We start from the raw sequence: 55,514 nt of genomic DNA, 5'->3' as shown, positions 1-55,514 counted from the left end.
CGCGCAGGGTCGCGCGAGGACGGCCTGGCTCTCGGGGTAGTCGAACAGGATTGTCAGCCGGTCCGGCGGGAAGCCCGGCGCGATCACCAGGCTGATCAGGGCATCCAGCCAGCCGTCCCGATCCAGCCCGCCGCGGATGACCAGCCCGTGGTCCCCCGCGACCCGTTCCAGCTCCGCGGCATTCGTCTCCGCCGGGTCCACCCCCAAAGTCGAGCGAAACAGATCGGCATAGGCGATCGCCTCGCACCCCCGGGGCGCGTGCCAGTCGGGAGACTTCGCGGCCTGATCCGCGATCAAGGCCACCACCTCGCGCGCCAGTGCGTGGTGGTCCAGGCCCAGGCGATACCACTCCAGCAGAGTGAATTCGGGGTTGTGCCGCGGGCCGGATTCACCCCCGCGGAACACCCGTGCGATCTGGTAGATATCCGGGGCGCCGTCCGCCAGCAGGCGCTTCATCGGGTACTCCGGCGAGGTCTGCAGGTAGCCGCGCTCGCCGCCGGGGGCCTGTGCCTCCCAGCTCTCCAGCATTGGATCTTGCGGCGCGCCCCGGCTCAGGATCGGGGTCTCGACCTCGAGCACCCCGCGGGCCGCGAAGAACGCCCGCAGCCCGGCCAGGAGACGGGCGCGCGCCGCGCGGGCCGGCGCCGCACCCGGACGCCAGTCGGTCATGTCGCAGGGCCTGCCGGGGTCCGGCTCACACGCGCGAGACGTACTCGCCGTTGCGGGTATCCACCTTCACCGTCTCGCCCTCTTCGACGAACAACGGAACCTTGACCACCGCGCCGCTCTCCAGCGTGGCCGGCTTGGTGCCGCCCTGCGCGGTGTCACCGCGCAGGCCCGGATCGCACTGGGTGATCTTCAGCTCGGTGAAGGACGGCGGCACCACCGACAGCGGCTCGCCGTTCCACAAAGTCACCGTGCAAATATCCTGCTCCTTCAGCCACTGCCCGGAATCACCCAGTGCGGCCTCGCCGACGGCATACTGCTCGAAGGTGTCCGGCACCATGAAGTGCCAGAACTCCCCATCGTTGTAGAGATACTGCATCTCGGTATCCATCACGTCGGCGGCCTCCACCGACTCGCCGGACTTGAAGGTCTTCTCCAGCACCCGGCCGGTACGCAGATTGCGCAGCTTGACCCGGCTGAAGGCCTGGCCCTTGCCCGGCTTGACGAACTCGTTCTCCACGATGGCCTGCGGGTCACCATCCAGCAGGAGCTTGAGACCGGCCTTGAATTCGTTGGTACTGTAGGTTGCCATTACGCGCTGTCCCTCGATGATGCGTGGCGCGGACATGCCGCCCCGTCCGGAAACGATCCATGCCCACAAAGCCCGTCATGATAACGCGCGAGGCGCGCGGAACCCAGCCAGCCGAACCGGCATCCACGCCGGCCTGGCAGCAGGCGCTGGCGCGCGCGATCGCCGATCCGGAGACCCTGGCCGCACGCCTGGGACTGCCGCCCGAGGCCCTGCCGGGCATGCAGGCCGGGCACCGGCTGTTTCGCACCCGCCTCCCGGAAAGCTACCTGGCCCGCATCCGCCCCGGCAACCCACGGGATCCCCTGCTGTTGCAGGCCCTGCCGGACGCGCGCGAGGCCATCGAGTCCCCGGGGTTCGTCAGTGACCCGGTCGGCGACCACAACGCGCTGGCCGCCCCCGGCGTGGTGCACAAGTACCACGGCCGCGCCCTGCTACTGACCACCGGGGCCTGCGCCATCCACTGCCGTTACTGCTTCCGCCGCGAATTCGACTATGCCGACCACAATCCGGCCCGGGACGACTGGGAACCCGCGCTGAACTACATTGCCGCGCATCCGGACATCCGCGAGGTCATCCTCAGCGGCGGCGACCCGCTGAGCCTGTCGGATACCCGCCTGGAACGGCTGACGGACCGGCTCGGAAACATCCCGCACCTCGAGCGCCTGCGCATCCATACACGCCTGCCGGTGGTGCTGCCGGAACGGGTCGACGACCGCCTGCTGGCCTGGCTCGGCAAGGGCCGTCTGCAGCACATCCTGGTGCTGCACGCGAATCACCCGCGCGAGTTCGCCGCACCGGCCGATGCCGCGATCGATCGCCTGCGCGCCGCCGGGGTCACGCTCCTCAACCAGGCGGTACTGCTGGCCGGCATCAACGACGACACCGAGACCCTGATTGAACTCCAGGAGGCCGGCTTCCGCCTGGGCGTGCTGCCCTACTACCTGCACCAGCTCGACCGCACCCGTGGCACAGCCCACTTCGAGGTACCGGACGCCCGCGCGCGCGAACTCTACCGCGCCCTGCACGCCCGCCTGCCGGGCTACCTGGTCCCGCGACTGGCGCGCGAGATCGCCGGAGAACCCGGCAAGACCCTGCAGACACCGTTTCCTGCGCATGAATGAGCCCCACTGGCACCCACACCGATTGCGCGGTTTGCTGCTAAAGTAGCGCCAGAATCCTGCAACCGGCCCAGCAACCACTGGACACGCCCATGCTGCAAGCCCTGCCCGAGCTGCCCACCCAACCGGCCGGTCCCGACAGCTTTCCCCACCAGACCCCGCAAGCACTGGACGCCTGGTGTGCGGAGCTTCCCGGCAGCGAGCCGGAGCTCGGCATCCAGCGCATCCGCGAGGCCCTCGACGGGCTGAACGCGATCGTACTTCGCCCCGGAACCCGAGCCACGCTGGTCGCAATACTGGAAGATCATCTCCTGCCGCTACTCCCGGCCATGGAGCGACTGCTGCGCCAGCGGCCCCTGCCGCTGGGGAACCGCAGCCGCAAGCGTGCCGATGTTTACAGCGCCGCTGTGCGCGCCCTCCTCACCGCGGAGCTGCTGGTGGTCCGCGAACGCGTGGACCCGCACAACAACCGGCATGCGGAACGCCTGACGGCGCCCCTGCAGGCCGCAGTCGCACTGCTTGGGACCCTGAGCATGCACCACTGGCGGCTGTACCAGTCCGTGCCACCAGGCCACTGGCAGCGGCTGTTCGATGTGCTGCGCCTGGCGCGTGAGCAGGGAATCGCCGACGAGCGGCCCGCCACCGACAAGCGCTTCGGCCCGCTGGAGGTGGACCGCATCGAAGTCATGAGCGCACGGCTGATGATACTGGGCAGCACCGACCCCAATGCGATGAAGATGGGCGAAATGGACTTGCTGGCTCGCTGGGCCAACACCCTGCCCCTTGCCTGCACCCCCGCCCCCGACCCGGAACAACACCCCGACCTTCCCGTGCTGCGCTGCGATCTCGACCGCGACCACGCCCCGGGCCTGGCCCTGCGCGGGACGCCGGCGACCGAACCCGCCTGCTTCATTGAGCTGACGCCGGCGCTGGACGCCCTTCGTGAACGCCCCGACGACCTGGAACCGCGCGGCCGCGGCGAGGGACAGCCGCTGGCCGAACACTTGTTGCGCCTGTGGTCGAACCTGCCGACCCGCCGTCACAGTCGCGAAAGCGCCAGCGATCTGCAGCGGATCTGCGTGATGGGCCTGGAACGTATCCATGATTTCCTGCTGATGGAGATGGGCAGCCGGCGTGGGTCCGAGACCGAGACCACCGGGGCAGCGGAAGCGCCGGAGACCGGCCTGAAATCCCTGCACGAACGCGACCGCGGCGTCAGCGTGTTCGAAATGTCGAAGGCCGCGCTGCGCGGTTCGGATCTCGCCCTGGTAGACAGCCCGCACCGTTCCGTCCGCGAGCGTGACCTGCAGCCACTTGCGGACGACTCACCGAATACCGCCGCGACCGCCTGGGAGGATGTCGGGCGCGGGCTCGAGATCGCCGCCCGCGATGAATCCACGGGACCGATCACCAAGCGTCACCCCCCGGAACACTGGCAGGTGGACGACATCGGCGCCGGCGGCGTGCGTCTGTGCCTGGACAGCCCCCAACAGCCCTTGCTGATCGGGGACCTCGTCGGCTTGCGTGCCGTGGATGGTCATCGCTGGACCATCGGGGTCCTGCGCTGGATTCGCTTCGACGACCAGGCCGGCAGCCTGATCAGCATCGGCGTGGAGTTTCTCGCCGATCGCTGCCTGCCCATGCAGATTCAGGATTTCCGCAATGGCATGGCGGCGGGGGTCCCGCAATCAGGACTGTTCGCCCCGCAGCGCACCGATGCCGACGGGGCGGTACTGTTCCTGCCGGCGCAGGTGTTCGATCATGAACAACGTGTCGTCTGCTGGCTGAACAGGCGCGCCCGTGTTCTGGAACTGGACAGCGAGCGCACGGGCACTACGCTGTTTACCGAGGTCGGGTGCCGCATGACCGCCCTGGAGGTCCGCCAACCGGCTGGCGAGACACCCGACACCGCCGACGGACCGGCCCTCGCGGATGACGACGGACCGCCATTCACCACCCGCAACCGCGACGACTAGCCCCATGAACGAAACGATTCGCACGCTCTTCGTGACCAGCAACCCGAACCGGGCTGAAGAGGTCATCAGCAGTATCCGGACCCGCGGCAGCGCGATCCGCCCGGAACAGGTATCCGGTAGCGACGCCCTGGCCGAGGCGCTGGAGGGCCGGCGCTTCGACGTGATCGTCCTGATCGAACCCGGCCTGGCCCTGACCCGGGAACACGTCGACGCGGCGCTGCACGCATCCGGTCGACGTACCCCGCTGGTCATCATGACCGAGCGCCCCGAACCCGCGCGCATAGACGACTACGAGGCCGGCGCCTATGCCGTCGTCGATCACGAACTGCACGAACTGGCCGGCATCCTTGCGGTGCGCGCTGCCGAGCAGTTCCAGCTGCGCCAGCGGATGGGGCGCATGGACGCATCGCTGCAGGAGTCCGAACGCCGCTGCCAACTGTTGCTGGACAACTCGCGCGACGCCATCGCCTACGTCCACGAGGGCATGCACATCTATGCCAACGCGTCCTGGCGCGAGCGCTTCGGGATTGCCGATCCGGAGGAAGTGGAAGGCCTGCCGCTGATGGACCTGATCGCCCCGGAGAGCCGCGACGAACTGAAGGGCCTGCTGCGCCGCTTCCAGAGTGGCGAGGAAGGTGACCAGACCCATCAGGCCTTCCAGCTGCAGGCGTTTGACGGCACGCCGTTCGAGGCCAACCTGCGTCTGTCCACCGCCAGCGTCGAGGGGGAGGCCTGCACCCAGGTACTGCTGGACTCGGCCCAGGAGGACCCGGAGCTGGCCGAGAAGATCGACTACCTCTCGCAGCGTGACCTGGTCACCGGGCTCTACAACCGCCAGCACTTCTCCGGGATGATCGAGACCGCGCAGAGCCAGGCCGCGCAATCGGAAAAGCCCTTCGCCCTGGTCACCCTTGCGGTGGACCGTTTCCCCGAGATCCGGGCCAACGTCGGTATGTCCGCGAGCGATCTGCTGCTTGCCGATATTGGCAAGCTGATCGAGGATCACTTTCCCGACCCGGCCATCGCCGCACGCCTGGAGGCCGAGCACTTCGGGATCGTGGTCCCCGACACCCGGCGCAACGAGGTGGAGGCCCGCATCCACGGTCTGATGGAAGCAGTCACCAGACGTGTCTTCGAACTCGGCAACGCCTCGACCAACTGCAGCCTGTCGGCCGGCATCGTGATCGCCGACGAGACGGCGGTGGATACCGAAGAACTGCTGACCCACGCCGACCGCGCCCTGCAAGAGGCCGTGGAGGCCGGGGGCGGAAACCACCGCTTCTTCCGTCCCGCAGAGGGCGAGATGACCCAGGCGCAGAACGACCAGCAGTGGAAGCTGCGCATTCAGGACGCCCTGGAACACAACCGCCTGGAACTGCTGTATCAGCCGATCGTGAACCTGCACGGTGCCGACCGTCCGCGCTACTCGGTCTTCGTGCGCCTGCGTGACGCCGAGGGGCATATCCACGAGCCCGATGCCTTCCTGCCCAGTGCCGAGCGCACCGAGATGGCGGCACCCATCGACCGCTGGGTCCTGAAGACTGCGCTGCAGATGCTGGCGGAACAGCTGAAGAAAGACCCGACCACCCAGTTCTTCCTCAAACTGACCAACGGCTCCCTGGGCGACCCCTCCGTGGTCAGCTGGCTGCACGACGACCTGCACGGCATGCGCATCCCCGCCGACAACGTGGTCGTCGAGCTGAAGGAACCCACCGTGGTTACCCACCTGAAGCCGGCGATCCACGTCGCCCGCGGGCTGCAGGAAATGCACGGCCATCTGTGCATCGACGACTTCGGCAGCGGCCTGAACCCGTTCCAGCTCCTGCAGCATCTGGAGGCGGATCACATCAAGCTGGACCCGTCCTACGTGAAGAACCTGGCCGAGAGCGAGGAGAACCAGCAGTTGATCCGCGAACATACCGATGCCGCGCATGCCAAGGGCAAGCAGGTCATCGTGCCCTATGTCGAGGACGCCGGCGTGCTCGCCGTGCTCTACAGCCTGAACGTGAACCTCGTTCAGGGCTACTTCCTGCAGGCACCGATGCCCGCCCCCACCTTCGATTTCACCTCGACCTGAGCCCCCAACTCGCGGACTCCGGCTTCTCCCACAGAACGCGCAGGGGACACGGCGCCGGGCAGATCAAGGGCGATTCACAGCTAGATCCAGGGGTGTGAGGAACCGGCGGCGCTTATGCGGCCGCCCATCCTGTCTTCCTGCACAGCGTTTTCCTCCGTGAACCCCGTGTCTGTCGTCTGGCACGAAAATCGAGTCCGCAGAGCGAGGGGCTGCATGGAGGGCTGAGCACGCCCCCAACGCAACAGGCCCCGGTGAAAACCGGGGCCTGTGCGAAGCATCGTCCTTGCCCTGCGGGACTACTTGGACCAGAAATTCAGGTCCTCGAAGAACCCCTTAACACCGTCCAGCCAGGAGTGAGCCTGCGGGCTGTGCTTGGTACCGCCAGCCTGGGTGGACTCCTCGAACTGGCGCAGGAGCTGCTTCTGCTCCTTGGTCAGGTTGATCGGCGTCTCCACCACCACGCGGCAGATCAGGTCACCGACCCCACCGCCGTGCACGGACTTCACGCCCTTGCCACCGACCCGGAACTGCTTGCCGGTCTGGGTCTCCGCGGGGACCTTCAGCTTGACCCGGCCATCCAGCGACGGCACTTCCAAATCGCCGCCCAGAGCGGCCGTGGCGAACGACACCGGCACCTCGCAGTGCAGATCCGAGCCCTCGCGCCGGAACAACTTGTGCGGCTTGACCCGCACCTGCACGTACAGATCACCCGGCGGGCCGCCGTTCATGCCGGCCTCGCCCTGGCCTCCCAGGCGGATGCGGTCACCGCTGTCCACCCCGGCCGGGATCTTCACGTCCAGGGTGTTCTGCTCCTGCACTCGACCCTTGCCGTGGCAGGACTTGCAGGGGCTGGAGACGACCTTGCCCGCGCCCTCGCAACGCGGGCAGGTCTGCTGCACCGAGAAGAAGCCCTGCTGGATGCGCACCTGGCCGACCCCATTACAGGTCGGGCAGGTCTCCGGCGAGGTCCCCGGCTCGGCGCCCGAGCCATCACAGGCCTCGCAGCTGACGGTGGTCGGGATACGGACCTTCACCTCGGTGCCGAACACGGCCTCTTCCAGGGTCAGGTCCAGGTTGTACTGCAGGTCGGAGCCACGATAGGCCCGCTGCCCGCGGCCGCCCCCGCCACCTCCGAAGATATCGCCAAAGATGTCCTCGAAGATGTCACTGAAGTTGGAGGCCCCGGCGCCCCCGCCAAAGCCCCCGGCCGAGCCGTCCACGCCGGCATGGCCGTAACGGTCGTAGGCGGCGCGCTTCTGGTCGTCGCTGAGGACGTCATAGGCGGCGCGCGCCTCCTTGAACTTGGCCTCGGCCTCCGCATCCCCGGGGTTGCGGTCGGGGTGGTGCTTCATCGCCAGGCGGCGAAAGGCCTTCTTGATATCGGCGGCCGAGGCGTCCTTGGAGACGCCCAGCACCTCGTAATAGTCGCGTTGTGACATGGTCATTCCCTGCTGATTCGTGCGCGCGAACGCGGAATGCCTTCACGCAAACGCCCGGAGTCGCCAGGGAAACACTGATTAATGTACACGCTCGCGCTCGAGTCGCTTTTGCGTGCGAACAAGGCGCGGTGACTGCCGTGCAGTCATCCTGCACAAGGGAGCCGCAACGCCGTGCGCGCGCAAAAGCGGCCGAGCCCCTGCTTTTCAATGGATTGTGGGGTTGGTACCCCAGGTTCCCCGATCCTGCGTTGCGCCGCTAGCGGGTAGAACCACTACCCGCTGCACGACGCGCCTTGTCTCGGAAAACCTGGGGTACCAACGCGAGCGTGTACATTAATCAGTGTTTCCCTAATACCCCGGGCGCGGCGTTCAAACAGTTCCGGCGGGACGCCATAGCGTCCCGCCGGCTGCGGCATCAGCCCTGCTTTTTCTGGTCGTCGTCGACTTCCTCGAACTCGGCGTCCACGACATCGTCGCCCTGCGGGCCACCCTCGGCCTGCTCGGCCCCAGCCTCGCCCGCGGCGTCCGCGCCCTGGGCATAGGCCTTCTCGGCCAGCTTGCCGGAGACCTCGGCCAGCTTCTGCGCGGCCTGCTCAATGGCCTCGGGGTCGTCGCCTTCCATCGCGGTCTTGGTCTCGGCCACCGCCGACTCGATCGCGGTGCGCTCGTCGTCGGAGACCTGGTCTGCCAGATCCTTCAGGGATTTCTCGGCCGAATGCACCAGGCCATCAGCCTGGTTGCGCGCCTGGACCAGCTGCTGGAACTTCTTGTCGTCCTCGGCGTGGGCCTCGGCGTCCTTGACCATCTGTTCGACTTCCTCGTCGGACAGGCCGGAGGAGGCCTTGATGACGATCTTGTTCTCCTTGCCGGTCGCCTTGTCCTTGGCCGAGACGTTCAGGATGCCGTTGGAGTCGATGTCGAAGGTGACCTCGATCTGCGGCACACCACGCGGCGCGGCCGGGATGTCCTGCAGGTCGAAGCGACCCAGCGACTTGTTGGCGCTGGCCATGTCGCGCTCGCCCTGCAGCACGTGCACGGTCACCGCCGTCTGGTTGTCCTCGGCGGTGGAGAACACCTGATTGGCCCGGGTCGGGATGGTGGTGTTCTTCTCGATCAGCTTGGTCATCACGCCGCCCATCGTCTCGATCCCGAGCGACAGCGGGGTCACGTCCAGCAGCAGCACGTCCTTGACGTCGCCACCCAGCACGCCGGCCTGCACCGCGGCACCGACCGCAACGGCCTCGTCCGGGTTCACGTCCTTGCGCGGCTCCTTGCCGAAGAACGCCTGCACCGCTTCCTGCACCTTGGGCATGCGGGTCTGGCCACCGACCAGGATCACGTCGTCCACCTCGGAGGCGGACAGACCGGCATCCTTCAGCGCGACCTTGCACGGCTCGATGGAGCGCTTGACCAGGTCATCGACCAGGCTTTCCAGCTTGGCGCGGGTGATCTTCAGCGCCAGGTGCTTGGGCCCGGTGTTGTCGGCGGTGATGTACGGCAGGTTCACCTCGGTCTGCTGGCTGGAGGACAGCTCGATCTTGGCCTTCTCGGCGGCCTCCTTCACGCGCTGCATCGCCAGCGGATCGCCCTTGATGTCGATGCCCTGGTCCTTCTTGAACTCGTCGACCAGGTAGTCGATCAGGCGATTGTCGAAGTCCTCGCCACCGAGGAAGGTGTCGCCGTTGGTCGCCAGCACCTCGAACTGGTGCTCGCCATCCACCTCGGCGATCTCGATGATCGAGACGTCGAAGGTACCGCCACCCAGGTCGTACACGGCGATCTTGCGATCCCCGCGCTGCTTGTCCATGCCATAGGCGAGCGCGGCCGCGGTCGGCTCGTTGATGATGCGCTTGACCTCGAGCCCGGCGATCTTGCCGGCGTCCTTGGTCGCCTGACGCTGGGAGTCGTTGAAGTACGCCGGGACGGTGATGACCGCCTCGGTAACCTCTTCGCCGAGATAGTCCTCGGCGGTCTTCTTCATCTTCTGCAGCACGCGCGCGGAGATCTCCGGCGGGGCCATCTTCTTGCCCTGCACCTCGATCCAGGCGTCACCGTTGTCGGCCTTCACGATGTTGTAGGAGACGAGCTTGATGTCCTTCTGGACCTCGTCTTCCTGGAACTTGCGACCGATCAGGCGCTTGGAAGCGAACACGGTGTTCTGGGGGTTGGTGACCGCCTGGCGCTTCGCGGACTGGCCAACCAGCACCTCGCCGTCGTCACTGAACGCGACGATGGACGGGGTGGTGCGGGTGCCTTCCGCGTTCTCGATGACCTTGGCCTGGTCGCCTTCCATTACGGCGACGCAGGAGTTGGTGGTCCCGAGGTCAATACCAATGATCTTGCCCATGACTGAAATCTCCTGATGCGAAAAATTTTGCGCTGCAGAGCGTGTTTCTCTGCCAACTTGTACGGGAATCTGGGGCCCCGGGCCGGGTTTTCAAGGGGCAGCGTGGCCGATACCCCGAAAACCGGCCCGAAAAGACGGTGTCAGGCGCTTTCGTCGATGTTCGGCGAGGTCGGCGCCTTGGAGACCACCACCATCGCCGGGCGCAGCACGCGGTCCTGCAACCGGTACCCCTTCTGCATGGTGGCCACCACGGTGTTCGGCGGGTTCTCCGGGTCTTCCTGCATGGACATCGCCTGGTGACGCTCCGGATCGAAGCGCTGGCCGGTCGGGTCCTCGGACTGGATGCCGAACTTCTCGAACACCCGGGTCAGGTTCTTCAGGGTCAGCTCGGCGCCCTCGATGATGCGCTCGACATCCTTGGACTCGCGCGCCGCCTGCAGCCCCAGTTCCAGCGAGTCGCCCACCTCCAGCATTTCGGCAGCGAACTTCTCCATTGCGTACTTGTGCGCGTTCTCCAGCTCGCGCTCGAAGCGGCGGCGCTGGTTCTCCAGCTCGGCCTGGGCCCGCAGGGCCTGGTCGCGGCGCTCTTCGGCCAGGGCCTCGAGCTCCTGCAGCCGATCATCCGTGCCACCCTCGGCCTCGGGGGCCTCGTCGTTCCGGGTCTCGAGTTCTTCCGGCTGTTCCTGGGATTCCCGCTGTTCGGACATGCTGGCCTCGCAAATCAATGAAAAACAAAATCGCCCGCCGCGCCGATCACCGGCGGACAGGGTGGATTGGGTTGTCTATCTGGATGCTGGGGGCATTCCCCCCGGTTTCAAGGGCCCGCTACTTCGAATCATCCACCGGGTGATCGCCCAGCGCCGAGCCCAGCAGGCGGGCCGTCACGTCCACGATGGGGATCACCCGGTCGTAGGACATCCGCGTGGGACCGATCACCCCGAGCACGCCCACCACCTCGCCGTCGACACTGTAGGGCGCAGTCACCACCGAACAGTTCTCGAACCAGTCGAGCCCCGATTCGCGGCCGATGAAGATCTGCACCCGGTCGCCGCGGATGCACTGGTCGAGGATGCCGAGGATCTCCTGCTTCTCGTTGAAGGCCTCCAGCAACTGGCGCAGGCGGGCCATGTCCGCCAGCTCCTCGTAGCCGAGCAGGTGGGTCTGGCCAGCCACGACCACGTCGTCCGGGTCCTCGTCGCCCACCGCCTTCTCGCCCAGGTCGATCGCCGCCAGCATCATTGCGTCCAGGTCGTCGCGCACGTCACGCATCTCGCGTAACAGCTCGGCGCGCACCGCATGCAGGCTCTTGCCGGCCAGATGGGCGTTCAGGTAGTTCGCCATGCGCTGCAGTTCGTCCTGGCTGAAGTCACGCTCCAGCTCCAGCACCCGGTTCTGCACCTCCTTGCCGTCGATCACCAGGATCGCAAGAATGCGGCCCTCGCCCAGGCGCAGGAACTCAATCTGACTGAGCGCCACGTTACGATGCCGCGGCAGGCGCACCATCCCGGCCATGCGCGTGACCCGCGACAGCAGGTTGCTAGTCGTGTCCATCAGGTCCTGGGTGCTGGCGTTCGGGGCGAACCCGGACTGGATCGCGCGGATGTCCTCCGGCGAGGGGCTGCGCACCTCCAGCAGGCTGTCGACGAACAGTCGGTAGCCGGCCGGGGTCGGGATACGCCCGGCCGAGGTATGCGGCGAATGGATCAGCCCCATATCCTCAAGATCCGCCATCACGTTGCGCACGGTGGCCGCGCTCACGCTGAGCCCGGAGGTCCGGGCCAGGGTGCGCGAACCGACGGGCTGGCCATCCCGGATATAGCTCTCGATCAGGGTCCGCAACAGGGTGCGGGCCCTGGCGTCCAGATTGATCGTTGCGTTTTCCATGGATCGTCAGCGCTCCACTCGGTCGAGTGCTTAAAGGGTTCAGTCTTGGATCGTGCAGGAATCAGGTCAAGAAACCCCGGGTGCAGTCGCGGTCCCTTTTCCGGATAATGCCGGCATGATGCCAGACTTCAACAAGGTCGGACTGGTCGGCAAGTCCAGCGATTCGCGCACCGCGCCCCTGGTCAAGACCCTGGTGGGTCTGCTGCAGGAGCGCGGCCGCCAGGTCTTCATGGAACAGGAGATCGACGGCTTCGAGCGCCCGGACAGCGTCGGGCTGCTGCCGCTGGACGAACTGGCCCACGCGGTGGACCTGCTGATCGTGATCGGCGGTGACGGGACGCTGCTGGCCACGGCACGCGTCACTGCGGATGCCGACACCCCACTGCTGGGCGTCAATCTGGGCCGTCTCGGGTTCCTGGTGGATGTCTCCCCCGACACCGCCCCGGAGGAACTGGGCGATGTTCTGGACGGCGCCTTCGAACGCGAACCGCGGGCCATGCTCGAGGCCGAGCTGATCCGCGACGGCGTCACCATCCACAGCGGGATTGCCCTGAACGACGTCGTCCTCCACGTGCTGAGCGTGGTGCGCATTATCGAATTCGACACCGCGATCGACGGCATGGATGTCGGACGCCTGCGCGCCGACGGCCTGGTAGTCGCGACCCCCACCGGTTCCACCGCCTACGCACTGTCCGCTGGCGGGCCGATCCTGACCCCGCAGCTGGACGCGATGGTGCTGGTGCCGGTCTGCCCGCACAGCCTGAATCACCGCCCACTGGTCGTCAGCGGGCGCTCCACCATCGAGATCCGCCTGTCCAGCGGCAGCCGCTCGCCGGCACAGGTCGCGCTGGATGGCCAGGAGAACGTGGATTTTGCCCCCGGCGACCTGCTGCGCATCCATCGCCGCGAACAGGCCCTGACCCTGATCCACCCCCGCGAACACCACTTCCTGCGCGTGCTCCGCACCAAGCTGCGCTGGGGCGAGCAGCCCTGATCCCATGTTGCATCTGATCAGCATCCGCGACTTCGCGATCATCGACCGGCTGGAACTGGAGCTGGACACCGGCCTGAGCGCCCTGACCGGCGAGACCGGGGCCGGCAAGTCCATCCTGATCGACGTGATCGGCCAGCTACTGGGCGACCGCGCCGACGCCGGCATGGTGCGCGAGGGTGCCGAACAGGCCGATCTGTCGGCCGAGTTCGCCCTGCCCGCCAAGGGCCCGGCCAGCGCCTGGCTGGCCGAACAGGACCTGGCCGAGGCGGACGACGAAAGCGTCCTGCTGCGCCGCGTGCTGACCCGCCAGGGAAAGAGCCGCGCCTGGATCAACGGGCGCCCGGTCGCGGTGGGTCAGCTGCGCACCCTGGGCGAATGGCTGGTGGACATCCACGGCCAGCACGCGCATCAGCAGCTCTTGCAGCGCGATACCCAGCGCCACTGGCTGGATGGCTTTCTCGACGGCAACCCGACGCGCGATGTCCGCGACACCTACCGCGCCTGGCGCGCGGCGGCGAGCGCTCTGGACCAGGCACGCGAGGCCCAGGCCGACACCTCCGACCGCCTCGACCTGCTGCGCTTCCAGAGCGGAGAACTGGCCGAGCTGGCCCCGGTACAGGACGAATACCCCCGACTGCTGACCGAACAAAACCAGCTCGCCCACGGCACCGAGGTACTCACCGCCCTGCAGACCGCCAGCCAACAGATCGAGGAGGACAGCGGGCTGGACACGCAGCTGGGCCAGGTCCTGCACGCCCTGCAGGACGCCGCGCAACACGACGAACGGGTCAGTCCGGCGGTGGAGCTGCTGGAATCCGCCCGCATCCAGATCGACGAGGCCGGCGACCACCTGCGCCGTCTGGCCGACGGCATCGAGCTCGATCCGGAACGCCTCGCCGAGCTGGATACTCGCGTCAGCGAATACCTGCGCCTGGCGCGCAAGCATCGGATCGACCCCGAGGCCCTGCCGGGCCTGTTCGATGAACTGCAAACGGAACTGGATGCCCTGGAAAACGGCGATCAGACCGTTGAGGCCCTGGAGGCCCGCGAACAGCAGACCCGCGCGGCCTTCGATACCGCTGCCACGAAACTCACTCAGGCCCGCCGGAAGGCCGCCAGCCGCATCGGACAGTCGGTCACCGAGACCATGCAGGAACTGGGCATGGCTGGCGGCCACTTCGAGATCGGGGTCGAGCCCGCCGACAAGCCGCAGGCCCACGGCGTGGACCACATTGAATTCCGCGTGGCCGCGAACCCCGGTGCTGCGCCGCAGCCGATGGCCAAGGTCGCCTCCGGCGGCGAGCTCTCGCGCATCGGGCTGGCCCTGCAGGTACTGGCCAGCGAGCAGCAGACAGTGCCCACGCTGATCTTCGACGAAGTCGACAGCGGCATCAGTGGCGCCGTCGCCGAGGTGGTCGGGCGCAAGCTGCGCAGCCTGGGCGAGCGCCATCAGGTCCTGTGCGTGACCCACCTGGCCCAGGTCGCCGCCCAGGCGCACCACCAGCTGGAAGTGCAAAAAAGCCACGCCGAGGGCAGTACCCGCACCGCCATCCAGCCACTGGACGACGAACGCCGCGTTGAGGCCCTGGCCCGCCTGATCGGCGGCACCCAGCTCACCGAGACCACCCGCACCCACGCCCGCGAACTCCTCGCCTCCGCCGGCTAGCCCCCCCCCGCCGGCACAACGAATACCAGGGAAACCGTAGGATGCGATGAGCCCAGCGAATCGCATCGTTCCAGACGTGGCATTCACCCCAGACCCCAGCGATGCGATTCGCTGCGCTCATCGGCATCCTACCGCTCACGATCCGTGGTGCGGGCGTCCCAGGACCATTAATGAGCACGCCGTACGGATCAAGTCCTCGCCGGCCAGGCCCCGTTCGGCAGATAGTGCGCATCGGGTGGCAACTGCGGCATCCAGTACACCCACAGGGCCCGTGGACCCTCCTGCGTTCGGGCGGGGACCAGCGCGCGGCGATACTCCCCGCGGCCGGCGCGGCGCACACCTTCGAGGGCATCGATCAGCGGCAGGGTCCGAGCCGGATCGGGCAGGCGAATCCACTCACCCTGGACGCTGCCCCATCCCTCATCGGGCCGTTCGCAGTGCAGGGACGCCTCGTGGTGACGCTGACGCGATGCATCCCGCGTGGGGTCGGGCCCCGCTTCGAGCAGGATGCGTTCCTGCGGAATACGGACGGCCGGGTAGCCCACGGGCAACTCGTACAAGTAGCCGGCAATGGTGGCTTCGCGGATCTCCAGCGCCCGCGCACAAAAGGCGCGGTGGTTCGAAAAGTCCCGCTTGAGCGTCCCGTAGACGAACAGGTCCACCACCGCCGGCATGGCTACTCCCGCGGCAGACGGACCACCGGGCGCCACAGGCGCGCGGACTCGGGCACCTCGCCGGGCCAGTCCACGACGTAGTCGATCAGTGGCAGGTCCGGGGCGTCCTGCTCGCGAATCACGCGCCCGGCCACTGACACGCGGGCGCGGCGGACCGTCTCCGGATCGCCGCTCAGCAGCGGATGCCAGGCTGGCAGAGGGTGGCCCTCGAAGCGCAGCCGGTAGGCGCAGGTCGGTGGCAGCCAGTGATAGTGCGGCAGGTCCTTCCGGGTCAGCTGGATGCAGTCCGGCACGAAGTCGCGGCGATTCGCGTAGTCGGAGCAGTAGCCGGTCTCGCAGTCGAGCAGATCGCAGGCCAGCCAGGTGAAGGCGAGCTCGCCCGAGTCCTCGTCTTCCAGCTTGTGCAGGCAACAGCGCCCGCAGCCATCGCACAGGGCCTCCCATTCGGCATGGGTCAGGCTCTCGAGCGGGCGCTCCCAGAACGGGCGGTCATCCGTCGGGTTCGACTCACTCATGATCCCCGTGATCCTCGCCCAGACGGCGCCGCCCCTCGTCGCGCAGGCGCTCCACCGTCTGCCCCCAGCGGTCCTGGGTGACGTAATGCATCAGCACGCGGCCGCGACGCGGGACCAGGATAACCAGCCCCTCCTCGGGGTAGAGCCAGTAGCTGTGATCGGAGGCGATGCGCATCCGCTCGCGCGGCTCGCCGAAGCGCTTGGTGATCAGGTCCTCGGTCCATTGCGCGCGGGGGATGTAGCTCATCTCGACGATCGACACATTGCCCAGCGAGGTCAGGGCGGCGTCGCTCAGTCCATAACGCCGGGCGCCACTGGGCATCGGGCGCTCGGAGGTGACTTCGGACTGAATCCGGTCCAGCGCGGCCTCGTCCATATCCGGGCGCAGGATCAGGTTGGCTTCGAACGGCGGGATGCGCGCGTTCACGTAATAGGCCTCCAGCGAACGCGAGCCGTCCGCATCCACGAACAGGCGGATATCCGGCACCGGCAGGCGGTGCATCAGATCGGCCATGGTGGTCTCGCCCAGAACGACCCCCAGCACCCGCGTACGCTGACGGTCCCCCACCTCGATCTGCCAGGGCAGGTCGGAGAACTGTTGGCTGCGCATCCCGCCCGGGTTGGAATAGACCCACATGGCCAGGGCCAGGATGACCCCCATCACCACCAGCCCGATGATCCAGCGTATGCCCATTCCGCGATTCCCCTAGAGACAACATGTAGCCCGCCCGTGGCGGGCGCTGTGCGGCGCCTCGTATAATGCGGCGCTCGCCCGACGACCGGATAACAGCCCACCATGTTCGCACGTTTGTCTGCCTGGATCACCGCCCGCTCCATCCCCGGCGAAAGCAGCGGGCGCATCCTGGTCCTGGCCCCGCGGGCCACTCTGGAGACCGCCGCCGACTGGCTGCAGGAGCTGGCCGGGTCCGTCGGCCCCATCGCCCTCGGCGTCACCGACTGTGGCCAGGACCGCGAGGCCGAGGGCCTGATCGACGGCCTCCCCGCCCTCGCGATGCGGCCCGAACTGGCCGCCACGCGCCTCGCACGCCTGCAACCGCGCGCCGTCGTGGTGATCGGCCCCCTCCCCGCTGGCGAGCACGACCTGGGCCCCGCCCTCGGCGCAGTCCGCGTACCGCGCATCTGGATCAACGCCGAGGGTGACGGCGCGGCTGGCATCGAGTGGGATGCGGTCTTCGCCGCGCGCGAAGACGCAACCGTCTCCGGCCCCGCCGAGGTGATCGGCGACCCGATCGCCGGCGCGGTGGAGCTGCCGCCCGCCCCATCCGGAGATGACGGGTTCTGCGAGCGCTTTCGCGAGTACCACGAGAAGGATCACCCGATCCTGCTGGCACCCAACACCGGCCCGGGCGAGGAGGCCTTCGCCTTCGCCGTGCTGTTCGCGGTCCTGCGCAAGAGTGCGGCCATCCTGCTGCTGGCCCCGGCCGATCCGGCGCGCCACGAGCCGGTCTACCGCGACGCAATCAAGTACTCGCTGCCGATCGTCCGCCACAACCGTTTCATGACGTCCTTTGTGCCGCGTAAAAACCGGATCTACTACATCGAGGACCCCGAGACCCTGCATGCCGCCTATACCTGCGCCCACGTGACCCTGCCTGGCGGCACTCTGGCCGCCAGCGAGACCCCTCCGGACCTGGGTCTTCCACTGGCCTGTGGCAGCGCGGTGATCTGCGGCCCAGCGGAGTACGAACGCCATCCGGACGCCGCCACGCGGCTGCGGATCGCGGCCGAGCACACCGGCCTGGTCGCGCGCGGAGAGGACCCGGAACAGGTGGCCGAAGAGGTGCTCGCACGCCTGGCGGAGGGGGTTGATCGGCAGGCCAGGCGCGGGCGTCTGGCCGCATGGCAGGCACGACAGGCCGGTGCCCGCGAGGCTGTTCAAACCCGCCTGCAGACCTTGCTTGGCACCTCCTGACGCCTCGCCCGGATGGGCTTCCGGTGAAGTGCAACCAATTGATCTATAATCGGGTCATGCGGTTGCAACCGAAACCCATAACGAGTTCGAAACGATGATCGACGGCAGCACCTCCCTCGCAGGCATCCAGAAGGGCATGACCAGCATGCGCCAGCAGGCACATACGGCGGCCACCGAGAATGCCGGCAGCCGCGAGAGCATGGGCGCCCAGGTGGGCATGATCGCGAGCCAGAACCAGATCGAGGCCTCGGTGAAGACCCTGCAGGCCGAAGACCGGATGATTGGCTCGCTGCTGGATGTGCGCGCCTGAATCCGGGCGACGCTTAAGATTACGAACGATCAGGAGGCTCGCCGAGTCACACGATGGAAGTCCCGGTCTCCAACCCCTCAGCTGCAATACCGATCGGCACGCGCCCGACCGGAAGTGACCGGCTAGGCCTGGGACAACTCTCGACCCCGGCCGATTTTGAACGCCCGCTGAACGACCCGGAGGCCGGCGCAGCCCGCCGGCCGCTCGAAGACCGTCCGGAACAGGACGACAACCAGCGCGGTGATGCCGAGCAGGATCAGGGCCTGGCCTTCCCGCGATCGGACCAGGAGATGGCCTCCCGCGCCCGCGTGGCGGCCCAGATCGAGGCGTTCCGCAGCGGCGGTGATTCCGCCGAGGCCGCGCCAGCGGACGGCAGCCCGCTGGGCGGTGCCGGTGTCGAGGCCCTGCGCCGTCGCGTGGAACTCGCGGTCAGCCTGGCCGGCCCGGCCGAAGAGCCGCGCCGCGAACTGAACGTAGTGATCTAGCCAAACGCTAACCGCAACGCCTCGCCTCTTTCTCAGGGGCACCCCAGCGCGAGCGCCCGACCTGCTACTGCAGACGAGCCGATCGAGCCGACGAATGGCCCTGGAGCCACTCCTGCGCACGCTCACCAGCATGCAGGCGCTGCTCCGGGCTCAGCTCGCGAGCGACCCGCTCGCGGTGCCGCGCCGCGCTCGCGACCCCCATCTCCGCGGCAATCGCATACCACTTGAACGCCGATACGTCGGAACGCTCCACGCCCTCGCCCATCGCGAACAGACGCGCGAGATTGGCCGCGCCACGCCCCTCACCCGCCTCGGCCGCCAGCAGGTACCACTGTGCCGCCTGTTCCGGGTCCTGCGGCAAGCCCCGACCCTCGTCGAATTTGAGCCCCAAATTGAACATGGCCTGGGCGTTCCCGCGCTCTGCCGCAATATGGAACCACCGCGCTGCCTCGTTGGGGTTCGCATCCGGTCCATCACCCTGCTCGAACAGGACCGCCAGATTGAAGGCCGCATCCGGGAAGCCGGCCTCGGCAGACCGCTGGTACCACTGCGCGGCCTCGAGCGAATCCCGGGGCAGGTACTGCCCCTCGTCCAGCAGCACGCCGAGATTAAACGCGCACTGCGGATCACCAGCCTCGGCGCCCTGGCGCCAAAGGGTCATCGCAGCGTCATGTTCGCCGCGGGCCCAGGCCGAGCGGGCCTGATCCAGGAGGGGGTCGGGTTGGGAGGATTGCGCCATCACTACGGTCCGTGAATTGCCTGGGCATCACTGTAGCGGTGGGTTCGTGATGCGTCGACAAACCGCACGGGGATACGTGATGAGCGCCACGATCGCCTCACCGAAACGGTGGAGTGTGATGAACTTCTCGCAACATATGAGGGGGTATTCCGGTCAACTGGATTGAACGTCATTTTTCCGTTCACATTCACCCCGGATACACAGGAGTTTCCATGAAACATTCCACCAAGATCCTGGCCGCCATGGCCATCGCACCCCTCGTCTTCCTGATGGGCTGCTCCGACAGCGACATGGGCATGGACGAGTTCGAAGAGCAACAGATGCAGGAACAGCCCGAGACCGGTGAAGGTGGCATGCAGAGCGCCCCGCCGCCCCAAGACGGCATGCAGCAACAGCAGCCGCCGGAAGGCGACATGCAGCAGCCCCCGATGGATGACGGCATGGACGAGCAGGGCGGCTCCCTGGAACCCGAGGGTGACGACCGCCTCTGATCCTGCCCCGGATCCGTCACCCAGGCGACCAGCTGGCGCTGGTCCGCCACAAAAAAGCCCCGACACGCTGCGCGTGCCGGGGCTTTCACGTACTGCAGGGCAGGAAATCAGTTGCTGAAGGTGTCTTCCATCTCGTCGCCGGCATCCTCCATCGAATCGCCCGCATCGTCCATGGCGTCATCGATGTTCTCGCCGGCCTCTTCGGCCGGGCCCTGATTGTCACACCCCGCGAGGGTGGCACTGCCCAGCGCCATCATCAGGGCAAGCATCAGGATCGTCAGTCGCGATTTCCACATGGTGTTCTCCTTTACCGTAAGGGTCCTTTCTCGCTTCGCCCCCAGTACCCGACAGTTACCCGCCGAACCGGGGACACTCGGGGCGTTCGACCGGGAAGCCCAACATACGATCCGTCTTGCCGGAAACCCGCCCTCCAGAATGTGACGGGCTGCCGATTCCGGTTTCCCATACAAGAAGACCGCACCCGAGGAAGGTGCGGTCTTCGATGCAAGAGACACCGACTCAGAACCGGTGCGTCAACCCCACCGAGAACGTACGCGGTTCGTTGGGCCGGGCACCGTCCGGGGAGCGGGAGATGATTTGTTGCTCATCCAGCACATTGCTCACCCGGGCATAGAGGTCGGTGTTCCTGCCCAGGGGATACTGGCTCACCAGGTCGATCGTGGTCAGCGACTCGGTGCGGTCGAATGCGCCCGTGCTCCGGTTACAGCCATCGCTGTTGCAGGTCGCGTCGATGTACTTCACGACCGCGTAGTGGTTCCAGCCACTCGCGTGCTCGAGGCCCCCTCGAAGGCTGAACTGGTGGCGCGGGATCCCCTGCAAGCGATCGCCCTCTTGCTGCCCCGAGGCCGGGTTGTCCGCGCTGGCCTTGGCGCTGGTGTAGGTGTAGCTGGCCTCCAGGGGCGCGTGGAAGGATCCCAGGTCCACCCCCGTGGAGGCCCGCAACTCCAGTCCGGAGATGACCGCCTCCCCGGTCGTGAAGGTCCCGGAGGTGGCGCCGTCCGAGCAGGGCGTCGCCACCGAGCAGTTCTGCACGAAGTCGGAGAAATCGCTGTAGAAACCAATCGCCTCGACAAACGCATGGTCGCCCTGATACCGGGCGCCCAGTTCCCAGTTCGTGCTGGTTTCCGGGTCCTGGTCTTCGGTCGCACCGCCCCCCAGGGGAGCAAACCCACGGTGAACCCCCGCCAGCAGTTGCCAGCGGTCCGTGAAGTCGTAGGTTAGCGAGGCCCCGGGCAGCCAGACGCTGCTCGAGTTGGAGCGCCGCGAATCCACGACGTTACGCTGCGTGTCGGCATACTGGGTCCGCGAGGTCTCGACATCCTCGTAGCGCAGCAACAGGTTCGCAGTCAGCCGGTCATTGACGTACCACTCGTCGGCGAGCCAGAAGCTCCAGGCCTGCGCATCCTCGAACCGGTTGTTGCTGCCCGTCGGCTGGATGGTCTCCTGATAGACGAGGGAACCGTTGACCTGATCGTAGATGTCGTCCGGCTGGAAGCGGTCCATCTCGTCCTGGTGATAACGGACACCCGCACGCAGCCAGTGGTCCCCGAAGTCCATGCCCAGTTCGGTCTGGATACCCTCGGAGACATACTCGCGGTTGTTGTTGCGGTAGGTCAGCCCCGCCACATCGTCCTCGCCCCGGAGGATTCGTTGCGCGGTCGCATCGCCCCGATTGGCGTCTTCAATGAACGCGCTACCCCCGCCCAGCTTGAACCAGTTTCGGGCGAATTCGTTGCGGTACAACGTGGTGGTCATGCGCACGCGCTCGGACCAGTCGATGTCATGCGCGATGCTCAAACCGAGGTGGTCGTTCTCCATCTGATCGATCCCGGACAGGCCATAGCGCCGATTGGGATCACGCGCGAAATCCGCATCGGTCAGGCCAAGATAGGTCTCGTTGGACGTTTCCTCCGAGTACTGGACCTTGGCCTCGATGCTCTGGCGCTCGCCGTCCCAGCGCAGCTTGCCGACATAGTCCTGAATGTCGTAGCCGGTATCGCGGTTGCTGCGATCGATATCCTTGAAGCCGGCCCCTCTGCGCTGGACGGTCTCGACCATGTAGCTCCAGTCACCGGAACGATCCCCGAACATCGCGTGCACGTCGGTGCCGCCCCGATCGTTCACCACCGTTTCGATGGAACCTCCGCGTTCCCGGGGGATGGGCGTGGACACCAGATTGATCACACCCCCGGTGGTCTGCGGCCCGTGGCGCAACAGCGGGGCCCCCTTGAGCACTTCGATCTCGTTGATCCGCATCATGGTCGGGAAATAGTAGGCCGCCGGGTTGGAATACGGTGCCGGGGCGATCAGCACGTTGTCCTCCATCAGGGTCACCTTGCTGCTGCGGCCCGGAGGCGCTGCACGGATCCCGATATTGGGACGCAGACCCGCCCCGTCTTCCTCCTGCACATACACGCCAGGCACGGTCTTGAGCGCCTGGTGGATGTCCGTGGTCCCTTCGGTTTCCAGCTGTTCGCGACCCACCACGGCCGCCGAGCCGGGCAGCCGCTGCGTCGCGGTCACGTCTCCGAGGATTTGCACCGGCGCCAGCCGGGCCTCGGTTCCGGATTCGGCTGTCGGGGCGGCCTCGTCGGCATGCAGCGCGGGAATCCCCACGGCCCCGGCAATTGCGAGTACGACGGCACGTCGCCTCCATACCCCGGAGTTGCGCGAGTGGTCGGCGGGTCGTGCGATTCGGCGGCTTGCCAGATGGTTTCGAGCCATGGTTGTCTCCCTTGAGTTGGCCAGCATCAACACCGCCACGGACGCCGGGGCGCCGCGGATCGGTGACGGATTGGAGGCTGGCTGAGGGAGAGACTCCCCTGGCTGGCAGGAGCCGCGGTGTGGACCGCGGCTGGTGTTTCACGGGGTTTACTTGGTCAGGATCAGCTTGTCGTTGGCGGTCCGGCGCAGGGTGTACCACTCGCCGCGGTGGCAGATGCGGATCTGCCGCGCGGGGCCCAGCAGCTGCTCGCTGGCGATCTCGCGCGGGCCCGGATCCTCGCGGACAGCCGGCTTGCCGGATGGATGCGTTCCGGAATTCATTGTTCCCCCTCCGGTTCGGAGACAAAGGCCATGCGGCTCACCCCGGACTGGCGCACCTCGGCCATCACCCGGGCCAGGCGCTCGTAACGCGTGTCACGATCCGCGCGCAGATAGATCGCGATGTCCGGTTGTGTCTCCAGCGCCTCGCGCAGGCGCGCCGGGAGACGCTCCAGCGAGACCGACTCGTTGTTCCAGTACAGGTCGCCGCTTCCGTCCAGGGACAGCGTCACGCTGTCCGGCAGCTCGTCAACCGGCTCGCTGGTGGCCTGAGGAAGATCCAGATCCACCGAGTGGGTAATCACCGGTGCAGTGATGATGAAGATCACCAGCAGCACCAGCATCACATCCACCAGCGGGATCACGTTCATGTCCGACATTGGTTCGCTGGTGTCGCCCATGCGTCCGAAGGCCATGGCTTAGCCCTCCTGGTGCAGGCCGTCGTCCGGCAGTGCATGCGGATCGGTGCGACGGTCACGCGCCTCGCGAGCATTGCCGGGCTTCAGGTCAGAGTGCATCAGCAGCGCATGCACATCGTGTGCAAAGGCCTCGAAGTCCTGATGCAACAGGCGCTGGGAGCGATTGAAGATGTTGAAGAAGGCCACCGCCGGGATCGCCGCGGCCAGGCCGGCGGCGGTCGCCACCAGGGCCTCGCCGAGCGGACCCGCCACCAGATCCATGGACACCGACGACTCCTGTGAGATGTCGATCAGGGCGCCATGGATACCCCAGACGGTACCGAGGAGTCCGACAAAGGGCGCCAGCGCCCCGACCGAGGCGAACACGATATTGCCGGCCTGCATGCGCAGCAGCTGCCGGTCCATCGCCTGGCGAATCCGGCGCACCACGTGGTCGTCCAGACGCTGCTCGGCCTTGTCCGAGCCATCGCGCACACCGCGGTAGTCGTCGAACGCGGCAAACGCCTCCTGACCGATCACCGCCAGCGGGCCGCGCTGGTCGTGGATCGCGTCGTGGAAGGCCGGCGCCGTCTGGCTGGCATCGAAGGCCGCCAACGCGGCGCGGTTGTCGCGACGCACGCCAATCAGCGTAAGCAGCTTGCTCGCGGCAATCGCCCAGGTCGCCACGGACATCAGCAGCAGGATCGCGAAGACTGCGACCAGCACCGGGTCACCATGGCGAAACACGTAGAAGACATCGAACTCGTTCATGCAATCATCCCCGGCTGCGCAGCGCTTCATACGCCGGCCTTGTCATCGAATCGAAAAGTCCATCGGTACGAGCACCACGCCCTCCACCGCGCGTCCCCCACGGCGGGCAGGCTCGAACTCCCAATGCTCGATCGCCGCCTCGGCGGCATCGTCCAGGCGCCGGTGGCCGCTGCTCTCCTCCACCGACCAGTCCAGCGGCTGCCCCTGCGCGGAGACCCGGACTCGCAGCAGGACGGTACCCTCCTCACCACGGCGCAACGAGATTCGCGGATAGTCCGGCGGCGGGTTATTCAGGTACTCCGCCCCGAACCCCGGCTCCTCGAAGGGCTCGTCCTCTTGGCCCACCGGACCACCGGGGGCCGCCTCCGTCGCCGGCTCCTGGTCTTCGGCCGGCCCGGACGCGCCCGAACGACCTGGTTCTGGCTCTGGTTCTGGCTCCGGTTCTGGCTCCGGTTCTGGCTCCGGTTCTGGCTCCGGCTCTGGCTCCGGCTCTGGCTCTGGCTCCGGTTCTGGCTCTGGCTCTGGCTCTGGCTCTGGCTCTGGCTCTGGCTCTGGCTCTGGCTCTGGCTCTGGCTCTGGCTCTGGCTCTGGCTCTGGCTCTGGTTCCGGCTCTGGTTCCGGCTCTGGTTCCGGTTCCGGTTCCGGTTCCGGTTCCGGTTCCGGTTCCGGTTCCGGTTCCGGTTCCGGTTCCTCAAGTGTCTCGGTCACGGCGTCGGGTTCAACGACCGCCGTTTCTTGCCCGGTCGGGTCAGGCAACACCGCGTCCAGTTCGACCCAGTGTGCCTCCATGCCCCCGCCCCGGGTGCCAGCCAACTCCGGTGCGGCATCACGCATCACCCATAGCGAGCCCAGTATCCCGCCGTGCAGCGCGAAGCTCACGGCAACGCCCAGCGCCAACGCACGACGACTGCCGGAAGGGGATATGGAAAAACGGTGGGTCATGGATGAGCTAGCTCGCCGCAGGACAAGAATGTATAGACGCCTTGACCGAAGAGAAGTAACCCGCTCGCACATCGGCGCGTATAGGTCACGCATCTCCCGGAATCCGACTATCGCGGCTGGCCGGCGGATTGCCAAGTCACTGCCCACGAACAGAGCGCACCCTACCCTTAATGCGAATGGTTTGCAATACCAGTCGCATATGGCGCCATTCGCTCCGGATCGATACGCGGCAGCCCGGGTCAACTTTCCTCGGGTCCAAAACGATAAAACCCGCCCCGGCGGCACCGGGGCGGGTCGAAAAAGGCGGCTAGGCCGGCGGTATCGCCGGCCAGGCGCGATCAGTGCTGGTGACCGCCCTCGCCGTGGGCGTGGCCGTGCTCCAGCTCTTCGGCCGAGGCCTCGCGGACTTCGACAATCTCGACGTCGAAGTTCAGGGTCTCGCCGGCCAGCGGATGGTTGCCATCGACCGTGGCGGTGTCGCCCTCGACCTTGGTCACGGTGACCGTCAGCGGGCCGTTCTCGGTCTGCGCCTGGAACTGCATCCCCGGCTCGACGGATTCGACGCCCTGGAAGGCCTCCATCGGGATCTCCTGAACCATGGCGTCGATCTTCTCGCCATAGCCTTCTTCCGGGGAGACCTTCGCCTGGACCTTGTCACCGGCGGCCTTGCCTTCCAGCTCCTTTTCCAGGCCCGGGACAATCTGGCCTTGTCCGTGCAGGTAGGCCAGCGGCTCGCGGCCTTCGGAGCTGTCGATCTTCTCGCCAGCATCGTTGGTCAGGGTGTAGTGGATGGCCACCACGGCGTTCTGCGCGACTTGCATGGGCTTTGCCCTCTTAATACATGAACTTTTAAGGGTAACGCGGAATATCGCTCCACGTCAGGTCCACCCGCCGGACACGCGGTTTCCGGCGGGTGGGTGTCCGCCGGGTCAGGCGGCCTTCTGCAACAGCAGTCGGTTCAACCGGGTGACGAAGCCGCTCGGGTCCTCCAGCTGCCCGCCCTCGGCCAGCAGGGACTGCTCGAACAGCAAGGAGGCCAGGTCGTTGAACTCGTCGCCTTCCGCGGCCTTGAGGCGTGCGACCAGCGGATGGCCCGGGTTGACCTCCAGCACCGGTTTGCCGGAGAAGGTCTCCTGGCCGGCCTGCTTGAGCAGTTCCTGCAGGTACAGGGCCATCTCGTGCTCGCCGAGCACGATACAGGCCGGAGACTCCACCAACCGCCGCGAGGGCCGCACGCTCTCCACGCGTTCGCCCAGGGCCTGCTGCAGACGTTCCGGCAGATCGCCCAGGTCGCCCTCCGCGGCTTGCTCGCCGGTCTCGTCCTTCTGCTCGACGTCCTCGCCGATGATCTTGTCGAGGTCCAGGTCACCCTTGGCGACATTCTTGATGGGCTTGCCGTCGAACTCGCGCAGGTGGGACAGCAGCCACTCGTCGACCCGGTCCGACAGCAACAGGACCTCGATCCCGTGCTTGCGGAAGATCTCCAGGTGCGGGCTGTTGCGCGCGGCGGAGGCATTGTCGGCAGTGATCAGGTAGATCGCCTCCTGGCCCTCCTTCATGCGCTCGAGGTAATCCGCCAGCGCGACGTTCTGGGTGTCGTCGCTGTTATGGGTGCTGGCAAAGCGCAGCAACTTGGCGATCGCCTCCTGGTTGGCGAAATCCTCGCCGGGTCCCTCCTTCAGCACCCGCCCGAAGTTCTGCCAGATCTCGGCGTACGCCTCGGGCTCGTTCTTGGCGATGCTTTCCAGCAGCCCCAGGATCTTCTTCACCGAACCGGAGCGGATCGAGTCCACCAGGCGGTTGTCCTGCAGGATCTCGCGCGAGACGTTCAGCGGCAGGTCCGCCGAGTCCACCACCCCGCGCACGAAGCGCAGGTAGTTGGGCAGCAGCTTGTCCGCGTCGTCCATGATGAACACCCGCTTCACGTAGAGCTTCACCCCGTGGCGGGCATCGCGATCCCAAAGGTCGAACGGCGCGCGCTTCGGGATGTAGAACAGCGTGGTGTATTCCTGCCGGCCCTCCACGTGATTGTGGGTCCAGGCGGCCGGATCCTCGAAGTCGTGCGCGACGTGTTTGTAGAACTCCCGGTATTCCTCGTCGCTGATCTCGCTCTTCGAGCGAGTCCACAGCGCGCTGGCACGGTTCACGGTCTCCCAGTCGTCGGTAGGGTTGCCCTCCTCGTCCTGCTTGCGCATGCGGATCGGGAACGCCACATGGTCCGAGTAGCGCCCGATGATGTGGCGCAGACGCACGGGCTCGAGAAACTCGCCGGCGTCTTCCTTCAGCGTCAGGGTGATCTCGGTCCCGGCCTCGGTGCGCTCGCATGGGGTAATGGTGTATTCACCATCGCCACGCGACTCCCAGCGGGTACCCGCATCCTGTTCGCTGCCGGCGCGGCGCGTCTCCAGGCGCACGTGGTCGGCGACAATGAACGACGAGTAGAAACCCACGCCGAACTGACCAATCAGCTGGGAATCCTTTTTCTGGTCGCCAGTCAGCTTCTCGAGAAACGCCTTGGTACCCGAGCGTGCGATGGTGCCGATATGTTCGACCACCTCGTCCCGCGACATGCCGATGCCGTTGTCGCGCACCGTCACCGTCCGCGCCTCCGCGTCCACCTCGACGTCAATCACCAGCTCCGCCGGCTGCGGGATCGCGTCCGGCTGGGCCAGGGCCTCGAAACGCAGCTTGTCACAGGCATCGGCGCCGTTGGAGATCAACTCACGCAGGAAGATCTCGCGATTGGAATAAAGTGAGTGGATCATCAGCTGCAGAAGCTGGCTGACCTCGGTCTCGAAGCGGCGAGTCTCGGTGCTGGGTTCGGTCTGGGTTTCGGTCATGGCGTGCGTGTCCCTTGATTGTTCTCGATACGTCGTAAGGTAGGGTCGCCCGCCCCGTTTTCAAGGACCGCGGCCTGGTAAAGTCCGCCCGCTCCTTCCGGATCCAGCAGTGCCCAGACCGGCGCGAGCAGCTCCGGAAGCTGCTCCTCCAGCTGCCACGGCGGACGCAGCACGAGCATCCCGGAGCCCGCCAGCCCGAGGTGGCGCTCCGGGTCGGCGGCGATACGCAACTCGCTGACCAGCCAGGGATCGTCCAGCTCGGCGCGTAACTGTTCGCGCATCGGGTGATCCGGCCGGCCTGCGAGAATGGGGTACCAGACCAGGATGATCCCGGTGTTCCAGCGCCGACGGATGGTGGTCACCATCTCCGCCACCTCGCGGTACTCCGACTTGCGCTCGTAGGACGGGTCCAGCAGGACCAGACCGCGGCGTGGCTCCGGCGGAAACAGCGCTCGCGCGGCCTCGCGCGCGTCACGCTTGTGCACATGGCAGCGGGAATCGCCGGCGAGGCGCGTCTGCAGCCGATCATAGGCCTCCGGATGGAGTTCGCACGCGATCAGGCGATCGCGTTCGCGCAACCGCGCCTGAATCAGCAACGGGGATCCCGGATATTCGGTAAGGCGCGGGGGCTTCGGTTGCATCCCCCGCAACGTCTCCAGGAACGTCCGGCCCGCGGATGGCCAGACCGGATCCGCAGACCACAGGCGTGCGATACCGGAGGTGGCCTCGTCGGTCTTGCGTGCCCGCGCGCTGGTCAGGTCGTAGCCCCCGGCGCCGGCGTGCAGGTCCACGGCCACGAAGGGTTTCTCGCGCCCACGCAGCGATTCCAGAACCTGCCAAAGGACCAGGTGCTTGTGGACGTCGGCAAAATTGCCGGCGTGGTAGTCATGTTGGTAGCTGAGCATGCGTCCCTCAAACAAAAAGCCACCGCGAGGGTACCCGCGGTGGCTCAAGAAGGGCAGCCCGGAAGGACCGCCCTCGACCGTGTGAACGGCTTACTGGTTGACCGGCGAGTCCGGATCCAGAAGATACGCCATGACGTGCGCAATCTGTTCCTCGCTGAGGAAGTTGTTGCGTCCAAACCGCGGCATCTGGGTGCACGGGAAGTACTGGTGGGGGTTGGACACCACCTGGTGCACGTAATTCACCACCGAACTGTCATTACCGCGGGTGGCCCCATACCCGGCCAGGCTCGGGCCCAGGGTGCCGTAAAGCTCCTCGGCCGGATCCATCTGATGGCAGGCGTAACAGTTACCGCCTGCCTCGCGGGTACCATGGTCATCGTTTCGATGACCGATACGGTAGCCATACCCGGAACGCGCCAACTCGGCGCCACGGCGCCAGTTGCCCAGGCGCGGACCACCCGGCGGCGCCTCGTAGCTTTCTCGGGCCATGGCGATCACCTCGCCTGCGGTCCCGGAATCCGGATCGCCCTCGATCGAACAGGCGGCCTGAATGCCATCCTGCACCATGCGATCACGGGCCGACCCACCTTCCTGTGCCTCCTGCTCGAAACGATAACTGTCCGTTTCCAGCACGAGGTAATCTGCCAATTCGTCGGCGCTCATCGCCGTAATGTCGACCTCGCCACTGGTCTCGCCCATCCAGCCATCGCAACCCGCGATCAGCACCGTGGACGCCAGAACGGCCAAGCCCGCCCCAACTGTCTTGTTCCTAAGCATCCCTGATGTCTCCTCTTGCGTCGGCTATTGCCGCTTCTTGCCGATCATCGTGCCGGCATCTTCCAGGCGTAGGCCCGGTTGCCTCCAGGCCCGATGGAGAACAGGTCCCGGATCAACGGCCCATGGCCGCAAAGTAGATAGACCCATGCGCGGGTCCGTCAGGAAAAACCACCGCGGGCCATCCCGCGGTGGTTCAAAAAAGGGCAGCCCCGGAAGGCTGCCCTCGAACCAGCGTGTGGCTTACTGGTTGTTGACCGGCGACTCCGGATCCAGCAGATACGCCATGAGATGGCTGATCTGCTCGTCGCTCAGGAGCTGGTGACGGTCAGAGTTGAACCGCGGCATCTCGGTGCACGGGAAGTACTGGTGAGGATTGGAAATCACCTCGTGCACGTAGTTCAGCACCGCTTCGCTGGTACCACGGTTGGCACCGTAGTTCTGCAGGCTCGGGCCGATGGTCCCCTGCTCGGAAACCCGCGGGTCGAACACGTGACAGTTGTAGCAGTTGCCACCCTGCTCACGCTGCCCGTGATCGTCGGTGTTATGACCCTGGCGATAGCCGAAACCGGAATTCGCCAGTTCGGCACCCTTGCGCCAGTCACCCAGCTCCACGCCGCCTTCCGGACGTTCGTAGCCGGCACGCGCCATGGCCACGACTCGGCCGGCGGTTTCGCCATCCGGGTCGCCTTCCATGGAGCAGGCCTTCTGCAGCTCGTCCTGGGTCATGCGATCACGCCAGGTACCGCCTTCCTGCATCTCCTGGTCACGGAAGCTGTCCGTTTCGAAGATGAGATGCTCGGCCAGCTCGTCCGCGCTCATCGCGGTGATGTCGACAGCCGAATCCTTGCTTCCATCGGCAACGGCGCAACCAGCGGCGAGGGCGACGGATGCGAACGCGGCCATGCCGGCCGCAACAGCATTCTTTTTAAACATACTTGGTGTCTCCTATTGCGTCCGTAGATTACCGCTTCAGATCAGGCAGGATGGCCGGTTCGCCACGCGCTGCATCGTTCCAGAACGAGATCAGGGCAGTGTTGACCGGGGTATCGTGCTTGATACCTGCGTGACGCATCTGCCACACGCAACCACGGATGCGGTGGTTCTGGCTACGCACGTTGTCGTGGCCGGCGCGGTGGGCGGGCCAGGAAACAGCCTTGGTCCATTCCTGACCGTTGCGCATTTCAGGCAACACGGAGGCACGGATCTGCTTGCCGGAATCGCCATGGCAGCTGGCGCAGTTGAAGTCCATCGCACCACCGCGGCGGAAGAACAGCTTCTCGCCCGCATCACGCATGGCCTGTTCCTGCGGGTGATCCAGCGGCGGATTCCAGGCCATACCGGAGGACTGGTGGGCAATATAGGTGGTCAGCTTCATGATGTCGGAGCCGTTGCCGTGGCGCTGGCCGACGGCGGCATCGTCGCTGGTGAAGCCCTGCAGTTCCTTCATGCAGTGCACCAGGCGCTGTTCGAAGTCCATCACCTTGTCGGTGTCTTCGAAGTAACGCGGCAGTTCGACGTAGGCGCCGTCCAGCTCGCCCGGCCCCTTGCCGAAGTCGCAGCCTTCCAGCGAGACGTTGTTCGGGCCGCGCTGGGCGTAGAACAGGTCCTCGCCTTCCTCGACCAGCCACAGGGCCGGGTTGTCCGGCATCATCATGATGTTCATTTCACTCTGATGCAGATAAGCGGAATCGGGGTTGTTCTGCAGCAGGTTCTGCAGGACATCATTGGGGTCTTGCCATTCGCCGGCCTGAGCCGCAGCCCCAACAGCCATTGCTACGGGCAACGCAAGCAATGCTTTCTTGAACATGGAAACCTCCATCACACGGGTTTTTTTCGATTGAGCCCGGGACTGATCTGGCCCGGACCTGTGTAGCAGAGTGCTGAACCCGAGTCCGTGCTGTCAACACAAAAGACTATATTAGCGTTTCCTAACAGTCTGTTTTACAACGGTTCTTGGGCATCAACACCGTGGGGCAGACGATGATTACCCCTTTATTATTCCCGCCTTTCCGGAATTTTTTTCAGGCGCCGTTCAGGCGCGGCCTGGCCGACAAACATTTGATGTCGCGGGTGAATACCCGGGGGCGTGGCCAGCCCGAGCATGACGGGCTAACGCAGCTTCCACGGAATACCGGGCGAATAAAGGGAAATAGACTCAAATCCAGTGCGAGCACGGGCATGGACCGGTGAGTTTCGAACAAGCCGCGGCGGGGTCAATCGCGACCCAGAACACCCTCATGGAACAGCAACAGGCGCTTAACCTGTGCCAGCTCGCCGACCTGATCACCGGCGTAACCGCCGACATCGCTGGAGGTGCGAAAACGCGCGGACACCACGCGGTGACAGGGAATGAACAAGGGCCAGGGGTTGGCACGGCAGGCCTGCCCCACGGCACGGGGCGCAGAACCCACGCGGGTCGCGATCTCGGAGTAGGTGCGCACCTCGCCTACCGGGATCTCCGACAAGGCGGCCCACACCCGACGCGCATGGGCGCTGCCGGGTGGTACGGCCGATGTCGGGCGCCAGGCCGTGGCGTCACGGCCGTATTGTTCCGGGTCAAAGCGCGGCGCCTGGAGATCCGCGCTCGGGATATCCACTAACGGCGCCAGATCCTGGGGATCGTCCGGATCCTTCCAGTCGCAGGCCAGGATTTCGCCATCGGCAGATTCCAGCCACACAAAAGCCAGCGCGACTCCGGGGAGGAGGCAGCGCTGGCTGCGGGTCATTGGACCTGCCGACATCGAATAGCGAAATGCCAGGGGTGACAGGGGCCCGGCCATGCGCCGCGCCCCGTCCGGTCGCGTTATTTCGCGGCCTTGACGTCTTCCTTGATACGGGCGGCCTTGCCGGTCCGGTCGCGCAGGTAGTACAGCTTGGCGCGACGCACCTTGCCGCGGCGCTTCACCTTGATCTCGGCGATCTGCGGGCTGTGGGTCTGGAAGGTTCGCTCCACACCGTTGCCGTAAGAGACCTTGCGCAGGGTGAAGGCGGAGTTGAGGCCGCGATTGCGCACGGCGATCACCGCGCCCTCGAAGGCCTGCAGACGCTCGCGGTCGCCTTCGCGGACCTTGACCTGCACCACCAAGGTATCGCCGGGCCCGAAGGCGGGCACATCCGACTTCATCTGCTCGGCTTCCAGTTCCTGAATGACGTTATTCATTGCTCGACCTCAATCATCGCTTTCGGTGCGCGAGCCGCCGGTATGGCCACTCGCACGGTATTCGTCCAACAGGGCCGCATCTTCGGCCCCGAGTTCCAGCCGGGCCAACAGGTCCGGCCGTCGGGTCCAGGTCCTGCCCAGTGCCTCGCGGCGGCGCCAGCGCCGGATCGCACCGTGATCGCCCCCCTTCAGGACCGGTGGCACGGTTCGCCCGGCGACCGTCTCCGGGCGAGTGTAGTGCGGGCAATCCAGAAGCCCCGCACTGAACGAGTCCTGCTCGGCCGAGTCCGCATGCCCCAGAACCCCCGGTAGCAGGCGGGCACAGCCATCAATCACTGCCATCGCCGCGAGTTCGCCGCCCGAGAGCACAAAATCGCCCAGCGACCATTCCGCGTCGACCTCCGCCTCGATGAAGCGCTCGTCGATGCCCTCGTAGCGTCCGCAGACCAGGGCGACCCGTGGCCGCCCGGCCAGTTCACGCAACATCGCCTGCCGGATCGGACGCCCCTGCGGGGTCAGTGCGATCACGTGCGGCGCGGCTTCGGCATCCGCCCGCGCCGCATTCAGCGCGGACGCCAGCGGCGCGTATTGCATCACCATGCCCGGACCCCCGCCATACGGCCGGTCGTCCACTGCCTGGTGAAGACCGGCGCCCCAGGCACGCGGATTCCAGTATTTCAGTTCCAGCTGACCGCGCTCCACGGCCCGCCCGGTCACTCCGGATTCGCCAACCGCCGCGACCAGTTCCGGAAACAGCGAGATGACGTCGAAACGCATCCGCGCCGCTTCAGAAGTCCGGGTCCCAGTCGACCCGCACGCGACGAGCCTCCAGATCCACGTCCAGCACGTACTGTTCGCGAACCCAGGGGATCAGGCGTTCCCGATCCCCCTGGACCACCAGCACGTCGTTGGCACCGGTCTCGATAAAACCCGAGATGGTACCCAACGCCGCGCCGTCGTGATTCTCGACCGCCATGCCCAGCAGATCGGCCCAGTAGTAGGCGCCATCCTCGGCCGGTGGCAACCAGGCGCGCTCGATCGCGAGTTCGGCACCAATCAACCGGTGTGCCCTATCGCGATCCGCGGCCTCGCGAAACTTCATCACGACGCCGTGGCCATGGCCACGGCCGCCCTCGACGTCAACCAGGCGCCAATCGCTCCCGTGCTGCATCCACAGCTGCGGGAACTCGGTGATCGCGGCGCGCGGCGCGGTCTCGGAAAAAACCCGGACCCAACCCTTGACGCCATAGACCCCGGACACACGTCCGACGCGGATACGCTCATCCGCCTCATTCATGACCGCAGCCAAGTGTCAGTACAGCGGCCGGGCGCCCTCAGGCCGCCGCGGACTGCTGCTGCTTGCGGTAGCCCTTGACCAGGTGGTTCACACGCTCGGACATGCCGGCACCGTGACCCAGCCAGTGGTCCACGCGCTCCAGATCGATGCGCAGCGGTTCGTCCTGACCGCGGGCCACCGGGTTGAAGAAACCGATCTGCTCCTTGTAGCCGCTATCGCGACGAGCGCGGGAATCGGTAACCACGATCGAATAAAATGGGCGCTTCTTGGCGCCGCGGCGTAGCAGGCGAATCGTAACCATGTAGTGTTGAACCCCGTGAGTCCGTTTTCTCGAGAAAACGCGCGATTATAACGAATTCGACCGACAACACAAGGGAGAACTCAGGTCTCCCTTGTGTGCCAGGCCGCCGCTCGCGCGTGCTTTAGGTAGTTTCTACTAGCGAAACGGCATCCCGCCGCCGGGGCCACCCATGCCCCCCATGCCGCCCATCTTGCTCCCCAGGGCCCGCATCATCTTCGATGCGCCGCCCTTGGAGAATTTCTTCATCGCCTTGCTCATTTGGGTGTGTTGCTTGAGCAGGCGATTCACATCCTGTATCTGGGTGCCGGAACCGGCGGCGATACGGCGCTTGCGCGAGCCCTTGATCACCTCCGGGTGACGGCGCTCGCGCTCGGTCATCGACGAGATCACCGCCATCATGCGACCGATCTCCTTGTCATTGGCCTGATTCTTCACCGCATCCGGCAGCTTGCCGCCGCCAGGGAGCTTCTCGAGCATGGAGCTCATGCCGCCCATCTTCTGCATCTGGCCCAGCTGGTCGCGCAGGTCGTTCAGATCGAAGCCGCGCCCCTTCTTCAGCTTGCGGGTCAGCTTCTCGGCCTGATCCTGGTCGACCTGGCGACTGGCCTCCTCGACCAGCGACAACACATCGCCCTTGCCGAGGATGCGCGAGGCGATACGCTCGGGATGGAACGGCTCCAGGGCATCCGGGCGCTCGCCCATGCCGATGAACTTGATCGGCACGCCGGTGATCTGGCGTACCGACAGCGCCGCGCCACCGCGGGCATCGCCGTCCGCCTTGGTAAGCACCACGCCGGTCAGCGGCAGGGCCTCGCCAAAGGCGCGCGCGGTGTTCGCCGCATCCTGCCCGGTCATGGCATCGACCACAAACAGGGTCTCGATCGGGTCGATTGCCTTATGCAGGGCCTGGACCTCGGCCATCATGTCCTCGTCGACATGCAGGCGGCCGGCGGTATCCACCAGCAGGACCTCGATACCCTCGCGGCGGGCGCGGGCGACCGCATCACTGGCAATCGCCTCGGGCTTCTGACTCGTGTCACTGGGATAGAACGTGACTTCGACCTGGCCGGCCAGGGTCTCCAACTGCTGGATTGCTGCCGGACGATAGACGTCACAGCTGACCACCGCGACCTTTTTCTTCTCGCGCTCGCGCAACAGGCGCGCGAGCTTGCCGATACTTGTGGTCTTGCCGGCACCCTGGAGGCCGGCCACCAGCACCACGGCGGGCGGCTGCTGCGCGAGGTTCAGCGAGGCGTTCTCGCCACCCATGGTCGCGATCAGTTCGTCATGGACGACCTTGATCAGGGCCTGACCTGGGGTCAGGCTGCCGATGACCTCCTTGCCCAGCGCCTTTTCCTTGACGTCCTTGATGAACTCGCGCACCACCGGCAGGGCCACGTCGGCCTCCAGCAGCGCCATGCGCACCTCGCGCATGGCCTCCTGGACATTATCCTCGGTGAGCCGCGCCTGACCCTTCAGGCGCTTCATGGTCTCCTGCAGGCGGCTGGAAAGGCCGTCGAACATCACGCGTCCTCGTCTGAATCAGCGGCGGTCGGTGCACATCCACCGACCACGGGACCGCACAGTATACCGGTCTCGCGCTCCGGGATGCAGGCCCGCCGCTGAGCAACCGGTCGAGAGATCACAGCCGGGCACCCGAATTGACGCCGGAACGGCCGTCACCATGTGCAATCCGCCCGCGTAGCAGCGATAATCCGGCGTCATGATCATTGCCATCGGACTCCTCGCCGTCGCGCTGTATCTCGTCACCGCGGGCTACCTGGTTGTCACCGCCCGCCGGCAGCCGCTGACACCTGGCCAGCCGCGTGCGCCCCTGGCCCTGTGGGGGCTCGCGCTGCTCGCCCATCTGGGCGCATTGCTGCCGATGGTGCTGACCGATACGGGACTCAACCTGTGCCTGGGCAATGCGCTGTCGGCCTCGCTGTGGCTGGTGGCCGCGCTGCTGTGGCTGACGAGCTGGCGCCACCCCCTGGCGATCCTCGGCGTAGTCATCCTGCCGCTGACCGCCCTGGCGGCCCTCACTGCCCTGCTGTGCGACGGCGACGCGCGCTATGCCACCTCGGCCGGGATCGATCTGCACATCCTGTTCTCCGCCCTGGGCTGGGCCTTCCTCGCCCTCTCCACCGCGCAGGCCGCGGTGATGGCCGCCCAGCACCGGGCCCTGCACAACCACCACGCCTCGGGCTTCGTGCGCGCCCTGCCCCCGCTGTTCTCGATGGAGGTGTGGCTGTTCCGGATGATCTTCATCGGCTGGCTATTCCTCGGGCTCAGCCTGCTGTCCGGGTTGCTGTTCGTGGACAACCTGTTTGCCCAGCACCTGGTCCACAAGACCACCCTGTCGATCCTGGCCTGGCTGATCTTCTCCATCCTGCTGATTGGCCGCTGGCGTCTCGGCTGGCGCGGCACCCGCGCACTGGCCTGGACCACCGGCGGCTTTGTCGTGCTGGTGCTGGCCTATTTCGGCTCCAAGCTGGTGCTGGAAATCATCCTCGGACGCATCTGAACGCGGTAACCGCGGCTTGACACCCCCGCGGGCCTTGCCTGAAATGATCCTGATCATGCAGCCCCGCCCGTCCGCCCACCCCTGACCGCAGGCCGCACCCTTGCAAGAGATCCCGCTGTCCGTCCTGTTCGGCGCCCTGGTGGTGCTGTTCCTGCTGTCGGCGTTCTTCTCCGGCTCGGAGACAGCGTTGATGGCATTGAACCGCTATCGCATGCGCCACCGCGCGCAAACCGGCCATCGCGGCGCCCAACGCGCCGCGCGGCTGCTGGAGAAACCGGATCGACTGATCGGACTGATCCTGCTGGGCAACAATTTCGTCAACATCATGATCGCGCAGATCGCCACCTTCATCGGCTGGCGCCTGTTCGGCGATACCGGCGTGGCCATCGCCACCGGCGTGCTGACGCTGACTCTGCTGATCTTCGCCGAGACCGCACCGAAGACCCTCGCCGCGCTGCACAGCGAACGTGTCGCCTACCCCGCCGCCTGGGTCTACTCCGGACTGATCAAGGTGATGTGGCCGGTGGTCTGGATGATCAACCTGATGGCGAACGGCGTGCTGCGCCTATTTGGCGTCCATATGAATGCCGACCAGCGCGCCGCACTGAACACCGATGAACTCCGCAGCGTGGTCTCCGAGGCCGGCGCGCTGATCCCGGCCAACCACCAGCGCATGCTGCTGAACCTGCTGGATCTGGAGCGCACCACGGTCGAGGACATCATGATCCCGCGCAACGAGATTGTGGTGATCGACCTGAACGAACCCTGGAACGAGGTCGAGGACCAACTGATCCACGGCAGCTTCACCCGCCTGCCGGTGGTGGAGGGCGAGCTGGACCACATCGTCGGCTTCGTCCATCGCCGCGACGTCCTGCCACTGGTCGAGCGTGACACGTTCGGCCCCGACGACCTGCGTCAGGTCCTGACCCCGCCCTACTTCATTCCCGAAGGTACGGCGCTCAACCGCCAGCTGATCAACTTCCAGCAACAGAAGAAGCGGATCGGCCTGGTGGTGGACGAGTACGGCGATATCGAGGGGCTGATCACGCTGGAGGACCTGCTAGAGGAGATCGTCGGCGAGTTCACCACCGACTCCCCGGCGATGAGCGACGACCTCCTGCGTCAGGACGACGGCTCGGTCATGGTCGACGGCGGCATTCACCTGCGTGAACTGAACCGGGCCCTGGGCCTGGACCTGCCACAGGACGGCCCGAAGACCCTCAGCGGCCTGATCGTCGAACACCTGGAAAGCATCCCCGAAGCGCCCGTAAGCGTGAAGATCAACGGCGTGGTGATGGACATCGCCCAGATCAAGAACAACACCATCCGCACCGTGCGCGTGGTCGCGCCCGACCTGCCGGAAGCCCCACCGCAGAAGGCCCCCTGATGGCAAAGAGCAAGACCCAGTACGTATGCCAGTCCTGCGGCGCGATCAGCCCCAAGTGGGCCGGCCAGTGCGGCGACTGCGGCGCCTGGAACACCCTGGAGGAGGCCGCTCCGACGGCCAGCGCCGGCCCGCGCGGCGGGTACGCCGGCGCGGTCGCCGGCATTACCCGCCTGGGCGAGGTCGAGCTGGCCGAGGTACCGCGCACCAGCACCGGGTTATCGGAGCTGGATCGCGCCCTGGGGGGCGGCCTGGTCCACGGGTCAGTGGTGCTGCTGGGCGGCGACCCGGGCATCGGCAAGTCCACGCTGCTGCTGCAGACCCTGGCCATGCTGCCCATCGGCGACACGCTCTACGTGACCGGCGAGGAATCGGCCCAGCAAATCGGCATGCGCGCCCGGCGCCTGGGCCTGGAGGTCGACGGGCTGCGCCTGCTGACCGAGACCCAGGTCGAGAACGTGATCGCCACCTGCGAACGCGAGCGCCCGCGCGTACTGGTAATCGACTCCATCCAGACGCTCTACACCGCTGCGCTGCAGTCCGCCCCCGGCTCGGTCGGCCAGGTGCGCGAAAGCGCCGCGGCCCTGGTGCGCATGGCCAAGCAACGCGGCATCACCGTGATCCTGGTCGGTCACGTGACCAAGGACGGCCAGCTCGCCGGGCCACGCGTGCTGGAGCACATGGTCGATACGGTGCTCTATTTCGAGGGCGACCCGGACGGGCGCTACCGCATGCTGCGCGCGGTGAAGAACCGCTTCGGCGCGGTGAACGAGCTGGGCGTGTTCGCCATGCTGGAGAACGGGTTGAAGGCGGTCTCCAACCCGTCCGCGATCTTCCTGTCACGTCACCAGGGGCCGGTGCCCGGCAGCGTCGTCATGGTTACCCGCGAGGGCACGCGCCCGTTGCTGGTCGAGGTGCAGGCGCTGGTCGCCGAGAGCCATGCCTCACAGCCGCGGCGGATCACCGTAGGGCTGGAGCAGAACCGCCTGACCATGCTCCTGGCCGTGCTGCATCGCCACGGCGGCGTGGCCCTGTTCGACCAGGACGTGTTCATCAACGTGGTGGGCGGCGTGCGCGTAACCGAGACTGCCGCCGACCTGCCGATGCTGGCGGCCGCGCTCTCCAGCTTCCGTGATCGCGCCCTGCCGCAGGAGCTGCTGGCGTTCGGCGAGGTCGGCCTGGCCGGCGAGATCCGCCCGGTCCCGAACGGCGAGGAACGCCTGCGCGAAGCGGCCAAGCATGGCTACACCCGCGCCATCGCGCCGGCCGCCAACGCCCCACGCAAGCCGATCAAGGGGATGGAAGTCATTCCCGTCGCGCGCCTCTCCGAAGTCCTCGACGCCCTGTAACGTCGTCTCCTGCCGCGCGCCCAGGTCGGGCCAGGTTCATCGCTCGGTGTTTACGTACTTTCGACCGGCCGCCTGCCTTGTTGTGGCTGGCCATGGTTCATCGTCCGGTGTTTACGGTGGCTCCGGTCCACCGCCTGCCAGGCGCTCTCTCGCGAGCGCACCGCGAGGTACTTCTTTGCTCGTGCAAAGAAGTACCCAAGAAACACGCCCGACTGCCGCGACCCCAGCCCGCTGCGCGGGCCGGGGTTTCCCTCGCTCCGAGGCTTTTCGCGGGCGGCGCTGAACTCGCTACGCCTTCGGCTCCGCTCAGACATCCAGCGCCCCGTGTCTATTTAGAATCGTCCCGCGAAAAGCCTCTCCACTCGGCGCGACGACAACGGGGAGGCAGGTCAAGACAACGGCTATCCCAGCGTTCCTGCCGGTGGATGATGGCTAGGTCTTCGAGCATCTTCGGCACGCTCGGCCTTTGGCCATAGCGTGCCGCGCCCGCGAAGCGGGCGCCGAGGGAGCGTAGGATGTGATGAGCGCAGCGAATCGCATCAGGGTTTCGCGCGGCGTGGGGAACGGTGCGTTTCGCTGCGCTCAACCGCACCCTACGGGATACCGTCTGTCTTGACCTTCTCCTCCCGTATGGAGCCCCTCGCGGAGGGCGTGATGGGCCGGGAGAAGGCGCTGGATGTCTGAGCGGAGCCGCAGGCGCAGCGAGTTCAGCGCCGCCGGCCCGAGGGCCCTGGAGCAAGGTTCCCGGGCGGAATCCGGGTGTCCTTCTTTGGGTCCTTTCTTGGACAAGCAAGAAAGGACCTCGCGGTGCGCTCGCGAGAGAGCGCGTGGCAGGCGGCCAGACGAACGCACCGTAAACACCAGATGACGAACCCGGCCTAGCCACAACAGGGCAGGCGGCTGGGCGAAGGCATGTAAACACCGGATTTCGGGCCACGGTCAGCCTGTTCGCCGGCAACACGGAGGCACAAAAAAGGCGCCCGGAGGCGCCTTTGCGATGCGCGGGAGCGCGCGGCGTTAGTTGATGGCGTCGAGATCGGCGGCCAGCGACTCGCGGGTGCCTTCGGCGACCGCGTCCAGCCGGTGGTTGTAGTTCTCGTGCTCCACACCCATGGCAATGGCCGCACCCGACTTCGCCGCCGCGACCATCTCCGGTGTCAACTCGAAGCGCAGGAAGTGCACCGACGAGGTCTTGTCGTCCGTCTCGCGCTCGAGGTCCTCGTTCGCGATCGGGTAGACCTTGTCATGCCCTTCGACCTGCACATAAGTCTTGCGCTCGATCCCGATCAGCTTGGACAACTGCACCTTGCGCTCGTCCACGTCCGGATACTCGACCATCATGGTCGCCTTCCAGTTGGAGCCGTCCGGGATCAAGGGGTTGTAGGAATCCAGCTCTTCCTGGATGCCCTCGGCGTCGAAGATCTTCTCGACCCGCAGCATCTCCTGGATCTGGTACTGCATCGTCTTGCGATCCTCGAAGTGCAGGCTCACGGCCGGGCCCACCTGCACGACGCGATTGCGTTTGTGCTGCATCACCTCGGCGCGGAACTGGGGCCGCATCTCGTGGTATTTCTCCAGCGAATACAGGTCTTCACGACTCAACTTGTCCACACTTGCCTCCATCTTCATCTCGATACCTCCTTCGCGCCGGACGGGTCCGTCAGGATCAGCACATCTCAGTGATCGTGATGCCCCGTCTTCGTGTAGTCCTTGTCGGACCAGAGGTTGTCTTTCAGTTCGTGATCGAACACCGGGTTATGCCGACGGATCCATTCCAGCACCATCGCGGCGTGCTCGATCTCCTCGTCGCGGTTGTGCGCAAGGATCGCCTTGAGCTCTTCGTCCTTGCAGCCGTCGATGCGCTGCTGGTACCAGTCCACCGCCTCGAGTTCTTCCATCAACGAGACGATCGCGCGATGCATCTCGCGCGACTCGTCGCTCAGTTCCTCGACCGGTTCGTGGTAGCTGTCACTCGCCATGGGCTCTCTCCGTTCGCGGGCGTTCGTTCACGCCCTTGCTGGTCCTGATATGCCGCCCGGCAGCCTTACAGGCCATACGCCTGGCGCAGAAGGGTTAGCGGATGCTCGGGCGCCTTGTCCTCGCCCTTGCCCTGCAGCCCGTTCTCGATCATGTGGCCGGCCATCGGGCAATCGCTCGAGTAGTGGTCGGACTCGGCCTTCTGCACGCGGCTGACCACCGGACGGCAGATCTTGGATGCCGTCTCGTAGAATTCGCTTTTCACCCCGTAGGTGCCGTCGTGTCCGGAGCAGCGCTCGATCACGTCGATCTCGGTCTCCGGCACCAGTTTGAGCAGATCACGGGTCTTCAGACCCATGTTCTGCACCCGCAGGTGGCAGGCGGCGTGGTAGGCGATCTTGCCAAGCTTCTCGGGGAAATCGGTATTCAGCTTGCCGTCCTTGTGCCGCTCCATCAGGTACTCGAACGGGTCGAAGATGCGGTCGCGTACCGCGATCACATCGGCGTCGTCCGGGAACATCAGCGGCAGTTCCTGCTTGAACATCAGCACGCAGGACGGCACCGGGGCCACGATGTCATAGCCCTGGTCGATCATGCGCTTCATTGCCGGGATGTTGGCGTCCTTGGAGGCCTCTACCGACTTCAGGTCGCCCAGCTCCAGCTTGGGCATGCCACAGCACTGTTCCTTCTCGACCAGGGTAACCTCGATACCGTTGTGCTCGAAGACCTTGACCAGGTCCTCGACCAGATGCGGCTCGTTGTAGTTGCCGTAGCAGGTCGCGTAGAGGGCGACCTTGCCCTGGGTGGCACCGGCCGGCTCGGGGTTGCTGACACCCTTCGCGGTCTTGGCAACACGCGAGCGGCCCTTGCTGGAGTGGTACTCGGGGACCGGGGCGTCCGGGTGCACGCCCATGGTCTTGTCCAGCATCTTGCGCACCGCGCCATTCTTGTTCGCGGCATTGACCGCGCCGGCCACCACCGGGATGCCCGCCAGCTTGCCGACCATGTCCGTGCTGGACATCAGCTTGTGCGAGGTCTTGGCGCCCTCGTTCTGGAAACGGAAGGCCTTGGCCCGAAGCATCAGGTGCGGGAAGTCCACATTCCATTCGTGCGGCGGCACATAGGGGCACTTTGTCAGGTAGCACAGATCACACAGGTAGCAGTGATCGACGACCTGCCAGTAATCCTTCTTGTCGACCCCGTCGACCTCCAGGGTCTCGGATTCGTCGACCAGGTCGAACAGGGTGGGGAAGGAGTTGCACAGGCTTACGCAACGACGGCAGCCGTGACAGATATCAAAGACCCGTTCCAGTTCGCTGAACAGCGATTCCTCGTTGTAGAACTCCGGGTTCTTCCAGTCCAGCGGATGACGGGTCGGGGCTTCGAGACTTCCTTCACGTTGGTGCGTCGGCGCAGACATGCATCCCTCCGGTGTCCGTATCAGTACGATGCTTCGAGGGAAACACGGAACAGCATGCGAGGTGAACTGCATTCAGCCACGCCACAGGCTGTTCCGTATCTCCCGGAAAACGGGGCCGGCGGACCGGCCCCGTGTACTTCCAGCACTGCGAGACGATCAGTCGTCCAGCTGGTCCAGCGCCTTCTGGAAGCGGTTGGCGTGGGAACGCTCCGCCTTGGCGAGGGTTTCGAACCAGTCGGCGACTTCGTCGAAGCCTTCGTCGCGGGCGGTCTTGGCCATGCCCGGGTACATGTCGGTGTACTCGTGGGTCTCACCGGCGACGGCGGTCTTCAGGTTGGCGGAGGTGGGGCCGAACTCCAGGCCGGTGGCCGGATCGCCGCAGCTCTCGAGGTACTCGAGGTGACCGTGGGCGTGGCCGGTTTCACCTTCCGCGGTGGAACGGAACACGGTGGCGACGTCGTTGTAGCCTTCCACGTCGGCCTTGGAAGCGAAGTACAGGTAACGGCGGTTGGCCATCGATTCGCCGGCAAAGGCCTCTTTCAGGGCTTCTTCGGTCTTGCTGCCTTTCAGGTCCATGGTGCTCTCCTTCTCTCTGGATAAGTTCTACACAACCACAGGAATGCCTGTGCAGACGGGCGTTTAGACTCGGTCTAAACCGTACGAAAACTCTAGTCGGCACCCGGTTCAGTGTCAACCGGAAGCCCCCCGGATTATGGGGGCGGTGGCGCCATAAACAAGGGCTGCCGTGTGCCACGCCTTTCCTCGCCGCAGCGGATCGGATACTTTCTCACCTTTTCGACCCGGTAATCCATCATGACCGACTCGCCCAGCGCCGACAGCCCGGCGGAATTCGAAGCCAGCCTGGAGGCCCTGGAGGCCCTGGTCGCCCGGATGGAGTCCGGCGAGCTCGGCCTGGAGCAGTCGCTGGGCGAATTCCAGCGTGGCATGGAACTGGTCAACCGCTGCCAGCTGGCGCTCGACGATGCCCAGCGCCGGATCGAGGCACTGGCCCAGGAAGCACCTTCCGGCACCACTGCCCAGAATGACCATCACGCAAGCACCCATGTTCCCCGGACACCGGAGCCGCACGATACGACGGACCCCGATGTCCCGTTCTAGCGAGCCGCCATTGACCGCCACCGCCCCCGAGCAGGCCCTGAACGAATACCAGCATCGCATCGAGGCCGTCCTCGACCGCCACCTGGGCACGGGCGGCGCCCCCGACGCCCGCCTGATCGAGGCGATGCGCTACGCCACGCTGTCCGGCGGCAAGCGCCTGCGCCCGGTCCTGGTCTACGCGGCCGGGCGCACGACCGGCGCCCCGGAACCGGCGCTGGATGCGATGGCCGCAGCGGTGGAGATGATCCACGTCTATTCGCTGATCCACGATGACCTTCCGGCGATGGACGATGACGACCTGCGTCGCGGCCGCCCGACCTGCCACAAGGCCTTCGACGAGGCGACCGCCATCCTCGCCGGGGATGCCTTGCAGGCCCTGGCCTTCGACATCCTGACCGATGGCGTCGCGGAATTGCCCGCGCCGACCGGGCTGAACGCGGTGCGCGAGCTCGCGCGCGCCGCCGGCCTGCACGGCATGGCGGGCGGCCAGGCGATCGACCTCGGGGCCTGCGGCCAGCCCATCGACCTGCCGGAACTGGAACGCATGCACCGGCTGAAGACCGGCGCCCTGATCCGCGCCTCGGTGCGGCTGGGGGCGCTGGCCGGCACGCCCGACCCCGACGCCCTGGAACGCCTGACACGCTACGCCGAATGCATCGGCCTGGCCTTCCAGATCCGTGACGACGTCCTCGACGTGGAAGGCGACCCCGAGATCCTGGGCAAGGCCTGTGGCGCCGATGCCCGCCTGCACAAGCCCACCTTCCCCTCGCTGCAGGGCCTGGAGGCCTCGCGCGAGCGGGCGGTGGCCCTGGTCGACGAGGCACTGACCGAGCTGCAACCCTTCGGTCAGGAGGCGGACTTGCTTCGCTTCCTGGCGCGGTACATCGTCGATCGCATGAATTGAACCGGCCCGCCTAGATGACCCCCACACCCCTGCTGGATGCAATCGAATGGCCCGCCGACCTGCGGGAACGCCCGGCCTCGGACCTCACCGGGGTGGCCGACGAACTGCGTCAATTCCTGATCGAGAGCGTCTCGCGCACCGGCGGCCATCTCGCTGCCAACCTCGGCACGGTGGAACTCGCGATCGCGCTGCACTACGCGTTCAACACCCCCGACGACCGCATCGTCTGGGACGTCGGCCATCAGGCCTACGCCCACAAGATCCTGACCGGACGCCGGGCCGACATGGCCCATCTGCGCCAGTACGGGGGCCTGGCCGGCTTCCCCAAGCGCGCGGAGAGCGAATACGACGCCTTCGGGGCCGGTCACTCCAGCACCTCCATCAGCGCCGCGGCCGGCATGGCCCTGGCGGCGAAGCACGCCGGGCTGGACCGGCGCCACGTGGCGGTGATCGGCGACGGCGCGATGACCGCGGGCATGGCCTTCGAGGCGCTGAACCACATCGGCGATCTCGACTGCAACCTGCTGGTGATCCTGAACGACAACGATATGTCGATCTCGCCCAATGTCGGCGCGCTCAATCAGTACTTCACCCGACTGCTGTCCGGCCCGCTATACAGCTCGATGCGCGAAGGCTCCAAGCGCATGCTGGAGTTCGTCCCGCCGATGAAGGCCTTCGCCCAGCGCGCCGAGGAACACATGAAGGGCATGTTCGTGCCCGGCACGCTGTTCGAGGAACTGGGCTTTCGCTACTTCGGCCCGGTGGACGGCCACGACGTGAACGGGCTGGTCTCGATCCTGAAGAACCTGCGCGGCACCCACGGGCCGCAACTGCTGCACGTGGTTACCCGCAAGGGCCAGGGCTATGCACCGGCGGAGGAAGACCCCTGCCGCTACCATGGCGTGTCCAAGTTCGAGCCGGAAAACGGCCTCGCCCCGTCCGCCCCGAAGCCCCCAACCTACACCGACATCTTCAGCCAGTGGCTGTGCGACCAGGCCACGGCCGACAATCGCCTGCTGGGCATCACCCCGGCCATGCGCGAGGGTTCCGGCCTGGTCGCGTTCTCCGAACAATTCCCGCAGCGCTATTTCGACGTCGGGATCGCCGAGCAGCATGCCGTCACCCTGGCCGCGGGCATGGCCTGCGAGGGCCAGAAGCCCGTGGTTGCGATCTACTCGACCTTCCTGCAGCGCGCCATGGATCAGGTGATCCACGACGTCGCACTGCAGAACCTGCCGGTGCTGTTCGCGGTGGATCGCGCCGGAATCGTCGGCGCCGATGGCCCGACCCATGCCGGCACCTTCGACACGGCCCTGCTGCGCACGGTCCCCAACCTGCTGCTGATGGCACCCGCCAACGAGCGCGAGTGTCGCCAGATGCTGTCCACCGGCTTCGCCCACGACGGCCCGGCGGCGGTGCGCTATCCGCGCGGTGGCGGGCCCGGCGAACTGCCGGAGGGCGGCAGCGAGGATCTGGAAACATTGCCGGTCGGGCGCGCCGAGGTCGTGCGCGAGGGCCGGGGTCTGGCCATCCTCAGCTTCGGCGCGCTGCTGGAGACCGCCCTGGCGGCCGGCGAGGCGCTGGATGCCACCGTGGTCAACATGCGCTTCATCAAGCCCCTGGATACGGATCTGCTGGCGCAACTGGCCGCCAGCCACCAGGGCTTCGTGACGCTCGAGGATCATGCGCGCGCCGGTGGTGCCGGCAGCGCAGTACTGGAGTGGCTCTCGGCCGAAGGGCTGACCCGGCCCTGCCAGGTACTGGGCATCCCGGATGCCTTCACCGAGCATGGCTCGCGCGAGCAGATCCTCGCCGATTGCGGCCTCGACACGGCCGGCGTACTGGCCGCGATTCGCCACGCCTTCGGGCTGGAGAATTGCGCGGACGACGGCAGCCGGATAGGCTTCGCGGGCTAATCAAAACCCGGCCGCCATGGCCGCTCGCCCGGAAAACGATCATGAGTGCCCGTTACACCCTTCGCGTCCTGACCGACTTTGCCTCCGCGCATACCCTGCGCGACTACCCGGGGCAGTGCGCGAACATGCACGGGCACAACTGGAAGGTGGAGGCCGAGGTCCAGGCCGAGACCCTGGACGATTCCGGCATGGCGGTGGACTTCAAGGTGGTCAAGACCGCCGCGCGCGAGATCGCCGGGCAGCTGGATCACCGCTACCTGAACGACGTCCCGCCGTTCGACACGGTCAACCCCACGGCCGAGAACATTGCCCAGTGGTTCTACCGGGAAATGGCCGGACGCCTGAACCGCCCGGGCCTGCGCATGCACGCGCTGACCCTGTGGGAGACCGACCGCGCCTGCGTGCGCTACAGCGAAGACGGCTGAGCCCATTCCTCGCAACTGGCACCGTCATTGCGAGGAGCGGAGCGACGTGGCGATCTCCGTCCGGAATCATCTGGTTCAGCATCTTGCTCAGCGCGAGCTTCCGGAGATTGCCACGGCCCCTGCGGGGCCTCGCAATGACGGTGCCCATTTCGCGCTCCTTTGCCACCGCTTCGCTCCTCGCAATGACGGTGCCCGTTTCCCGCTCCGTTGCCGCCCCCGCGTTTGTCTTCCCGACATCTACAAGTGATTCGAGGCGTAGTCCGCCAGCCGTGAGCGCTCCCCGCGTGTCAGCGTGATGTGGCCGCTGTGGGTCCAGTTGCGGAACCGGTCCACCACATAGGTCAGTCCGCTGGAAGTCTCGGTCAGGTACGGGGTGTCGATCTGCGCGATATTCCCCAGCGCGACCACCTTGGTCCCCGGTCCGGCACGAGTGATCAGGGTCTTCATCTGCTTGGAGGTCAGGTTCTGCGCCTCGTCAAGGATGATGTAGCGGTTGAGGAAGGTACGCCCGCGCATGAAGTTCAGCGAGCGGATCTTGATGCGGCTGGTCAGCACGTCGTTGGTGGCCATGCGCCCCCAGTCCCCGGCGCCCTCGGACTTGGCCAGCACCTCGAGGTTGTCCATCAGCGCTCCCATCCACGGGGTCATCTTTTCCTCTTCGGTCCCGGGCAGGAAGCCGATATCCTCGCCCACCGGGACCGTGACCCGGGTCATGATGATCTCCTTGTAGGTGTTGTCCTCCAGCGTCTGCGCGAGCCCTGCGGCCAGGGTCAGCAGGGTCTTGCCGGTGCCGGCGGCCCCCAGCAGGGAGACGAAGTCCACCTCCGGGTCCATCAGCAGGTTCAGGGCGTAGTTCTGCTCGCGATTGCGGGCGTTGATGCCCCAGACGCTGTGGCGCGGGGTCATGTAGTCGTCGACCAGCTCGATTACCGCGGATTCGTTCGGCTGGTCGATCTCCAGCACGATCGCGGACAGCGGGTTCTCGCCCTCGCGGTAGACGAACTGGTTGGGCTGCCACTCGGCCACCAGCGGGCCGGTCACGCGATAGTAGGTGCGGCCGGACTCCTGCCAGGAGTCCATCTTGGCACCGTGGGTCTCCCAGAAGTCCGCTGGCAGTTCGGTCATGCCGGAGAACAGCAGGCTGACGTCGTCCAGCACCTGATCGTTGTAGTAGTCCTCCGCGTGCAGGCCGATCACCGTGGCCTTGATGCGCAGGTTGATGTCCTTGGATACCAGCGTCACCGGGGTGTCGGGATACTCGGTCTTCAGCGCCTGGGCAGTGGCGAGGATGTCATTGTCGGCCGAGGTGCCCGGCAGCGAGGCCGGCAGGCTGGAGGACAGGTTGCGGGTCTGAAAGAACAGGCGCCCGGTGGGCGCGAACGTCGACTCGCTGAGCGAATCCGCCTGCAGCGGCAACCCGGCGGCGATCTGCTCGTGCTGGGCGCCGGTGGTGAGCTCGTCAATGAAGCGCGAGACCTGGCGTACGTTGCGCGCGACTTCGGAAACCCCCTTCTTGCCACGGTCGAGCTCCTCGAGCACGACCATGGGCAGGAAGATGTCGTGTTCCTTGAAGCGGAACAGCGCCGTGGGGTCGTGCATCAGGACATTGGTGTCCAGGACGAGCAGGCGTTTCGGATCCTGGGCGGTCGCGTTCATGACACCTCCGGGGCGAAGTGGGGGAAGAGGGGCTCAGCTCCCTGCGAGTTCGCGCACCGCGGCGAGAACCTCGTCCACATGGCCCGGCACCTTCACCTTGCGCCACTCCTTGCGCAACACGCCATCGGCATCGATCACGAACGTGGAGCGCTCGATACCACGCACCTGCTTGCCGTACATGTTCTTCATCTTGATGACATCGAAGGCGTCGCACAGGGTCTCGTCGCCATCGCTCAACAGATCGAAGGGCAACTCCTGCTTGGCGCGGAAGTTCTCGTGGCTCTTCACGCTGTCGCGCGAGACACCGAGGATCACTGCACCGACGGCGTCAAAGGCGGCCTGGTTGGCAGCAAAGTCGCGGCTCTCGTTGGCGCAGCCGGGCGTACTGTCCTTGGGGTAAAAATACAGGACCACGATGCGGCCCTTGAAGTCGGCCGGCCCCAGGGTCTGGTCGCCGGTCGCCGGCACACGCAGGTCCTCGGGTACCCGCTGGTCGATTGCGATGCTCATCAGGCGTTGCTCCTTGAGTAGAGGGTCTCAAAGCGTAAGACCACCGCGGACGCCACGCGAGCCCGGCCGGTTCAGGCCTTGATCGGGTCCAGCACGCCGTCCACGTTCAGTTCGTCACAGAAATCCATGAACTCGCCGCGCAGGCTGGCCAGGTGCTGCCCTGCGGGGATATCCACGACCATGTTGGCCGCAAACATGCGCGCCCCGGTCTGCTGGGCAATGTACACCCGGGTCTGGACGTCGCGCAGGTTCACTCCACGGCTGGTAAAGAAATCGGCCAGGGCATTCAGCAGGCCCGGGGTGTCCAGGGCTACTGCGTCCACGGCATAGGGCATCGCCGCCTCGGGGCGCTCCTCCAGCGGGCCGCGACGGGCCACCACGACCAGCCCCATCTCCGCCTCCAGGCGCTGCAGGCGGGACTCCAGGGTACCCAGGGTCTTCCAGTTGCCACTGGCGCTAAGCGCCATGCAGCAGTAGCCACCCACGACCGTGATGCGACTGGATTCGAGATTGCAGCCGGTGTCGGCGATCACGCGGGTCACGCTGGACACCAGACCGGGCTGATCGGGCCCGATCAGGTTGAGGATCAGGTGGGTGTGGGTGCCCGCGCCAACCACCTCAGCCATGCGGCACCCGCCGGCTGCGCGCGAGGCAAGGGGCGGGCAAGCACCCGGGGGTTCTCTGCGTGAAAGCGGCGACAGGCATGATGGCTCGCAACATACCACCTTGCCCCGGCGGCGCCAACGCAGCCGGGCGACTTGATCCGCGTCTCTCCCCGCCAGGGGAGGCGACCGGGTGCACGAAAGACGAGATACGGCGAACACCCGGCCGAAGGAATCTTGAATGCCCTGTCACCCGCCCGTTAGACTGCACCATTACCGTTGTTGGAGGAGTCGATGTTTCAAGGCAGCATGGTCGCACTGGCGACCCCGATGCACGCGGACGGCAGCCTGGACTGGCCGGCCCTGGATCGGCTCCTGGAATTCCACATCGAGGCCGGCACCGATGCCATTGTCGCCGTCGGCACCACCGGCGAATCCGCGACCCTCGATTTCGACGAGCACTGCGAGGCCATCGCCCACACGGTGAAGACCGTCGCGGGGCGCCTGCCGGTGATCGCGGGTACCGGGGCGAACTCCACGCGCGAGGCCATCGCCCTGACCCGCTGCGCCAAGGAAGGCGGCGCGGATGCCTGCCTGCTGGTCTCCCCCTACTACAACAAGCCGACCCAGGAAGGCCTTTACCTGCACCACAAGGCCATTGCGGAAGCGGTGGACATCCCGCAGATCCTGTACAACGTGCCTGGCCGCACCGCAGTGGATCTGTTGCCGGAGACGGTGGAGCGTCTGGCCGACATCCCGAACATCATCGGGATCAAGGAAGCCTCGGCCAGTAACGAACGCACCGCCGAGCTGGTCGCCCGTGTCGGCAACCGCTTGGACCTCTACAGTGGGGATGACGGCAACGGGCTGGCCTTTCTGCTCGCGGGCGGCCACGGGGTTATCTCTGTCACCGCCAACGTCGCACCGCAACTGATGGCCGCCATGTGCCGCGCCGTGCGCGAAGACCGCCCCGACGAGGCGCGCGAGATCAATCGCCAGTTGGACGGGCTGCATTCAGCCCTGTTCCTCGAAGCCAACCCGATTCCGGTCAAATGGGCGCTGCAACGCATGGGCCTCATGGAGGAAGGCATCCGCCTGCCTCTGACTCCGTTGTCCGAACCCTTCCATGCGCCGGTCCTGGACGCGATGCGCCAGGCCGGCATAGAGGTCTGATCCCCGACATGAAACAGTCTGCCAAGCTCCACCGTCACGCGACCCGCACCGCCCTGGCCCTGGCTACGGGCCTGGCCATCGCCGGGTGCTCGACCTCCGGCGACCGCCAGTCCGGCCCCGAGTACGAAATGAGTCGGCAGATGGACAACCTCGAGGTCCCACCGGACCTGATCGCGCCCGACAGCGAACGCGCCTACCGTATTCCGGACGCCCCGGGCGAACGGATCAGCGCCCGCGAGATGCAGCAAGACTCCGCGGCCCGCCAGCAGCAGCGCCAGCCCACCGGGGCAACCGCGCCGGTCCGCAGCGATGCCCGGGTCCTTCCGGAATCGACCGAGATCCAGCTGATGCGCGAAGGCAGCGTCCGCTGGCTGAGTGTCGAGGTGGCCCCGGAGGATCTCTGGGATCGCCTGACCGCATTCTGGGACAGTCAGAACCTGCGCCTGGAGCGCAACGAACCCCAGGTCGGCGTCATGGAGACCGAATGGGCCGAAGACCGCGCCGGGATTCCGCTGCGGGGCACACAGAACATCTTCGCCCGTGCGCTGGGTAACGTGTACGACGCCAACACGCGCGACCAATACCGCCTGCGCGTCGAACGCGACAATGGCCGCTCAGCCATCTACATCTCGCACCGAAGGGCCACCGAAGAACCCGAGGGCGAGACCTGGCGCTGGGCAATGCGCCCGTCCGATCCCGAACTCGAGGCCGAAATGCTTAATCGCCTGCGTGTCTACCTCGCCACGGGCGAGACCCCCGAGGGCGGCACCCGGGTAGCCGAGACCATTGGCGACCGTCCGACCGAGCTGCACCAGACGGAACACGAAGGCCACCCGGTACTGGTGACGGGCAGCGACTTCAACCGCATGTGGTCGCAGATGGGCACCTACCTGGACCGCGCCGGCCTCCTGGTGGACGAGCAAGATCGCAATACGGGGACCTTCGAGGTGACCTATCGCCCCGACATGGTCGGCGAGAGCGAACGCGGCGGCTTCTTCAGTCGGATCTTCGGGCGCGGCGGTGATCGTCGCGAGAACGAGCGTTATCAGATTCGCCTGACCGACATCGGCGACGGCGATCTGCGAATCGAGGCGCGCGACATCGATGGCGAGCCCCTTGGCCGCCGTGACGCCGAGTTCGTACTGGAGCAGATCGAGCAGCAGATCCTTCGCTAGAACGCGGCGAGCCCAGCCACCATGATCCGCTTCTGCTCCCTGGGCAGCGGGAGTTCCGGCAACGCCCTGGTGGTCGAGATCGGTGCCACCCGCCTGCTGGTGGATTGCGGATTCTCGATGCAGGAGCTGGAACGCCGCCTGTCCCGGGTCGACCTGACCCCACAGGACCTGACGGCCGTCCTGGTGACCCATGAGCACGCCGACCACATCGGCGCCACCGCGCCGCTATCCCGGCGTTACGGCCTCACCGTATTTACCAGCCCCGGCACCCGATTGGCCGCCCGCGACACCGGTTTTGCTCACATCCAGGAGATCCAGGCGGATGCACCGCTGGAGATCGACGACGCCTGGGTGCAACCGTACACGGTCCCGCACGACTCCCGCGAACCCATCCAATTCGCGTTTTCCGACGGCGATCACCGGCTGGTCCTGATGACGGATGCCGGCCACATCTCCCCGCACATGGTCGACGTGGCCAATGCAGCCGAAGCCCTGCTACTGGAGTGCAACCACGACCCTGCCATGCTCGCCGCCGGGCGGTACCCGGCATCGCTCAAGCGACGTATTGCGGGCGGGTACGGCCACCTACCGAATCACGCGGCCACCGACCTTCTCCATCGCATCGATCGATCCAGGCTACGCCATGTGATCGGTATGCACTTGTCGAGTGACAACAACCACGAGACGCTTGCACGCCAGGCGCTCGCCGAGGGCCTTGGCTCCTCACCATCCGATCCCGAGATCGCAACCCAGGACTACGGCTTCACGTGGCGAACCACGGCTCAAGCCTGACTCCAACTACCGGTCCAACGCCGTGCCCCCGGTCACGTCAGCCCGGCCGCGGCCGCATGTCGAAGGGCTGCGCCAATCAACCCACATGGCGCAGCCCCCTCCGGCCACCTGACGCTGCGGTCGGAAACCAAGGCCGGCTCTCCAACGTGGTCCCAAGCCCAGTGTGATCAGCGGCGCGACTCCCGAAGGAAATACAGGCCCCCGATCACGAAGGCCACGCCAATGACTGTTGCCACCGGCCCGCCAAACCCGGAACCCTCCCGCGGCGCAATGGGCGTGAAAGCCAACTGTCCGCCGAAAATCGCATAGAGTCCAATTCCGAGCAGGACCAGCCCTACCAGGACCAACCCTCCGTCCGTCCGCTTCTGTCTCATCCCAGCCTCCGTCTCGGCACCTGCGTCCCTTTCAAACCGGCCAAGGGCCGCAGCAGCAGACTTCACCGTCCGCACACGGTGCCTGACTAACACGCATAAAAAAAGCCCGGCCCCCAAAACGGGGACCGGGCTTCGGATTAATGCCTGGCGGTGACCTACTCTCACATGGGGAGACCCCACACTACCATCGGCGCAGAGCAGTTTCACTTCCGAGTTCGGGATGGGATCGGGTGGTTCCTACTCGCTATTGCCGCCAGACAAACTGGCTAGACCACGCGGACTGTTCCACGTCATCTAAATTCGGAATGCATTCTAGGCTTGTGTACGTAGCGATGTGTCAAACGAGACCACCAACACTTTGGGTGTTATATGGTCAAGCCTCACGGGCAATTAGTACTGGTTAGCTACACGCGTTACCGCGCTTCAACACCCAGCCTATCAACGTTGTAGTCTTCAACGGCCCTACAGGGACCTCGAGGGTCCAGGGAGATATCATCTTCAGGTGGGTTTCCCGCTTAGATGCTTTCAGCGGTTATCCCTTCCGCACTTAGCTACCCGGCAATGCCACTGGCGTGACAACCGGAACACCAGAGGTGCGTCCATCCCGGTCCTCTCGTACTAAGGACAGATCCTGTCAAATCTCCGACGCCCACGGCAGATAGGGACCGAACTGTCTCACGACGTTCTAAACCCAGCTCGCGTACCACTTTAAATGGCGAACAGCCATACCCTTGGGACCTGCTTCAGCCCCAGGATGTGATGAGCCGACATCGAGGTGCCAAACACTGCCGTCGATATGGACTCTTGGGCAGTATCAGCCTGTTATCCCCGGAGTACCTTTTATCCGTTGAGCGATGGCCCTTCCATACAGAACCACCGGATCACTAAGACCTGCTTTCGCACCTGCTCGACGTGTCTGTCTCGCAGTTAAGCACCCTTATGCCTTTGCACTCGTCGCGCGATTTCCGACCGCGCTGAGGGTACCATCGCACTCCTCCGTTACTCTTTGGGAGGAGACCGCCCCAGTCAAACTACCCACCACACACGGTCCCCGACCTGGATAACAGGCCTGGGTTAGAACTCCAAAATTGCCAGGGTGGTATTTCAAGGATGGCTCCGCCGAGACTGGCGTCCCGGTTTCAAAGCCTCCCACCTATCCTACACAAACAAGTTCAAAGTTCAGTGTGAAGCTGTAGTAAAGGTTCACGGGGTCTTTCCGTCTAGCCGCGGGTACACAGCATCTTCACTGCGATTTCAATTTCACTGAGTCTCGGGTGGAGACAGCGCCGCCATCGTTACGCCATTCGTGCAGGTCGGAACTTACCCGACAAGGAATTTCGCTACCTTAGGACCGTTATAGTTACGGCCGCCGTTTACCGGGGCTTCGATCAAGAGCTTCTCCGAAGATAACCCCATCAATTAACCTTCCGGCACCGGGCAGGCGTCACACCCTATACGTCCTCTTTCGAGTTTGCAGAGTGCTGTGTTTTTAATAAACAGTCGCAGCGGCCTGGTCTCTGCGACCTCGGCCAGCTCAGGGAGCAAGTCCCATCACCAGCCGAGGCGTACCTTCTCCCGAAGTTACGGTACCATTTTGCCTAGTTCCTTCACCCGAGTTCTCTCAAGCGCCTTGGGATTCTCACCCTGCCCACCTGTGTCGGTTTGGGGTACGGTCAACTGTTAACTGAAGCTTAGAGGCTTTTCCTGGAAGCATGGCATCAGTGACTTCGCCTCCGTGGAGGCTCGTCATCGTATCTCAGGATTGTGTCCCCGGATTTGCCTAAGGACACTCCCTACATACTTGAACCGGGCACCAACTGCCGGATCACTTAGCCTTCTCCGTCCCCCCATCGC

The 55,514-nt window shown here is 65.9% G+C and carries 55 protein-coding genes, 2 rRNA genes and 1 pseudogene (2 of these 58 cut by a window edge); 20 read left to right on the top strand and 38 right to left on the bottom strand.

All coding sequences use genetic code 11. The annotated features are described in order from the left end of the window. Positions 1-669, bottom strand: partial view of an EF-P lysine aminoacylase EpmA gene (gene epmA, locus F618_RS0102440; RefSeq protein WP_019567676.1) — the 5' portion only. It extends 291 nt beyond the left edge of the window; only the first 669 of its 960 coding nucleotides appear in the window; it begins with the start codon at positions 667-669; its stop codon lies off the left edge, out of view. Between the two features lie 25 nt (positions 670-694). Then, positions 695-1,258 (bottom strand): elongation factor P, encoded by a 564-nt coding sequence (gene efp, locus F618_RS0102435; RefSeq protein ID WP_026182087.1) that lies wholly within the window; start codon positions 1,256-1,258, stop codon positions 695-697. Positions 1,259-1,335: 77 nt separating this feature from the next. Between efp and epmB the strand changes: the two genes are divergently transcribed. From epmB to F618_RS0102420, 3 genes are all read left to right on the top strand, one after another. Then, a complete protein-coding gene (epmB, locus tag F618_RS0102430) occupies positions 1,336-2,379 on the top strand; it encodes an EF-P beta-lysylation protein EpmB (RefSeq protein WP_019567675.1) in 1,044 nt (347 codons plus the stop codon). An 89-nt stretch (positions 2,380-2,468) separates the two neighbouring features. Beyond that, positions 2,469-4,352: a hypothetical protein gene (locus F618_RS0102425; protein WP_019567674.1), complete on the top strand. Its 1,884-nt coding sequence runs from the start codon at positions 2,469-2,471 to the stop codon at positions 4,350-4,352. Positions 4,353-4,356: 4 nt separating this feature from the next. Further along, positions 4,357-6,429, top strand: coding sequence for an EAL domain-containing protein (locus F618_RS0102420; RefSeq protein WP_019567673.1), 2,073 nt, complete (start codon positions 4,357-4,359; stop codon positions 6,427-6,429). Positions 6,430-6,725: 296 nt separating this feature from the next. On the opposite strand, the gene dnaJ is transcribed toward F618_RS0102420, so the two are convergent. The 4 genes from dnaJ to hrcA form a co-directional block, all read right to left on the bottom strand. Continuing rightward, positions 6,726-7,874: a molecular chaperone DnaJ gene (gene dnaJ, locus F618_RS0102415; RefSeq protein ID WP_018145345.1), complete on the bottom strand. Its 1,149-nt coding sequence runs from the start codon at positions 7,872-7,874 to the stop codon at positions 6,726-6,728. 409 nt (positions 7,875-8,283) lie between these two features. Continuing rightward, positions 8,284-10,215, bottom strand: coding sequence for a molecular chaperone DnaK (gene dnaK / locus F618_RS0102410; RefSeq protein ID WP_019567672.1), 1,932 nt, complete (start codon positions 10,213-10,215; stop codon positions 8,284-8,286). A 140-nt stretch (positions 10,216-10,355) separates the two neighbouring features. Further along, positions 10,356-10,922: a nucleotide exchange factor GrpE gene (gene grpE / locus F618_RS0102405; protein WP_018145343.1), complete on the bottom strand. Its 567-nt coding sequence runs from the start codon at positions 10,920-10,922 to the stop codon at positions 10,356-10,358. 118 nt (positions 10,923-11,040) lie between these two features. Then, positions 11,041-12,099 (bottom strand): heat-inducible transcriptional repressor HrcA, encoded by a 1,059-nt coding sequence (gene hrcA / locus F618_RS0102400; protein ID WP_019567671.1) that lies wholly within the window; start codon positions 12,097-12,099, stop codon positions 11,041-11,043. Between the two features lie 115 nt (positions 12,100-12,214). Here hrcA and F618_RS0102395 point away from each other — a divergent pair, with 115 nt between their 5' ends. Then, entirely contained in the window at positions 12,215-13,093 is an 879-nt protein-coding gene (locus F618_RS0102395; RefSeq protein WP_019567670.1) for an NAD(+) kinase, read from the top strand. Positions 13,094-13,097: 4 nt separating this feature from the next. Beyond that, entirely contained in the window at positions 13,098-14,759 is a 1,662-nt protein-coding gene (gene recN / locus F618_RS0102390; RefSeq protein WP_019567669.1) for a DNA repair protein RecN, read from the top strand. Between the two features lie 188 nt (positions 14,760-14,947). Here recN and F618_RS0102385 read toward each other — a convergent pair whose 3' ends face one another. From F618_RS0102385 to F618_RS0102375, 3 genes are read right to left on the bottom strand one after another with little or no spacing between them, the layout of a single operon-like run. After that, the gene (locus tag F618_RS0102385; protein ID WP_019567668.1) at positions 14,948-15,433 is read right to left on the bottom strand and encodes a gamma-glutamylcyclotransferase; all 486 of its coding nucleotides are present in this window, start codon (positions 15,431-15,433) and stop codon (positions 14,948-14,950) included. Between the two features lie 2 nt (positions 15,434-15,435). After that, positions 15,436-15,948 carry a YcgN family cysteine cluster protein gene (locus F618_RS0102380; RefSeq protein WP_018145338.1) on the bottom strand — a complete coding sequence of 171 codons (513 nt, stop codon included), beginning with the start codon at positions 15,946-15,948 and terminating at the stop codon, positions 15,436-15,438. Next, positions 15,941-16,642 carry a hypothetical protein gene (locus tag F618_RS0102375; RefSeq protein WP_019567667.1) on the bottom strand — a complete coding sequence of 234 codons (702 nt, stop codon included), beginning with the start codon at positions 16,640-16,642 and terminating at the stop codon, positions 15,941-15,943. The genes F618_RS0102380 and F618_RS0102375 overlap by 8 nt, the downstream gene beginning before the upstream one ends. Before the next feature lie 102 nt (positions 16,643-16,744). Between F618_RS0102375 and F618_RS0102370 the strand changes: the two genes are divergently transcribed. The 3 genes from F618_RS0102370 to F618_RS0102360 all read left to right on the top strand — a co-directional run bounded on the left by F618_RS0102370 (position 16,745) and on the right by F618_RS0102360 (position 18,676). Beyond that, positions 16,745-17,881 (top strand): hypothetical protein, encoded by a 1,137-nt coding sequence (locus F618_RS0102370; RefSeq protein ID WP_019567666.1) that lies wholly within the window; start codon positions 16,745-16,747, stop codon positions 17,879-17,881. A 94-nt stretch (positions 17,882-17,975) separates the two neighbouring features. Next, positions 17,976-18,191: a hypothetical protein gene (locus F618_RS0102365; protein WP_019567665.1), complete on the top strand. Its 216-nt coding sequence runs from the start codon at positions 17,976-17,978 to the stop codon at positions 18,189-18,191. A 53-nt stretch (positions 18,192-18,244) separates the two neighbouring features. Continuing rightward, positions 18,245-18,676, top strand: a complete 432-nt coding sequence (locus F618_RS0102360) for a hypothetical protein (RefSeq protein WP_019567664.1) — start codon at positions 18,245-18,247, stop codon at positions 18,674-18,676. Positions 18,677-18,740: 64 nt separating this feature from the next. Here F618_RS0102360 and F618_RS0102355 read toward each other — a convergent pair whose 3' ends face one another. Further along, positions 18,741-19,415: a tetratricopeptide repeat protein gene (locus F618_RS0102355; protein WP_019567663.1), complete on the bottom strand. Its 675-nt coding sequence runs from the start codon at positions 19,413-19,415 to the stop codon at positions 18,741-18,743. A 212-nt stretch (positions 19,416-19,627) separates the two neighbouring features. On the opposite strand from F618_RS0102355, the gene F618_RS0102350 reads away from it, so the two are divergent. Further along, a complete protein-coding gene (locus tag F618_RS0102350; protein WP_019567662.1) occupies positions 19,628-19,906 on the top strand; it encodes a hypothetical protein in 279 nt (92 codons plus the stop codon). A 107-nt stretch (positions 19,907-20,013) separates the two neighbouring features. Here F618_RS0102350 and F618_RS0102345 read toward each other — a convergent pair whose 3' ends face one another. The 18 genes from F618_RS0102345 to ffh form a co-directional block, all read right to left on the bottom strand. Further along, the gene (locus F618_RS0102345; protein ID WP_018145331.1) at positions 20,014-20,202 is read right to left on the bottom strand and encodes a hypothetical protein; all 189 of its coding nucleotides are present in this window, start codon (positions 20,200-20,202) and stop codon (positions 20,014-20,016) included. Positions 20,203-20,425: 223 nt separating this feature from the next. Beyond that, on the bottom strand, positions 20,426-22,543 hold the full coding sequence (locus tag F618_RS0102340) for a TonB-dependent receptor domain-containing protein (protein WP_019567661.1): 2,118 nt from the start codon (positions 22,541-22,543) through the stop codon (positions 20,426-20,428). Positions 22,544-22,798: 255 nt separating this feature from the next. Continuing rightward, positions 22,799-22,972 (bottom strand): hemin uptake protein HemP, encoded by a 174-nt coding sequence (gene hemP / locus F618_RS15285; RefSeq protein ID WP_018169162.1) that lies wholly within the window; start codon positions 22,970-22,972, stop codon positions 22,799-22,801. Next, positions 22,969-23,385 carry a biopolymer transporter ExbD gene (locus tag F618_RS0102330; RefSeq protein WP_018145328.1) on the bottom strand — a complete coding sequence of 139 codons (417 nt, stop codon included), beginning with the start codon at positions 23,383-23,385 and terminating at the stop codon, positions 22,969-22,971. The genes hemP and F618_RS0102330 overlap by 4 nt, the downstream gene beginning before the upstream one ends. Before the next feature lie 3 nt (positions 23,386-23,388). After that, entirely contained in the window at positions 23,389-24,138 is a 750-nt protein-coding gene (locus tag F618_RS0102325; RefSeq protein ID WP_018169164.1) for a MotA/TolQ/ExbB proton channel family protein, read from the bottom strand. 42 nt (positions 24,139-24,180) lie between these two features. Then, complete coding sequence (locus F618_RS15280; protein ID WP_369772986.1) at positions 24,181-24,927, bottom strand: TonB family protein; 747 nt, start codon at positions 24,925-24,927, stop codon at positions 24,181-24,183. 491 nt (positions 24,928-25,418) lie between these two features. Beyond that, positions 25,419-25,901: a peptidylprolyl isomerase gene (locus F618_RS0102315; protein WP_018169167.1), complete on the bottom strand. Its 483-nt coding sequence runs from the start codon at positions 25,899-25,901 to the stop codon at positions 25,419-25,421. A gap of 108 nt (positions 25,902-26,009) precedes the next feature. Continuing rightward, positions 26,010-27,920 (bottom strand): molecular chaperone HtpG, encoded by a 1,911-nt coding sequence (htpG, locus tag F618_RS0102310; RefSeq protein ID WP_019567659.1) that lies wholly within the window; start codon positions 27,918-27,920, stop codon positions 26,010-26,012. Next, on the bottom strand, positions 27,917-28,825 hold the full coding sequence (locus tag F618_RS0102305; protein WP_019567658.1) for a 23S rRNA (adenine(2030)-N(6))-methyltransferase RlmJ: 909 nt from the start codon (positions 28,823-28,825) through the stop codon (positions 27,917-27,919). Before F618_RS0102305 ends, htpG begins: the two co-directional genes overlap by 4 nt. A 90-nt stretch (positions 28,826-28,915) precedes the next feature. Further along, positions 28,916-29,602 (bottom strand): sulfur oxidation c-type cytochrome SoxX, encoded by a 687-nt coding sequence (gene soxX, locus F618_RS0102300; RefSeq protein ID WP_026331120.1) that lies wholly within the window; start codon positions 29,600-29,602, stop codon positions 28,916-28,918. A gap of 240 nt (positions 29,603-29,842) precedes the next feature. After that, a complete protein-coding gene (gene soxX, locus F618_RS0102295) occupies positions 29,843-30,535 on the bottom strand; it encodes a sulfur oxidation c-type cytochrome SoxX (protein ID WP_019567656.1) in 693 nt (230 codons plus the stop codon). 28 nt (positions 30,536-30,563) lie between these two features. Next, positions 30,564-31,373: a sulfur oxidation c-type cytochrome SoxA gene (soxA, locus tag F618_RS0102290; RefSeq protein WP_019567655.1), complete on the bottom strand. Its 810-nt coding sequence runs from the start codon at positions 31,371-31,373 to the stop codon at positions 30,564-30,566. A 442-nt stretch (positions 31,374-31,815) separates the two neighbouring features. Further along, a complete protein-coding gene (locus tag F618_RS0102285) occupies positions 31,816-32,382 on the bottom strand; it encodes a methylated-DNA--[protein]-cysteine S-methyltransferase (RefSeq protein WP_026331119.1) in 567 nt (188 codons plus the stop codon). Between the two features lie 23 nt (positions 32,383-32,405). Further along, positions 32,406-32,762: a 50S ribosomal protein L19 gene (rplS, locus tag F618_RS0102280; RefSeq protein ID WP_018937248.1), complete on the bottom strand. Its 357-nt coding sequence runs from the start codon at positions 32,760-32,762 to the stop codon at positions 32,406-32,408. A 9-nt stretch (positions 32,763-32,771) separates the two neighbouring features. After that, the gene (gene trmD / locus F618_RS0102275) at positions 32,772-33,539 is read right to left on the bottom strand and encodes a tRNA (guanosine(37)-N1)-methyltransferase TrmD (RefSeq protein WP_019567653.1); all 768 of its coding nucleotides are present in this window, start codon (positions 33,537-33,539) and stop codon (positions 32,772-32,774) included. Positions 33,540-33,549: 10 nt separating this feature from the next. Next, on the bottom strand, positions 33,550-34,059 hold the full coding sequence (gene rimM / locus F618_RS0102270; RefSeq protein ID WP_019567652.1) for a ribosome maturation factor RimM: 510 nt from the start codon (positions 34,057-34,059) through the stop codon (positions 33,550-33,552). Between the two features lie 37 nt (positions 34,060-34,096). Then, positions 34,097-34,360 (bottom strand): 30S ribosomal protein S16, encoded by a 264-nt coding sequence (gene rpsP / locus F618_RS0102265; protein WP_018947984.1) that lies wholly within the window; start codon positions 34,358-34,360, stop codon positions 34,097-34,099. Between the two features lie 135 nt (positions 34,361-34,495). Then, on the bottom strand, positions 34,496-35,884 hold the full coding sequence (gene ffh / locus F618_RS0102260; protein WP_018947985.1) for a signal recognition particle protein: 1,389 nt from the start codon (positions 35,882-35,884) through the stop codon (positions 34,496-34,498). Between the two features lie 199 nt (positions 35,885-36,083). On the opposite strand from ffh, the gene F618_RS0102255 reads away from it, so the two are divergent. From F618_RS0102255 to F618_RS16550, 4 genes and pseudogenes are all read left to right on the top strand, one after another. Beyond that, a complete protein-coding gene (locus F618_RS0102255) occupies positions 36,084-36,884 on the top strand; it encodes an inner membrane protein YpjD (RefSeq protein WP_019567651.1) in 801 nt (266 codons plus the stop codon). A 100-nt stretch (positions 36,885-36,984) separates the two neighbouring features. Beyond that, complete coding sequence (locus F618_RS0102250; protein ID WP_019567650.1) at positions 36,985-38,271, top strand: HlyC/CorC family transporter; 1,287 nt, start codon at positions 36,985-36,987, stop codon at positions 38,269-38,271. Then, complete coding sequence (gene radA, locus F618_RS0102245; RefSeq protein ID WP_019567649.1) at positions 38,271-39,617, top strand: DNA repair protein RadA; 1,347 nt, start codon at positions 38,271-38,273, stop codon at positions 39,615-39,617. The genes F618_RS0102250 and radA overlap by 1 nt, the downstream gene beginning before the upstream one ends. Before the next feature lie 425 nt (positions 39,618-40,042). Next, positions 40,043-40,301: pseudogene (locus F618_RS16550) on the top strand (hypothetical protein). A 333-nt stretch (positions 40,302-40,634) separates the two neighbouring features. Here F618_RS16550 and F618_RS0102240 read toward each other — a convergent pair. From F618_RS0102240 to F618_RS0102225, 4 genes are all read right to left on the bottom strand, one after another. Further along, complete coding sequence (locus tag F618_RS0102240) at positions 40,635-41,246, bottom strand: DUF3501 family protein (protein WP_018169074.1); 612 nt, start codon at positions 41,244-41,246, stop codon at positions 40,635-40,637. Between the two features lie 47 nt (positions 41,247-41,293). Beyond that, a complete protein-coding gene (locus F618_RS0102235; RefSeq protein WP_017940767.1) occupies positions 41,294-41,596 on the bottom strand; it encodes an encapsulin-associated ferritin-like protein in 303 nt (100 codons plus the stop codon). Positions 41,597-41,661: 65 nt separating this feature from the next. Continuing rightward, complete coding sequence (locus F618_RS0102230) at positions 41,662-43,014, bottom strand: heterodisulfide reductase-related iron-sulfur binding cluster (RefSeq protein ID WP_018145309.1); 1,353 nt, start codon at positions 43,012-43,014, stop codon at positions 41,662-41,664. Positions 43,015-43,170: 156 nt separating this feature from the next. Further along, the gene (locus F618_RS0102225; protein ID WP_018145308.1) at positions 43,171-43,590 is read right to left on the bottom strand and encodes a rubrerythrin family protein; all 420 of its coding nucleotides are present in this window, start codon (positions 43,588-43,590) and stop codon (positions 43,171-43,173) included. A 237-nt stretch (positions 43,591-43,827) separates the two neighbouring features. Between F618_RS0102225 and F618_RS0102220 the strand changes: the two genes are divergently transcribed. Genes F618_RS0102220 through queD form a run of 4 tightly spaced genes read left to right on the top strand, consistent with a single transcriptional unit; the run spans position 43,828 to position 47,378 of the window. Next, positions 43,828-44,133 (top strand): exodeoxyribonuclease VII small subunit, encoded by a 306-nt coding sequence (locus F618_RS0102220; RefSeq protein ID WP_018951612.1) that lies wholly within the window; start codon positions 43,828-43,830, stop codon positions 44,131-44,133. Between the two features lie 10 nt (positions 44,134-44,143). Then, positions 44,144-45,037 carry a (2E,6E)-farnesyl diphosphate synthase gene (gene ispA / locus F618_RS0102215; protein ID WP_018169072.1) on the top strand — a complete coding sequence of 298 codons (894 nt, stop codon included), beginning with the start codon at positions 44,144-44,146 and terminating at the stop codon, positions 45,035-45,037. 14 nt (positions 45,038-45,051) lie between these two features. After that, complete coding sequence (gene dxs / locus F618_RS0102210; protein WP_019567648.1) at positions 45,052-46,953, top strand: 1-deoxy-D-xylulose-5-phosphate synthase; 1,902 nt, start codon at positions 45,052-45,054, stop codon at positions 46,951-46,953. A gap of 41 nt (positions 46,954-46,994) precedes the next feature. Next, positions 46,995-47,378: a 6-carboxytetrahydropterin synthase QueD gene (queD, locus tag F618_RS0102205; RefSeq protein ID WP_018145304.1), complete on the top strand. Its 384-nt coding sequence runs from the start codon at positions 46,995-46,997 to the stop codon at positions 47,376-47,378. A 237-nt stretch (positions 47,379-47,615) separates the two neighbouring features. Here queD and F618_RS0102200 read toward each other — a convergent pair whose 3' ends face one another. From F618_RS0102200 to F618_RS0102190, 3 genes are all read right to left on the bottom strand, one after another. Beyond that, positions 47,616-49,034: a PhoH family protein gene (locus tag F618_RS0102200; protein WP_018937255.1), complete on the bottom strand. Its 1,419-nt coding sequence runs from the start codon at positions 49,032-49,034 to the stop codon at positions 47,616-47,618. A gap of 33 nt (positions 49,035-49,067) precedes the next feature. Next, on the bottom strand, positions 49,068-49,544 hold the full coding sequence (locus F618_RS0102195; protein WP_019567647.1) for a peroxiredoxin: 477 nt from the start codon (positions 49,542-49,544) through the stop codon (positions 49,068-49,070). Positions 49,545-49,615: 71 nt separating this feature from the next. Next, on the bottom strand, positions 49,616-50,170 hold the full coding sequence (locus tag F618_RS0102190; RefSeq protein ID WP_018937257.1) for a glycine cleavage system protein R: 555 nt from the start codon (positions 50,168-50,170) through the stop codon (positions 49,616-49,618). Positions 50,171-50,440: 270 nt separating this feature from the next. Between F618_RS0102190 and dapA the strand changes: the two genes are divergently transcribed. The 3 genes from dapA to F618_RS0102175 are packed head-to-tail and all read left to right on the top strand — an operon-like array spanning position 50,441 to position 53,286. After that, positions 50,441-51,319, top strand: a complete 879-nt coding sequence (dapA, locus tag F618_RS0102185; RefSeq protein WP_019567646.1) for a 4-hydroxy-tetrahydrodipicolinate synthase — start codon at positions 50,441-50,443, stop codon at positions 51,317-51,319. A gap of 8 nt (positions 51,320-51,327) precedes the next feature. Then, on the top strand, positions 51,328-52,494 hold the full coding sequence (bamC, locus tag F618_RS0102180; protein ID WP_018937258.1) for an outer membrane protein assembly factor BamC: 1,167 nt from the start codon (positions 51,328-51,330) through the stop codon (positions 52,492-52,494). 21 nt (positions 52,495-52,515) lie between these two features. Further along, the gene (locus F618_RS0102175) at positions 52,516-53,286 is read left to right on the top strand and encodes an MBL fold metallo-hydrolase (RefSeq protein WP_018937259.1); all 771 of its coding nucleotides are present in this window, start codon (positions 52,516-52,518) and stop codon (positions 53,284-53,286) included. 167 nt (positions 53,287-53,453) lie between these two features. Here the strand turns inward: F618_RS0102175 and F618_RS0102170 are convergent, their stop codons facing one another. The 3 genes from F618_RS0102170 to F618_RS0102160 all read right to left on the bottom strand — a co-directional run. Further along, positions 53,454-53,660: a hypothetical protein gene (locus tag F618_RS0102170; RefSeq protein WP_018145297.1), complete on the bottom strand. Its 207-nt coding sequence runs from the start codon at positions 53,658-53,660 to the stop codon at positions 53,454-53,456. A gap of 142 nt (positions 53,661-53,802) precedes the next feature. Continuing rightward, positions 53,803-53,918 (bottom strand): 5S ribosomal RNA (gene rrf, locus F618_RS0102165). A gap of 111 nt (positions 53,919-54,029) precedes the next feature. Next, positions 54,030-55,514: ribosomal RNA gene (locus F618_RS0102160) — 23S ribosomal RNA — on the bottom strand; it runs 1,394 nt beyond the window's last position.

It is taken from the genome of Thioalkalivibrio sp. ALMg13-2, assembly GCF_000381185.1.
Classification (GTDB): Bacteria; Pseudomonadota; Gammaproteobacteria; order Ectothiorhodospirales; family Ectothiorhodospiraceae; genus Thioalkalivibrio; species Thioalkalivibrio versutus.
This window is presented reverse-complemented; position numbering and strand designations above follow the sequence as displayed.

Bases quoted from the DNA above. Each gene is read 5' to 3' on its own strand.
- efp (WP_026182087.1), bottom strand. From the start codon at position 1,258: ATGGCAACCTACAGTACCAACGAATTCAAGGCCGGTCTCAAGCTCCTG.
- epmB (WP_019567675.1), top strand. From the start codon at position 1,336: ATGATAACGCGCGAGGCGCGCGGAACCCAGCCAGCCGAACCGGCATCC.
- F618_RS0102425 (WP_019567674.1), top strand. From the start codon at position 2,469: ATGCTGCAAGCCCTGCCCGAGCTGCCCACCCAACCGGCCGGTCCCGAC.
- F618_RS0102420 (WP_019567673.1), top strand. From the start codon at position 4,357: ATGAACGAAACGATTCGCACGCTCTTCGTGACCAGCAACCCGAACCGG.
- dnaJ (WP_018145345.1), bottom strand. From the start codon at position 7,874: ATGACCATGTCACAACGCGACTATTACGAGGTGCTGGGCGTCTCCAAG.
- dnaK (WP_019567672.1), bottom strand. From the start codon at position 10,215: ATGGGCAAGATCATTGGTATTGACCTCGGGACCACCAACTCCTGCGTC.
- grpE (WP_018145343.1), bottom strand. From the start codon at position 10,922: ATGTCCGAACAGCGGGAATCCCAGGAACAGCCGGAAGAACTCGAGACC.
- hrcA (WP_019567671.1), bottom strand. From the start codon at position 12,099: ATGGAAAACGCAACGATCAATCTGGACGCCAGGGCCCGCACCCTGTTG.
- F618_RS0102395 (WP_019567670.1), top strand. From the start codon at position 12,215: ATGATGCCAGACTTCAACAAGGTCGGACTGGTCGGCAAGTCCAGCGAT.
- recN (WP_019567669.1), top strand. From the start codon at position 13,098: ATGTTGCATCTGATCAGCATCCGCGACTTCGCGATCATCGACCGGCTG.
- F618_RS0102385 (WP_019567668.1), bottom strand. From the start codon at position 15,433: ATGCCGGCGGTGGTGGACCTGTTCGTCTACGGGACGCTCAAGCGGGAC.
- F618_RS0102380 (WP_018145338.1), bottom strand. From the start codon at position 15,948: ATGAGTGAGTCGAACCCGACGGATGACCGCCCGTTCTGGGAGCGCCCG.
- F618_RS0102375 (WP_019567667.1), bottom strand. From the start codon at position 16,642: ATGGGCATACGCTGGATCATCGGGCTGGTGGTGATGGGGGTCATCCTG.
- F618_RS0102370 (WP_019567666.1), top strand. From the start codon at position 16,745: ATGTTCGCACGTTTGTCTGCCTGGATCACCGCCCGCTCCATCCCCGGC.
- F618_RS0102365 (WP_019567665.1), top strand. From the start codon at position 17,976: ATGATCGACGGCAGCACCTCCCTCGCAGGCATCCAGAAGGGCATGACC.
- F618_RS0102360 (WP_019567664.1), top strand. From the start codon at position 18,245: ATGGAAGTCCCGGTCTCCAACCCCTCAGCTGCAATACCGATCGGCACG.
- F618_RS0102355 (WP_019567663.1), bottom strand. From the start codon at position 19,415: ATGGCGCAATCCTCCCAACCCGACCCCCTCCTGGATCAGGCCCGCTCG.
- F618_RS0102350 (WP_019567662.1), top strand. From the start codon at position 19,628: ATGAAACATTCCACCAAGATCCTGGCCGCCATGGCCATCGCACCCCTC.
- F618_RS0102345 (WP_018145331.1), bottom strand. From the start codon at position 20,202: ATGTGGAAATCGCGACTGACGATCCTGATGCTTGCCCTGATGATGGCG.
- hemP (WP_018169162.1), bottom strand. From the start codon at position 22,972: ATGAATTCCGGAACGCATCCATCCGGCAAGCCGGCTGTCCGCGAGGAT.
- F618_RS0102330 (WP_018145328.1), bottom strand. From the start codon at position 23,385: ATGGCCTTCGGACGCATGGGCGACACCAGCGAACCAATGTCGGACATG.
- F618_RS0102325 (WP_018169164.1), bottom strand. From the start codon at position 24,138: ATGAACGAGTTCGATGTCTTCTACGTGTTTCGCCATGGTGACCCGGTG.
- F618_RS15280 (WP_369772986.1), bottom strand. From the start codon at position 24,927: ATGGAGGCACACTGGGTCGAACTGGACGCGGTGTTGCCTGACCCGACC.
- F618_RS0102315 (WP_018169167.1), bottom strand. From the start codon at position 25,901: ATGCAAGTCGCGCAGAACGCCGTGGTGGCCATCCACTACACCCTGACC.
- htpG (WP_019567659.1), bottom strand. From the start codon at position 27,920: ATGACCGAAACCCAGACCGAACCCAGCACCGAGACTCGCCGCTTCGAG.
- F618_RS0102305 (WP_019567658.1), bottom strand. From the start codon at position 28,825: ATGCTCAGCTACCAACATGACTACCACGCCGGCAATTTTGCCGACGTC.
- soxX (WP_026331120.1), bottom strand. From the start codon at position 29,602: ATGCTTAGGAACAAGACAGTTGGGGCGGGCTTGGCCGTTCTGGCGTCC.
- soxX (WP_019567656.1), bottom strand. From the start codon at position 30,535: ATGTTTAAAAAGAATGCTGTTGCGGCCGGCATGGCCGCGTTCGCATCC.
- soxA (WP_019567655.1), bottom strand. From the start codon at position 31,373: ATGGCTGTTGGGGCTGCGGCTCAGGCCGGCGAATGGCAAGACCCCAAT.
- F618_RS0102285 (WP_026331119.1), bottom strand. From the start codon at position 32,382: ATGGCCGGGCCCCTGTCACCCCTGGCATTTCGCTATTCGATGTCGGCA.
- rplS (WP_018937248.1), bottom strand. From the start codon at position 32,762: ATGAATAACGTCATTCAGGAACTGGAAGCCGAGCAGATGAAGTCGGAT.
- trmD (WP_019567653.1), bottom strand. From the start codon at position 33,539: ATGCGTTTCGACGTCATCTCGCTGTTTCCGGAACTGGTCGCGGCGGTT.
- rimM (WP_019567652.1), bottom strand. From the start codon at position 34,059: ATGAATGAGGCGGATGAGCGTATCCGCGTCGGACGTGTGTCCGGGGTC.
- rpsP (WP_018947984.1), bottom strand. From the start codon at position 34,360: ATGGTTACGATTCGCCTGCTACGCCGCGGCGCCAAGAAGCGCCCATTT.
- ffh (WP_018947985.1), bottom strand. From the start codon at position 35,884: ATGTTCGACGGCCTTTCCAGCCGCCTGCAGGAGACCATGAAGCGCCTG.
- F618_RS0102255 (WP_019567651.1), top strand. From the start codon at position 36,084: ATGATCATTGCCATCGGACTCCTCGCCGTCGCGCTGTATCTCGTCACC.
- radA (WP_019567649.1), top strand. From the start codon at position 38,271: ATGGCAAAGAGCAAGACCCAGTACGTATGCCAGTCCTGCGGCGCGATC.
- F618_RS0102240 (WP_018169074.1), bottom strand. From the start codon at position 41,246: ATGAAGATGGAGGCAAGTGTGGACAAGTTGAGTCGTGAAGACCTGTAT.
- F618_RS0102235 (WP_017940767.1), bottom strand. From the start codon at position 41,596: ATGGCGAGTGACAGCTACCACGAACCGGTCGAGGAACTGAGCGACGAG.
- F618_RS0102230 (WP_018145309.1), bottom strand. From the start codon at position 43,014: ATGTCTGCGCCGACGCACCAACGTGAAGGAAGTCTCGAAGCCCCGACC.
- F618_RS0102225 (WP_018145308.1), bottom strand. From the start codon at position 43,590: ATGGACCTGAAAGGCAGCAAGACCGAAGAAGCCCTGAAAGAGGCCTTT.
- F618_RS0102220 (WP_018951612.1), top strand. From the start codon at position 43,828: ATGACCGACTCGCCCAGCGCCGACAGCCCGGCGGAATTCGAAGCCAGC.
- dxs (WP_019567648.1), top strand. From the start codon at position 45,052: ATGACCCCCACACCCCTGCTGGATGCAATCGAATGGCCCGCCGACCTG.
- queD (WP_018145304.1), top strand. From the start codon at position 46,995: ATGAGTGCCCGTTACACCCTTCGCGTCCTGACCGACTTTGCCTCCGCG.
- F618_RS0102200 (WP_018937255.1), bottom strand. From the start codon at position 49,034: ATGAACGCGACCGCCCAGGATCCGAAACGCCTGCTCGTCCTGGACACC.
- F618_RS0102195 (WP_019567647.1), bottom strand. From the start codon at position 49,544: ATGAGCATCGCAATCGACCAGCGGGTACCCGAGGACCTGCGTGTGCCG.
- F618_RS0102190 (WP_018937257.1), bottom strand. From the start codon at position 50,170: ATGGCTGAGGTGGTTGGCGCGGGCACCCACACCCACCTGATCCTCAAC.
- dapA (WP_019567646.1), top strand. From the start codon at position 50,441: ATGTTTCAAGGCAGCATGGTCGCACTGGCGACCCCGATGCACGCGGAC.
- bamC (WP_018937258.1), top strand. From the start codon at position 51,328: ATGAAACAGTCTGCCAAGCTCCACCGTCACGCGACCCGCACCGCCCTG.
- F618_RS0102175 (WP_018937259.1), top strand. From the start codon at position 52,516: ATGATCCGCTTCTGCTCCCTGGGCAGCGGGAGTTCCGGCAACGCCCTG.
- F618_RS0102170 (WP_018145297.1), bottom strand. From the start codon at position 53,660: ATGAGACAGAAGCGGACGGACGGAGGGTTGGTCCTGGTAGGGCTGGTC.